57 protein-coding genes, 2 pseudogenes and 1 riboswitch (1 of these 60 cut by a window edge) are annotated in these 57,374 nt (G+C 51.3%); of the genes and pseudogenes, 13 read left to right on the forward strand and 46 right to left on the reverse strand.

Annotated elements, in window-relative coordinates; all coding sequences use genetic code 11:
• Positions 1-843, forward strand: the 3' portion of a protein-coding gene (locus ACN28R_RS11535; protein ID WP_048639570.1) for a LysR family transcriptional regulator. 153 nt of this gene lie to the left of the window's left edge; the window shows 843 of its 996 coding nt (coding positions 154-996); the start codon falls outside the window, past its left edge; the stop codon is at positions 841-843.
• Between the two features lie 91 nt (positions 844-934).
• Here ACN28R_RS11535 and ACN28R_RS11540 read toward each other — a convergent pair whose 3' ends face one another.
• The 27 genes from ACN28R_RS11540 to ACN28R_RS11670 form a co-directional block, all read right to left on the reverse strand.
• Entirely contained in the window at positions 935-2,074 is a 1,140-nt protein-coding gene (locus ACN28R_RS11540; RefSeq protein ID WP_095834484.1) for a M24 family metallopeptidase, read from the reverse strand.
• Between the two features lie 27 nt (positions 2,075-2,101).
• Positions 2,102-2,881 carry an ABC transporter permease gene (locus ACN28R_RS11545; RefSeq protein ID WP_095834485.1) on the reverse strand — a complete coding sequence of 260 codons (780 nt, stop codon included), beginning with the start codon at positions 2,879-2,881 and terminating at the stop codon, positions 2,102-2,104.
• On the reverse strand, positions 2,878-3,729 hold the full coding sequence (locus ACN28R_RS11550; RefSeq protein WP_095834486.1) for an ABC transporter permease: 852 nt from the start codon (positions 3,727-3,729) through the stop codon (positions 2,878-2,880). Before ACN28R_RS11550 ends, ACN28R_RS11545 begins: the two co-directional genes overlap by 4 nt.
• The gene (locus ACN28R_RS11555) at positions 3,726-4,832 is read right to left on the reverse strand and encodes an ABC transporter ATP-binding protein (RefSeq protein WP_236840220.1); all 1,107 of its coding nucleotides are present in this window, start codon (positions 4,830-4,832) and stop codon (positions 3,726-3,728) included. The genes ACN28R_RS11550 and ACN28R_RS11555 overlap by 4 nt, the downstream gene beginning before the upstream one ends.
• A 14-nt stretch (positions 4,833-4,846) precedes the next feature.
• Complete coding sequence (locus ACN28R_RS11560) at positions 4,847-5,980, reverse strand: ABC transporter substrate-binding protein (RefSeq protein WP_095834488.1); 1,134 nt, start codon at positions 5,978-5,980, stop codon at positions 4,847-4,849.
• Between the two features lie 108 nt (positions 5,981-6,088).
• Positions 6,089-6,952 carry a MurR/RpiR family transcriptional regulator gene (locus ACN28R_RS11565; RefSeq protein ID WP_095834489.1) on the reverse strand — a complete coding sequence of 288 codons (864 nt, stop codon included), beginning with the start codon at positions 6,950-6,952 and terminating at the stop codon, positions 6,089-6,091.
• Between the two features lie 605 nt (positions 6,953-7,557).
• Positions 7,558-8,622 carry a nicotinate-nucleotide--dimethylbenzimidazole phosphoribosyltransferase gene (gene cobT, locus ACN28R_RS11570; protein WP_095834490.1) on the reverse strand — a complete coding sequence of 355 codons (1,065 nt, stop codon included), beginning with the start codon at positions 8,620-8,622 and terminating at the stop codon, positions 7,558-7,560.
• Positions 8,623-8,642: 20 nt separating this feature from the next.
• Positions 8,643-9,251: an adenosylcobalamin/alpha-ribazole phosphatase gene (locus ACN28R_RS11575; protein ID WP_095834491.1), complete on the reverse strand. Its 609-nt coding sequence runs from the start codon at positions 9,249-9,251 to the stop codon at positions 8,643-8,645.
• A gap of 22 nt (positions 9,252-9,273) precedes the next feature.
• Positions 9,274-10,020 carry an adenosylcobinamide-GDP ribazoletransferase gene (cobS, locus tag ACN28R_RS11580; RefSeq protein WP_048639579.1) on the reverse strand — a complete coding sequence of 249 codons (747 nt, stop codon included), beginning with the start codon at positions 10,018-10,020 and terminating at the stop codon, positions 9,274-9,276.
• Entirely contained in the window at positions 10,017-10,562 is a 546-nt protein-coding gene (cobU, locus tag ACN28R_RS11585; RefSeq protein WP_095834492.1) for a bifunctional adenosylcobinamide kinase/adenosylcobinamide-phosphate guanylyltransferase, read from the reverse strand. The genes cobS and cobU overlap by 4 nt, the downstream gene beginning before the upstream one ends.
• Before the next feature lie 621 nt (positions 10,563-11,183).
• On the reverse strand, positions 11,184-12,710 hold the full coding sequence (locus ACN28R_RS11590) for a cobyric acid synthase (RefSeq protein ID WP_095834493.1): 1,527 nt from the start codon (positions 12,708-12,710) through the stop codon (positions 11,184-11,186).
• The gene (locus ACN28R_RS11595; protein WP_095834494.1) at positions 12,707-13,522 is read right to left on the reverse strand and encodes an ATP-binding cassette domain-containing protein; all 816 of its coding nucleotides are present in this window, start codon (positions 13,520-13,522) and stop codon (positions 12,707-12,709) included. Before ACN28R_RS11595 ends, ACN28R_RS11590 begins: the two co-directional genes overlap by 4 nt.
• Positions 13,523-13,535: 13 nt before the next feature.
• A complete protein-coding gene (locus ACN28R_RS11600; RefSeq protein ID WP_095834495.1) occupies positions 13,536-14,213 on the reverse strand; it encodes an energy-coupling factor ABC transporter transmembrane protein in 678 nt (225 codons plus the stop codon).
• Complete coding sequence (locus ACN28R_RS11605; protein WP_048639584.1) at positions 14,200-14,481, reverse strand: energy-coupling factor ABC transporter substrate-binding protein; 282 nt, start codon at positions 14,479-14,481, stop codon at positions 14,200-14,202. The genes ACN28R_RS11600 and ACN28R_RS11605 overlap by 14 nt, the downstream gene beginning before the upstream one ends.
• A 1-nt stretch (position 14,482) precedes the next feature.
• Positions 14,483-15,214 (reverse strand): cobalt ECF transporter S component CbiM, encoded by a 732-nt coding sequence (cbiM, locus tag ACN28R_RS11610; protein WP_095834496.1) that lies wholly within the window; start codon positions 15,212-15,214, stop codon positions 14,483-14,485.
• Positions 15,215-15,467: 253 nt separating this feature from the next.
• Positions 15,468-16,178, reverse strand: coding sequence for a cobalt-factor II C(20)-methyltransferase (locus tag ACN28R_RS11615; RefSeq protein WP_095835792.1), 711 nt, complete (start codon positions 16,176-16,178; stop codon positions 15,468-15,470).
• On the reverse strand, positions 16,178-16,972 hold the full coding sequence (gene cbiK / locus ACN28R_RS11620; RefSeq protein ID WP_095834497.1) for a sirohydrochlorin cobaltochelatase: 795 nt from the start codon (positions 16,970-16,972) through the stop codon (positions 16,178-16,180). The genes ACN28R_RS11615 and cbiK overlap by 1 nt, the downstream gene beginning before the upstream one ends.
• 1 nt (position 16,973) lies before the next feature.
• On the reverse strand, positions 16,974-17,771 hold the full coding sequence (locus tag ACN28R_RS11625) for a cobalt-precorrin-6A reductase (protein WP_095834498.1): 798 nt from the start codon (positions 17,769-17,771) through the stop codon (positions 16,974-16,976).
• Positions 17,768-18,493: a precorrin-3B C(17)-methyltransferase gene (locus ACN28R_RS11630; protein WP_048639588.1), complete on the reverse strand. Its 726-nt coding sequence runs from the start codon at positions 18,491-18,493 to the stop codon at positions 17,768-17,770. Before ACN28R_RS11630 ends, ACN28R_RS11625 begins: the two co-directional genes overlap by 4 nt.
• Positions 18,493-19,548, reverse strand: a complete 1,056-nt coding sequence (cbiG, locus tag ACN28R_RS11635) for a cobalt-precorrin 5A hydrolase (RefSeq protein WP_048639589.1) — start codon at positions 19,546-19,548, stop codon at positions 18,493-18,495. The genes ACN28R_RS11630 and cbiG overlap by 1 nt, the downstream gene beginning before the upstream one ends.
• Positions 19,529-20,338 (reverse strand): cobalt-precorrin-4 methyltransferase, encoded by an 810-nt coding sequence (locus ACN28R_RS11640; protein WP_048639590.1) that lies wholly within the window; start codon positions 20,336-20,338, stop codon positions 19,529-19,531. The genes cbiG and ACN28R_RS11640 overlap by 20 nt, the downstream gene beginning before the upstream one ends.
• A complete protein-coding gene (locus tag ACN28R_RS11645; protein ID WP_048639591.1) occupies positions 20,331-20,900 on the reverse strand; it encodes a decarboxylating cobalt-precorrin-6B (C(15))-methyltransferase in 570 nt (189 codons plus the stop codon). Before ACN28R_RS11645 ends, ACN28R_RS11640 begins: the two co-directional genes overlap by 8 nt.
• The gene (locus ACN28R_RS11650) at positions 20,893-21,492 is read right to left on the reverse strand and encodes a cobalt-precorrin-7 (C(5))-methyltransferase (RefSeq protein ID WP_048639592.1); all 600 of its coding nucleotides are present in this window, start codon (positions 21,490-21,492) and stop codon (positions 20,893-20,895) included. The genes ACN28R_RS11645 and ACN28R_RS11650 overlap by 8 nt, the downstream gene beginning before the upstream one ends.
• A complete protein-coding gene (gene cbiD, locus ACN28R_RS11655) occupies positions 21,489-22,613 on the reverse strand; it encodes a cobalt-precorrin-5B (C(1))-methyltransferase CbiD (RefSeq protein ID WP_095835793.1) in 1,125 nt (374 codons plus the stop codon). Before cbiD ends, ACN28R_RS11650 begins: the two co-directional genes overlap by 4 nt.
• A gap of 23 nt (positions 22,614-22,636) precedes the next feature.
• A complete protein-coding gene (locus ACN28R_RS11660) occupies positions 22,637-23,281 on the reverse strand; it encodes a cobalt-precorrin-8 methylmutase (protein ID WP_048639593.1) in 645 nt (214 codons plus the stop codon).
• Positions 23,282-23,292: 11 nt separating this feature from the next.
• Entirely contained in the window at positions 23,293-24,255 is a 963-nt protein-coding gene (gene cbiB / locus ACN28R_RS11665) for an adenosylcobinamide-phosphate synthase CbiB (protein ID WP_095835794.1), read from the reverse strand.
• A 2-nt stretch (positions 24,256-24,257) separates the two neighbouring features.
• Entirely contained in the window at positions 24,258-25,670 is a 1,413-nt protein-coding gene (locus ACN28R_RS11670) for a cobyrinate a,c-diamide synthase (protein WP_095834499.1), read from the reverse strand.
• 234 nt (positions 25,671-25,904) lie between these two features.
• Positions 25,905-26,115: riboswitch (cobalamin riboswitch) on the reverse strand.
• A 551-nt stretch (positions 26,116-26,666) separates the two neighbouring features.
• On the opposite strand from ACN28R_RS11670, the gene ACN28R_RS11675 reads away from it, so the two are divergent.
• The 3 genes from ACN28R_RS11675 (at position 26,667) to ACN28R_RS11685 (ending at position 29,735) form a co-directional block, all read left to right on the forward strand.
• Positions 26,667-27,725 (forward strand): NAD(P)-dependent alcohol dehydrogenase, encoded by a 1,059-nt coding sequence (locus tag ACN28R_RS11675; RefSeq protein ID WP_048639594.1) that lies wholly within the window; start codon positions 26,667-26,669, stop codon positions 27,723-27,725.
• A gap of 83 nt (positions 27,726-27,808) precedes the next feature.
• A complete protein-coding gene (cobD, locus tag ACN28R_RS11680; protein WP_095834500.1) occupies positions 27,809-28,882 on the forward strand; it encodes a threonine-phosphate decarboxylase CobD in 1,074 nt (357 codons plus the stop codon).
• Positions 28,875-29,735, forward strand: a complete 861-nt coding sequence (locus tag ACN28R_RS11685) for a GHMP family kinase ATP-binding protein (RefSeq protein ID WP_095834501.1) — start codon at positions 28,875-28,877, stop codon at positions 29,733-29,735. Before cobD ends, ACN28R_RS11685 begins: the two co-directional genes overlap by 8 nt.
• Before the next feature lie 77 nt (positions 29,736-29,812).
• On the opposite strand, the gene ACN28R_RS11690 is transcribed toward ACN28R_RS11685, so the two are convergent.
• The gene (locus ACN28R_RS11690; protein ID WP_236840221.1) at positions 29,813-30,265 is read right to left on the reverse strand and encodes a hypothetical protein; all 453 of its coding nucleotides are present in this window, start codon (positions 30,263-30,265) and stop codon (positions 29,813-29,815) included.
• 164 nt (positions 30,266-30,429) lie between these two features.
• Between ACN28R_RS11690 and ACN28R_RS11695 the strand changes: the two genes are divergently transcribed.
• The gene (locus ACN28R_RS11695) at positions 30,430-30,573 is read left to right on the forward strand and encodes a hypothetical protein (RefSeq protein WP_183096770.1); all 144 of its coding nucleotides are present in this window, start codon (positions 30,430-30,432) and stop codon (positions 30,571-30,573) included.
• 264 nt (positions 30,574-30,837) lie between these two features.
• On the opposite strand, the gene ACN28R_RS11700 is transcribed toward ACN28R_RS11695, so the two are convergent.
• Positions 30,838-31,674: a MurR/RpiR family transcriptional regulator gene (locus ACN28R_RS11700; protein ID WP_048639598.1), complete on the reverse strand. Its 837-nt coding sequence runs from the start codon at positions 31,672-31,674 to the stop codon at positions 30,838-30,840.
• A gap of 193 nt (positions 31,675-31,867) precedes the next feature.
• Here ACN28R_RS11700 and ACN28R_RS11705 point away from each other — a divergent pair, with 193 nt between their 5' ends.
• From ACN28R_RS11705 to ACN28R_RS11725, 5 genes are all read left to right on the forward strand, one after another.
• Positions 31,868-32,923 (forward strand): polyamine ABC transporter substrate-binding protein, encoded by a 1,056-nt coding sequence (locus tag ACN28R_RS11705; protein ID WP_231604268.1) that lies wholly within the window; start codon positions 31,868-31,870, stop codon positions 32,921-32,923.
• Positions 32,924-33,062: 139 nt separating this feature from the next.
• Positions 33,063-34,184: an ABC transporter ATP-binding protein gene (locus tag ACN28R_RS11710; RefSeq protein ID WP_095834503.1), complete on the forward strand. Its 1,122-nt coding sequence runs from the start codon at positions 33,063-33,065 to the stop codon at positions 34,182-34,184.
• Between the two features lie 8 nt (positions 34,185-34,192).
• The gene (locus ACN28R_RS11715; RefSeq protein WP_095834504.1) at positions 34,193-35,113 is read left to right on the forward strand and encodes an ABC transporter permease; all 921 of its coding nucleotides are present in this window, start codon (positions 34,193-34,195) and stop codon (positions 35,111-35,113) included.
• Complete coding sequence (locus ACN28R_RS11720; protein WP_048635566.1) at positions 35,103-35,945, forward strand: ABC transporter permease; 843 nt, start codon at positions 35,103-35,105, stop codon at positions 35,943-35,945. The genes ACN28R_RS11715 and ACN28R_RS11720 overlap by 11 nt, the downstream gene beginning before the upstream one ends.
• Positions 35,946-35,957: 12 nt before the next feature.
• On the forward strand, positions 35,958-37,058 hold the full coding sequence (locus ACN28R_RS11725) for a DmpA family aminopeptidase (protein ID WP_095834505.1): 1,101 nt from the start codon (positions 35,958-35,960) through the stop codon (positions 37,056-37,058).
• 163 nt (positions 37,059-37,221) lie between these two features.
• Here ACN28R_RS11725 and licT read toward each other — a convergent pair whose 3' ends face one another.
• The gene (gene licT / locus ACN28R_RS11730; protein WP_048635568.1) at positions 37,222-38,049 is read right to left on the reverse strand and encodes a BglG family transcription antiterminator LicT; all 828 of its coding nucleotides are present in this window, start codon (positions 38,047-38,049) and stop codon (positions 37,222-37,224) included.
• Between the two features lie 361 nt (positions 38,050-38,410).
• Between licT and ACN28R_RS11735 the strand changes: the two genes are divergently transcribed.
• On the forward strand, positions 38,411-38,548 hold the full coding sequence (locus ACN28R_RS11735) for a hypothetical protein (RefSeq protein ID WP_183096769.1): 138 nt from the start codon (positions 38,411-38,413) through the stop codon (positions 38,546-38,548).
• A 42-nt stretch (positions 38,549-38,590) separates the two neighbouring features.
• Here ACN28R_RS11735 and ACN28R_RS11740 read toward each other — a convergent pair whose 3' ends face one another.
• From ACN28R_RS11740 to gndA, 5 genes are all read right to left on the reverse strand, one after another.
• On the reverse strand, positions 38,591-40,723 hold the full coding sequence (locus tag ACN28R_RS11740) for a YjbH domain-containing protein (protein WP_048635569.1): 2,133 nt from the start codon (positions 40,721-40,723) through the stop codon (positions 38,591-38,593).
• Positions 40,723-41,502, reverse strand: coding sequence for a capsule biosynthesis GfcC family protein (locus tag ACN28R_RS11745; RefSeq protein ID WP_095834506.1), 780 nt, complete (start codon positions 41,500-41,502; stop codon positions 40,723-40,725). The genes ACN28R_RS11740 and ACN28R_RS11745 overlap by 1 nt, the downstream gene beginning before the upstream one ends.
• A 14-nt stretch (positions 41,503-41,516) precedes the next feature.
• A complete protein-coding gene (locus ACN28R_RS11750; protein ID WP_082152950.1) occupies positions 41,517-42,176 on the reverse strand; it encodes a YjbF family lipoprotein in 660 nt (219 codons plus the stop codon).
• A 113-nt stretch (positions 42,177-42,289) separates the two neighbouring features.
• On the reverse strand, positions 42,290-42,553 hold the full coding sequence (locus ACN28R_RS11755; RefSeq protein WP_095834507.1) for a hypothetical protein: 264 nt from the start codon (positions 42,551-42,553) through the stop codon (positions 42,290-42,292).
• Between the two features lie 502 nt (positions 42,554-43,055).
• The gene (gene gndA, locus ACN28R_RS11760; RefSeq protein WP_095834508.1) at positions 43,056-44,462 is read right to left on the reverse strand and encodes an NADP-dependent phosphogluconate dehydrogenase; all 1,407 of its coding nucleotides are present in this window, start codon (positions 44,460-44,462) and stop codon (positions 43,056-43,058) included.
• Positions 44,463-44,727: 265 nt separating this feature from the next.
• On the opposite strand from gndA, the gene ACN28R_RS11765 reads away from it, so the two are divergent.
• Positions 44,728-45,342, forward strand: a complete 615-nt coding sequence (locus ACN28R_RS11765) for a plasmid pRiA4b ORF-3 family protein (RefSeq protein ID WP_095834509.1) — start codon at positions 44,728-44,730, stop codon at positions 45,340-45,342.
• A gap of 274 nt (positions 45,343-45,616) precedes the next feature.
• On the opposite strand, the gene ACN28R_RS11770 is transcribed toward ACN28R_RS11765, so the two are convergent.
• From ACN28R_RS11770 to ACN28R_RS11800, 7 genes and pseudogenes are all read right to left on the reverse strand, one after another.
• Positions 45,617-46,519, reverse strand: coding sequence for a sugar phosphate nucleotidyltransferase (locus tag ACN28R_RS11770; protein WP_095834510.1), 903 nt, complete (start codon positions 46,517-46,519; stop codon positions 45,617-45,619).
• A gap of 191 nt (positions 46,520-46,710) precedes the next feature.
• The gene (locus ACN28R_RS11775) at positions 46,711-47,019 is read right to left on the reverse strand and encodes a type II toxin-antitoxin system RelE/ParE family toxin (RefSeq protein WP_048635576.1); all 309 of its coding nucleotides are present in this window, start codon (positions 47,017-47,019) and stop codon (positions 46,711-46,713) included.
• The gene (locus ACN28R_RS11780; protein WP_095834511.1) at positions 47,019-47,273 is read right to left on the reverse strand and encodes a type II toxin-antitoxin system Phd/YefM family antitoxin; all 255 of its coding nucleotides are present in this window, start codon (positions 47,271-47,273) and stop codon (positions 47,019-47,021) included. Before ACN28R_RS11780 ends, ACN28R_RS11775 begins: the two co-directional genes overlap by 1 nt.
• 162 nt (positions 47,274-47,435) lie before the next feature.
• On the reverse strand, positions 47,436-47,996 hold the full coding sequence (locus ACN28R_RS11785; RefSeq protein WP_048635578.1) for a DedA family protein: 561 nt from the start codon (positions 47,994-47,996) through the stop codon (positions 47,436-47,438).
• 214 nt (positions 47,997-48,210) lie between these two features.
• Positions 48,211-48,460, reverse strand: a pseudogene (locus ACN28R_RS11790) (UDP-glucose 6-dehydrogenase); the annotation flags it as partial.
• A 172-nt stretch (positions 48,461-48,632) separates the two neighbouring features.
• Entirely contained in the window at positions 48,633-49,664 is a 1,032-nt protein-coding gene (locus ACN28R_RS11795; protein ID WP_095834512.1) for an acyltransferase family protein, read from the reverse strand.
• Between the two features lie 350 nt (positions 49,665-50,014).
• Complete coding sequence (locus ACN28R_RS11800) at positions 50,015-51,250, reverse strand: hypothetical protein (protein WP_095834513.1); 1,236 nt, start codon at positions 51,248-51,250, stop codon at positions 50,015-50,017.
• A 247-nt stretch (positions 51,251-51,497) separates the two neighbouring features.
• On the opposite strand from ACN28R_RS11800, the gene ACN28R_RS11805 reads away from it, so the two are divergent.
• The gene (locus ACN28R_RS11805; RefSeq protein WP_095834514.1) at positions 51,498-52,688 is read left to right on the forward strand and encodes a hypothetical protein; all 1,191 of its coding nucleotides are present in this window, start codon (positions 51,498-51,500) and stop codon (positions 52,686-52,688) included.
• Between the two features lie 201 nt (positions 52,689-52,889).
• Here the strand turns inward: ACN28R_RS11805 and ACN28R_RS11810 are convergent.
• The 4 genes and pseudogenes from ACN28R_RS11810 to ACN28R_RS11825 form a co-directional block, all read right to left on the reverse strand.
• Positions 52,890-53,440 (reverse strand): annotated as a pseudogene (locus ACN28R_RS11810) (transposase family protein); the annotation flags it as partial.
• Positions 53,441-53,539: 99 nt separating this feature from the next.
• The gene (locus tag ACN28R_RS11815; protein ID WP_095834515.1) at positions 53,540-54,724 is read right to left on the reverse strand and encodes a glycosyltransferase family 4 protein; all 1,185 of its coding nucleotides are present in this window, start codon (positions 54,722-54,724) and stop codon (positions 53,540-53,542) included.
• Positions 54,725-54,726: 2 nt separating this feature from the next.
• A complete protein-coding gene (locus ACN28R_RS11820; RefSeq protein ID WP_186364041.1) occupies positions 54,727-55,830 on the reverse strand; it encodes a polysaccharide pyruvyl transferase family protein in 1,104 nt (367 codons plus the stop codon).
• A 29-nt stretch (positions 55,831-55,859) separates the two neighbouring features.
• On the reverse strand, positions 55,860-57,371 hold the full coding sequence (locus ACN28R_RS11825) for an MATE family efflux transporter (RefSeq protein WP_095834517.1): 1,512 nt from the start codon (positions 57,369-57,371) through the stop codon (positions 55,860-55,862).
• Between the last annotated feature and the right edge of the window lie 3 nt (positions 57,372-57,374).

A 57,374-nucleotide genomic window follows, 5' to 3' on the forward strand; every position in this document is an offset into this window, starting at 1 on the left:
ACCCGCCTGTTGCAGAGAACAACGCGCAAGCTGCGTCTAAGCGAGAGCGGGCAAGAGGTCTACGTCCACAGTCTGGCGATGGTGAATGCCGCTCAGGCGGCGATGGCGGTATCAGGAAGATTAGACCATGAACCACAGGGCATCGTGAGACTCAGCACGCCGAAAGCGGTGGGGCGTTTCGTGATCCACCCCCATATGCCGGACTTCCTCGCCCGTTACCCGAAAGTGGATGTCAACCTGCTGCTTGACGACCGCTATGTGGATCTGATCGACGATCGGATCGATCTGGCTATCCGCATCACCGACCAGCCGCCGCCGGGATTGATGGGCCGGCGTCTGCTGAATATCGAGCATATGCTGTGCGCAACGCCCCAATATCTTGCGCAACATGGGACGCCGCAACACCCGCACGATCTGAAAGCCCACAGCTGTATCTACCTTGGCGAAGAGCCGGGCGACTCACGGTGGAAATTCCGTCAAGGGAATAAGCAGGTCAGCGTGGATGTGCACGGCCGCTATGCGGCGAATCATACCGGCGTCAGGCTGGATGCGGTATTGCATCACATCGGCATCGGCAGTCTGCCCTATTTCACCGCCAGACATGCGCTACAGCAGGGGCTGGTGGTTCAGGTTCTGCCAGATTGGACATTCAGAAACAATTACTGCGGCGAACTCTGGATACTTTACCCCCCGACACGGCATCTGCCGTCCAAACTCAGCGTACTGGTTCAATTTCTGGCTGAACGCCTGAGCAAAGAACCCACGCTGGGGAAAATGACCGTCACCGGCAAAGAGGAAACGCCGCCGGCGGATCCGTATGAGTTTCCGGAAGCCGATCGGTGACCCGGAGCTTGCGTCTGATCACTCGATAGCGGCCGCGGCGGCGTGCCGCGGTTGCGGCCCGGAACGCCATGCCGCAACCGCAATAGCGTTACTACGCAATAAACAGCTGGCGCGGCGCCTGAGTTAGGCGAACATGCCCCTGCTCAGTAATGGCAATGGTTTCACTGAACGCGATCCCTTGCGCATAAATATACATATGGAACACCATTCCCGGTTTCAGGATCCATTCGGCGTTCGGTAAAAACACCCGGCTGAAGTCGCTGGTATGGGGGGTATAACGCGAATAATACCCCAGTGTATAGCCGGTGATACCGCCATAGTCTTGCCGCAATCCCGCTTCAAGTACCGCATTGCGGGCCAGCGCATCAATATCTTTCGCCACCGCGCCTGGGCGCATAGCCGCAAGCTGGGCGTCCTGAATGTCAATCAGTTGAGCGGCGATATCTTTCTGCCGTTGCGATGCCTTGCCGACGATCGCCGGACGCATCAACCGGGCGCTGTACCCATGCAAAATGGATACTAACTCCATATGGACAATTTCTCCCTCGGCTAAAGGCGTATTATGCAAATTGCCGTGTAAAAAGCTGTTCCCGACGCCGGTGGTGATAATGCCATAACGGGCCGAGTCCAAACCGTTGCGCATAAAGACCTGATGCACAACGGCCGCCGCATCTCGTCCGCTCTTCCCTACGCCTAATTCCGCAACAGCGGCCGACAGTGCGATATCGCCCACTTTGGCCGCCTTGGCGATATAGTCAATCTCCTGTGGCGTTTTGCACTCCCGTAACAATTCCAGCACGCCGGAGAAATCACGGAAAGGCCGGGATGGGAAGTAGCTTTGCAGGCGATTAAAACGCTTCACCGTCATACAGTAAGAATCAAAATCGATGCCGATATTCAGCTGGTCCCAGCCCCGCTCAATAATCGTGCTGACCAGCACCTCAATGGGATCTTGCCAGTCGGCAAAGGTTACGGTATCCGTTATCCAGCTATTTTCCTGAAAGGTATGCTCGTCCATGGCCCGAAAGATCATGAGCGGCTCGCCTTCCAGCGGTAATAAACACGCCCGGTACATATTTTCAGACACACTGAATCCGGTCAGATAAAACAGAAACTCCGTCTGATCGATCACCAGCAGACTAATATCCTTCTCACGCATATAAGCGCGGATTTTTTCCGCCCGCTGATGATACTCGGCCAGTGTAAAAATAAGATTCTTATGATTCCCCATGCTATCCCCGTAAAAGTGACAACGTTATTATCGCTGTTTTGTTAAAAAATTAGCCGCAAGTAAAAATACAATAGTAATCAGCACCAACAGTACGCTCACCGCCGCAATCGTCGGATCAAGCTCAAACTGCACGCTATTCCATATGCGCACGGATAGCGTCTGTACACTGTTGCCCGCCATAAACAATGCGATTAACAGCTCATCAAAAGAGCTAAGAAACGAAAAAATCGCGGCGGATATGATGCCCGGCGCCGCCAGGGGAAAAGTAATCCGCCGAAATACGGTGAAGTTACCGGCGCCGAGGCTCATCGCCGAATATTCAAGCTGGCTGTCTATCCCTTGTAAGGTAGACGAAATAATGATCGTCGCCACCGGCAAGGCAATAATCGCATGGCCGATAATAATCGCGCTGATGCTGTTAAAAACATCGACATCAGAAAAGAAAAAGAACAACGCGAGCGCCGAGATAATATTCGGCACGATCATGGGAAGCAATATCAGCACATAGATGATTTTCTTACCGCTAAAACGGTAGCGAACTAATGCCAGCGCCATCAGCAGGCTGAATACCATCGCCAGCAGCGTGGACATTACCGAGATACGAAAACTCAGCCACAGCGAATCCAGCCAGTCCGGATTTGTCAGCACTCTTTCCATCCAACGCAGGGAGAAACCGCTGGGAGGAAAGGTCAAATAAGCCGTTTGACTGAATGCCAACGGGAAAATAATGATAATGGGCAACGCCAGAAATAACAGCACCAGTATCGCTATCGTCAGCGAGAACAGCCCCGGTTTAATGGTATTCATCGCTTGGCCTCAAACAACTGCTCTAATCCAACCACTCGTTGATAAAACCAGAATAACAGAAGCGTACAGATCAGCAGCACCGTGGACAGCGCGGAACCGAAGCCCCAGTCGAAATAGGTTTCGATCTGGCTTTCAATCACCATCGAAATCATCGTCTGCTGCGGGCCGCCCATCAGCGCGGGCGTAATGAAAAAACCCAGCGAAAGAATAAACACCAGCAATCCGCCCGCCGCCACGCCCGGCAAAGAGAGCGGAACAATAATCCGCCAGAAAGCGCGGCTGCGCGACGCTCCCAGGCTTTCCGCCACATTCAGCAAACTGAGATCGATCCCGCGCATCACGCTATAGAGCGCCAGAATCATGTAAGGCAGCAGGATATAGGTCATCCCGATCAGCACGCCCGTTGAGGAGTACATCAGTTTTAGCGGCTGGCTGACTAAACCGGCGGCGATCAGTAGCTGATTGACCACGCCTTCCGTTCCCAGCAGCACCATCCAGGCGTAGGTACGCACCAGCACGCTGGTAAAGTAAGGAATAATCACCAGAATCAGAAAGATATTCGCCGTGCGGGGTTTCAGCCTTACCAGAACCCAGGCCAGCGGATAACCCAGCAATAAGGTGCTTAAGGTCACCCACAGGGAAATACGCAGAGTGATCCACAAGACGTTTATCCAGACCGGCTCCTGGACGATGCGCAGATAGTGTTTCCAGGTAAAATCCGGGCTGTAGAAGCTGAAACTCAGCATCTTTATCAACGGACAGATAAAGAATATCAGCAGCGCCAGCAACGATGGCGCTAGCAGCAGCCAGGGCTTCCAGCTACGCCGAGCCTGTATCGACAGCCTCATGGCTCCCTCTCACCGGCAATAAACCACAGGCTTTCCGACTGCCAGCCGAGCGAGACGGCCATGCCCGGGGTTATTCCCTTTTCCAGATCGATATTCTGCGCCTGAACCAATAACTCCGTGCCGTCGTTAAGCCGCACGGTGACTTTTACCGTATGGCCCAGATACAGCACCTCGTGGATAATCGCGGCAATCGGTAGCTGACCGGCCCCCGCCAGACGAATTTTCTCCGGCCGCAATACCGCGTAAACCCGCTGCCCGCAAGTCAGATGGCTGACGCCCTGCCCGCTGACCCGCTCGCCGCTATCCAACCTGACGTCATAGCCTGCCGAATGGAGCGCTTCGATATGGCCGCCAGTAAAATTGGATTGCCCGATAAATTCGGCGACCCAGCGGTTTTCCGGCTTTTCATAAAGGGATTGGGGCGTGTCAATCTGTGCAATCCGGCCATCCTGCATTACAGCAATACGATCGGAAAGCGTGAGAGCTTCCTCCTGATCGTGGGTAACAAACAGGACGGTAGAGCCGCTCGACATATGCAGACGCTTCAGCTCCAACTGCATATGTTCACGTAGTTTTTTATCCAGCGCCCCCAGCGGTTCATCCATTAACAGCGCCTGAGGTTCGAATATCAACGCCCTCGCCAGGGCGATCCGCTGTTGCTGTCCGCCGGATAACTCTCGCGGCAGACGCTGCCCTTTATCCGCCAGTTGCACCATTTCCAGCGCGTCCGCCACCTTTTGTCCGATCACGCTCGGCGCTATCCCGCGCATTTCCAGAGGAAATGCCAGATTGCGAAAAACGGAAAGATGGGGAAACAAAGAATAATTCTGGAAGACCACCCCCAGATTGCGCTTGGCGGGAGGAAAATCGGTGACATTCTCGCCGCCGATCAGGATCCGGCCGGAAGTCGGCGTGGTAAAACCGCCAACCATCATCAGCGTGGTGGTTTTTCCCGATCCGCTGGCCCCCAGTAGCGTGACAAATTCGCCGGGTTCGACCGTCAAATGCAGATTATCTACCGCGGCCGTGCGGCCAAAACGCCGGGTTAAGCCTTCCAGGCGAAGTTCCGTTCCCACCGTTGAACGCCGGGAACGGCGTGACAAGTCAGCAACACCCATTAAGCCTGACCCAGGAACCACTGCTGCCAAACTTTACCCACCTCTTCCAGATGCTCTGACCACCAAAGCGCATCTCGCACAAACGTTTTGGGGAAATAGGCAGGATTAGACGGCAATTTCACCAAATCCTCAGGACGTACAAAATCAAAGGCTTTTTTATTGGTCGGGCCATAGGCGATATGCTGGGTAAGTTTGGCCTGGACTTCCGGCTGCAGGGCAAAGTCGATGAATAATTGAGCATTTTCAGGGTTAGGCGCGCCTTTAACCACGCTCCAATACTGTACCTGCTGCTTTGCCAAATTCCAGTCGATCGCCAGCGGAGCGCCTTGATCGATCAGCGCCTGAGCGCGGCCATTCCACAGAGCGCCAAGTACCGCATCTTTGCGCTCCAACATCTGCGCGGAAACCGCACCGGTGTCCCACCATTTTGCAACGTAGGGTTTAATTTTACTCAGAGAGGCGAAAGCACGCTCAATATTAATCGGATAAAGTTGGTTTTTATCCACGCCATCAGCCAATAAAGCAAACTCTAATTCAGTCGAACTTGTACGCATATCCGCTAATGTGCGCGGACCGGGAAACTTCTTAACATCCCAGAACTCTTCCCAATTACCGGGATGGTGTTCATCACTAAACACTTCAGTGTTATAAACCAGCACGGTAGCATAAAGAAGATTGCCAACCATATTCGGATGACGTAGCTCCGACATAATATCGTCAGGATCGCTGTATTTCATAGCCGAATAATTAATCGGGGCTAATATACCGGCTTTATCCAGATTAAATTGAGTTATATCGCTTAGATCCAACACATCGATACTCATTTTTCCGGTTTTTGCCATTGCCAATATTTGCGATCCCGTTGAAGGGATGACTTTAACATTAATGCCAGTAGCCGCGGTAAAGGGTTTATGAACGGCGATGTCCATTGCATCCTGATAAGCCCCGCCTAACCCTCTGACAATCACTTCCTTATCACCTTTGGCAAATGCCGCTGGAATCGAGAAAGCGCCCAGAGCTATGCCAGCGCTAAGAATCGAACCTTTTTTTATTAAATCCCGTCGGGAGGTGTTTATCTCTCCCTCCGTTAACGCCGGTGTAGTGGAGAGCAAGCTCTCCTTTTTATTACTCATAGTTACTATCCTTTAGTTTAAAAATTACGAAGACCACTCCTTCCTGGTGTTAGTAACTAATGTGTCGCTAATCAATTTTACTAAAAAATTATATTAAATATTTTATTATCAGCGTTTCCCTGGTGTTGTCATTTTCCAATGACCGAGCAATTCCCATATTCTGTCTGATTCTTGTACTCTTTTATTTATATTTTCTTTATCTATTACAACCATTTGTGACATTAACCAGTCGGCCATAATCATGGTGCCGATCTGGGACCATCTTCCAATTTTCGACATACTCCGAGCAATATAAAGCGTTTCTGTCGCCTCCCTTGCCAAAGGAGAAAAGGGGCGATCGGTTAACGCAACGACATAGGCTCCGCGGAGTCGGGCAAGGTGCATAAGCTCAATAGTATAAGGAACATAACGTTCATAACCGATGCCGATAAAAACATCTTCCTGATTTATATGCCTTATACGGTCAGCAACATCGCCCACGCCAATATTAATTACATCCGCGCTTTTCAGTACATTAAGCTGCATTGCCAGATAAACGGCCATCGAATGCGTTGTACCATGAGCGGTAACCCATATACGTCTGGCGGAAACCATTTTCTCAGCAATACTGACAACTGTTTCAGGTTGATTTAACACAGATGTTTGACTCATCAGCAAACTGCCATTGGCAAAAACCTGTTCTTTTAATTCGACTTCACTTGATGATGTTGGGATCTGTTGATATATACCGCTTAGTCCAACGTTCTCAATCAGCGCTTCGCCCAAATCCTCACGTAAATGCGTATAACCTCGGTAACCCAGTGCGCGAGCAAAACGAACAATCGCGGCATCGCTGACATTTATCGCACCGGCTAACTGCTTGGCCGTCATAAACGCGACGCGTTCCTTATTCCTTTCAATATAACGCGCAATAAGCTGCTGTGCTGGGGTAAGTTTAGAAAAACGCTCGCCGACCAACGCTGAAAAATTCATATAACATCCCGAATGACTCAGTCACTACAGTAAAATGCAAACATGTTGTATTTGCAACAATAAAATTAATTTTTTTGATGAAAATTAATAAAAAACAAGTTAAATCATATAGATATGATTATTTCAAATCCGCATCACCATAAAGGATAATAATTCAACACATTGAATATATAAATAGCATGTTAATAATTTCATTAGAATAATGGTGGTTATTTCATTGATATATGAAATAGATAATATATTTAATTATTACCTACTGACTCTTTTGTACAATAATGCAATTAACAGGATAGAACAGATATGAAATTTTCCATAATTTTGTGAAAAAATCAGGGAAAATCGACACATCATCCACCCGCATGGCCCCACGCCGACACGTTGTCTCTTAGTCACAAATGTAGGGGCTATGATGGGGTTGGCTGTCACCCGGCGTAAAAATTATGCTGAGGAGATAGCAGGCTTAGGATGGGCCGCCCGATGTCGGGCGCGTGCGACGAGGCAGCATGAAAACGGCGGCTTTCCGGCGCACGAAACAGTCCCCGAGTCCGCATAAAAATGTGACGAAGAGACAGCGCTGGCGCGAGGGGGAGATAAAGCCGGCGACATCATGATGGCAGAACAATATCGCTGTCGGACAACTGCCCCATATTGTTATGTATTGCGCAGGCCGCGTCGATCAGATGCATGGCAATCGCCGCCCCGCTGCCTTCGCCAAGCCGCATGCCTAATTGCAGATAAGGCTCCAACTGCAAATGCCGCAACGCGATCGTCGCGCCCTTTTCCGCCGAAAAATGGGAAGGGATCAGGTAGTCCCGCACCTGCGGCGCAATACGGCAAGCCGCCAGCGCCGATGCATAGGAAAGAAAACCGTCCAATACCACGGGCAATCCCGCCGATGCCGCCCCCAGCATCACGCCCGCCATGCCCGCCAGATCAAAACCGCCGACCTTGGCCAACACATCTACGCCGTCCTGAGCGTTGGGCTGGTTAACGCTAATCGCCTGGCGCACTACCGCCACTTTATGATGCAGGCGATCGCTGGGAAAATTAGCGCCGATGCCCACCACCTGCGCCGGATCATGATCGGTCAGTACGCCGACCATCGCCGCCGCGGGCGTAGTATTCGCCATGCCCAATTCACCCACGCCAAAGACGTGCACGCCCTCTGCGGCCTGCCGTCTGGTCAACCGCGCGCAGGCCAGCAACAAATCTTCCGCCTGCCGATAAGTCATCGCCGCCTCTCGGGCGATATTGCCGCTGCCGCGCCGCACCTTCATATCGAGTACGCCGGGCAGCGGATCGCTGTCGATGCCGACATCCACCACTTTTACTTCCGTATTCGCATTGGCCGCCAACACGCAGACGCCGGTAATGCCGGTAACCATATTCGCCGCCTGAATGGCGGTAACCGCACGCGGGGAAATCGCCACCCCTTCCTCATAAACGCCATGATCGGCGGCCATGACGATGATCTGTTTACGCGCCACCTGATGCCCGGAGAGTCCGCGCATTCCCGCAAGCTGAATAGCCAACTGCTCCAACCGGCCCAGACTCCCCGGCGGTTTCAGCAGGCTATCCAGCCTGACGGCGGTTCGCCGCATGGCGTCTTGATCCAGCGGCTGAATGGCGTTAACCAGCGATGAAAGCGTGGATGATGAGTCTGTTTGCATCACGTTATTCTCATTATTCGTTATCGGGGCTGCCAGTGAGCCCGATTATTCAATGCCCGCAGCGTGGCGAATCCGTCCTGTAAATCCAACACGCTGTAGGCTCCCTGCTCAAAATGAAAGTGCCACATTTCACTTGCCGGCATCGTCAGCAACGTTGCCAGCAACAGGCTCAATACGCCCTGATGCGCCACGATCAGTCGATTATCCGTATGCTGCTGTTTTAACAACGTCTGCGTTAATTGCGTGATGCGGCCTGAAAACTCAGGAAACGACTCCCCGCCGGTCGGACGCGCCGTCTGCCAATCCGCAATCCAGGCGGCCCAAGCATCGGCGTCCTCATGCTGTAAATCGTGGTGATGGCGCATTTCCCAGTCGCCGAAAGACATTTCGTTTAATGTTTCATCCGCAACGGCGCCGATAGGATGCTTTTCCAGCACAATTTCCGCCGTATGCCGCGCCCGCAGCAGCGCGCTGCTGACGGCCGAACCGAAAACCACATCCGCCAGCCAGCCAGAAACCAGCCGCGCCTGGGCAATCCCTGTCACCGTCAGATCGACGTCCGTCGTACCGCAAAAAACGCCGCTAAGATTCGCCTCAGTCTGACCGTGCCTGACCAGAAACAACCGCATGGTTTGCCCTCATTCTCTTCTGTCACAACATCGCCAGCAAAAAGACCAGTTCGCCCACTTCCTCCGCCGCCCCCAGCGTATCGCCGGTTTGTCCGCCCAGCCGGCGGCGCAGGTAGAGTCCCATCAGCCAAACGGCAATCAGGGTGACGGCGAACGCCCGCAGCGCAGCCCCATGCCCCAGCACTCCCGTTAAAATCGCCCCGCCGGCCAGCGTGATCAGCGTTTCCACGCCGCTGACCTGGCCGATATACAGATTCCCAAGCCCTTGCCCGTCTCGGGCGTAGCGCTGACGATACATCAGCAGCACAATGGCGCTGCGGCTGACCACTGAAGCCGCCGCCAGTATCGCCAGCATCGATGTTCCGCGCAGCGCCAGCTCGCTCACCACCAACACTTTCGCCACCACGATGAAAATCAGCGCCAAACCGCCATTGGTGCCCAGGCGGCTATCGCGCATGATTTCCAGCATCTTTTCCCGCTGGCGGGCGGAAAACACGCCATCACAGGTATCGGCCAGTCCATCCAGATGAAAGGCGCCGGTGATCAGCGCCAGCGCCAGCACATAGGCCAGCGCCGCCAGCGGTACGCCAAACCAGGGGGAAAGCGCGACAAACACCGCGCCGGCAATCACGCCCACGATAAGGCCGATAAAGGGAAAACCGACAATTCCGCGCACGTACTGCCGCATCTCCAGCCCTTGAGTCCAACGCGCAGGCACCGGAATACGCGTCATAAATTGCAACGTGGCGAGAAATAAACGCAGATTCATTTAATTTTGACCTCAATACCCGATACCACCAGATAAACCGACTCGGCCGCCGCCGCCAAGCGCTGATTGACGCGCCCGGCGATGTCGCGAAAATGCCGTGCCAGTCGGTTTTCCGGCACAATGCCCATCCCCAGTTCGTTGGTCACCAGATACACCGGTGATGCGCGGCGCGAACAGGCAGCGATAAGTTCATTGATCTGCTGTTCGATCACCGCTTCAATGGCCGGGAAATCCATCTGTTCTGCGGGAATGTCGCCCGCCTGATCGAACAGCAGATTCGCGATCATGGTAGTGATGCATTCAACAATGACGGCTTTGTCCGCCGCTGTTTCGTCCGCGATCGCCGTTCCCAGATCCCGATACCCTTCCCAGGTGCGCCAGTGCGCTGGACGGCTCTCCCGATGCCGCCGCACCCGCTGAGCCATTTCGTCGTCGGTAATCACCGACGTGGCGATATACAGCACGTTATCGCCGTACCGCGCCGCCAGCCGCTCCGCCAGCGCGCTTTTGCCGCTGCGGGCTCCGCCCGTAATTAATATCACCCGATAAGCTCCTATTTAATATATATTTCCCTTCTCCCGCGAAGATGAGATTCGGGATTGGGTCAATCAGAACACAAGTGATGCCTGATGCTACCCCCTCCCTGCCTCCCCCTTGTCAGGGGGAGGCGCTAAACGCCCTCTCCCGCGAAGATAAGGTTCGGGGTTGGGTCAATCAGAACACAAGTGATGCCTGATGCTACCCCCTCCCTGCCTCCCCCTTGTCACTGTCTCTTAGTCACATTTTTATGCGGACTTGGAGATAGTTTCGTGCGCCACAATGCCGCTATTTTCATGCTGCCTCGCAGCACGCGCCCGACATAGGGGGCTCAAACGCCAGCCCCCTATGAACCCCGGCTTGCGGCTAAATTATGTCGCTGCGCGATGCCTTCGTCGGTATCAGGCTTAACGGACCGCTTGCGACACGTTCCCTACGTGGCGCAAGCTTTCGCCGCGTCCGTGCGGCTCATCCTAAGCCTGCTATCTCCTCAGCATAATTTCTTACGCCGGATAACGGCAAACCCCGTCATAGCCCCTACATTTGTGTATAAGAGACAGCCCTTGTCAGGGGGAGGAGCTAAACGCCCTCCCCTGCGAAGGGGAGGGTTGGGGTGGGGTCGAAAACTAGCACCTACCCGCCCCCATAAACCCATATATCGCTGCGATATCAATATGCTCGCGCATCGCAGCGGCCAGAATGTCGAACTGCCGCTGCTTGTGGCGGGCATAGTCAAAAACCTCGCCGTCAAAGGCGGCCAATCCTTTACGCCGGCGTAATGTATCCAGCAGCGCGCGGGTAAAACGGTCATTATCAAACAGGCCGTGAATGTAGCTGCCTATCACGCTGCCATCCGCGTTAACCGCCCCATCGTATCGGGTAATCGGCTGTCCGTTGCTTTGCGTCAGGCGGATAAAGGGTTCAGCCTGCGCGCCCAGGCGCGACGTTCCCATATGAATTTCATAGCCGGAAATCGGCGTTTCCGATCCGGCCAGGGCCATGCCCGGCAGCGTTGGCTGACAGTTTCCGCTAACGCGGGTGGTCGTTTTTTCCGCCGCGAATTCGGTTTCCACATCCAGCAAGCCCAAGCCGTCCATCTGGCCGATGTCCGATTCCACGCCGTCGATAATCCGTCGTCCCAACATCTGATAGCCGCCGCAGATACCGATAACCGGCACGCCGGCACGCTGTCGCGTCTGCAGCGCGGCGGCCAGCCCGTTTTGCCGTAACCACTGCAAATCACCCAGCGTATTTTTACTGCCGGGCAGAATAATCAAATCGACATCCGCCAGCGCCGACGGATCGGCGGTATAACGCAGGCGGACATCCGGTTGGGCCGCCAGCGCGTTAAAGTCGGTAAAATTGGCGATGTGCGGCAAGCGCACCACCGCGATATCCAGCGCCTTTTGCGCGCTGCCGCCATATTTACCGGTTTGCAGCGCCACGCCGTCTTCATCCTCCAGTTCAACGTCCAGCCAGGGCATCACGCCAATCACCGGTACGCCGGTCAGCGCTTCAATCTGCGCCAGACCCGGTTTGAGCAACGCCACGTCGCCGCGGAATTTGTTGATGATCACCCCTTTCACCCGCGCTTTCTCTTCAGGACGCAATAGCGCCAGCGTACCGTAGATGGCGGCGAACACCCCGCCGCGATCGATATCGGCCACCAGCAACACCGGGCAACCGGCCATCGCCGCCATGCCCATATTAACGATGTCCCGATCGCGCAGATTGATTTCCGCCGGGCTGCCCGCCCCTTCCAGCACCATCACGTCATATTCGGCGGCCAGACTGTGGTAAACCTCGCCGATCTGCCGCTGTAACTGCGGCTTGTACTGGTGATAGGTCAGCGCATCCATATTGCAGACGGCTTTGCCCATCAGCACCACCTGCGACTTGCAATCGCTGGTCGGTTTGAGCAGAACCGGATTCATGCGCACGTCCGCCTCAATGCCCGCCGCTTCGGCCTGAAATATCTGCGCCCGCCCCATCTCTTCGCCCTGCGGCGTAATCCCCGAGTTCAGCGCCATGTTCTGTGATTTAAACGGCGCGCAACGGTAGCCATCCTGGGTAAAAATCCGGCACAGACCGGCGACCAGTACGCTTTTCCCCACATCGGAGGCCGTTCCCTGCAACATGATGGACAGGCTCATGCGTTTCCTCCCGCTCGGTGCTCGCGCAGCAGCGCAAATAGCTGTTGTTCGGTTTTACACAGCGGCAGTCCCAGTTCACTGTGCAGCTTAACCAGCCAGGGCTGCACCAGAGAGGCCGCCTGTAATTGGTCCCGTCGCAAAAAGACCTCGGCGCTTTCCCCTTCGCCGACCAGTCGTCCGTGCGACAGCACATACACATAGCCGCACACCGCGTAGATCAGGTCGATATCGTGACTGGAGATGATGACCCGTTTCCCCTGCGCCACAATGCGTTCGATGATGGCGATCATCTGTTCGCGCCCGGCGGGATCGAGCCCGGCGGTCGGCTCATCCAGCAGCAGATAAGGCGCTTCCATCACCAGCGCTCCGGCAACGGCGACGCGTTTTTTCTGGCCGTGGCTGAGGTACTGAATCGGCTTATGGCGAAACGCCTGCGCATCCACCAGCGTTAACGCCTGATCCACCCGCTGGGCGATGATCGTTTCATCCATACCGAGATTGCGCAGGCTGAACGCGATATCGCTGTCGATATCGGTATAAAAAATCTGCTGTTCCGGATCCTGGAACACCGTCGCGATCTGCTGACGCAGCGTGCGCAGCCCAGCCTTGCGGTAATCGATCGGCTGGTTGTTCCACAGCACCGCGCCGCTCTGCGGGCGCAGAATGCCGGTCAGGTTCATAAACAGCGTCGATTTACCGCAGCCATTCGCCCCGATCACTCCGGTGACGGCATGCCGCCCGAAATCCAGCGACAGATCGCGCAGTATCGGTTCATCCAGATAACGAAAATTCAATTGTCGGGTTGCCAGCATCGTTGTTCTCTTCTCACAGATGAAACTCTCCCTGGTACAGCTTGATTTCCAGCGAAATGACCATCTGCTGGTAACGCATCATAACCCGCATAAACAGCATTCCGATCAGCATGGAGAGCGAACGATAACTGCTGCCCAGCGACGAATAACCAAAACGCAGCGACTGCGCGCGGCGGATAGCCAGCGCCTCATCCAGAAAAATAAAGATAAAGCGCCAGGTCAGCAGGATTTGCTCCGTCAGCAGCTTCGGCACCCGGCAACGTTGCAGGATCTGGATCAACTGCGGAAACGGCGTGTTCAGCACGAACCAGAAGGTCGCCGACAGCGCCGCCAGGCTGCGCCAGAAGGTCTGATGCGCCGTATGCAATCCCTGCGGATCGATGCCGACCCAGAACGACCCCAGCGGGATCCCCCACCACAGCGTTTCCGGCTGGCGCGATACCGACAGCACAATCGCCACCACCCCTACCAACAAGAAACCCAGCGGCACCGACAGCCACTTCAGATAACGCAACGGGCCAACCCGCAGCAGCCAACAGGTCAGCGTGGCGATAAAGACCAACAGCAGCGCCTGATACAGCGGCGGAGTGGTCATCGCCAGCAGCAGAAACAGGCCATACAGCGCCAGCTTGCGCATCGGATCCACCTGCCGCCAGCGCCCTTGATAGCTTAGCTTGTCAATTCCCAGCATGATCGCTGCGTTTTCCGCGGTAGTAGCCAAGAATGTAGAAAATCACCGCCGCGCCCAACGATCCCTGCAAGGTAAATAACAGGCTTTCAATCTCGCTGCTGGCGGGCTCATACAACGGCTGGAACCAGGGCTGGTAATCCGGCGCGGTTTGGGTGATCAGCGTTTCCGCCTCGCCATCCGAACCGCCGTATTCACCGCCGTGATTGATGAAAAACGGCAGGATCACCAGCGCGATCACCAGCGATAACAGGATTAAATTCTTTTTCATGTTAGTGACTCCCCGCATGAATAAGCTGACGTTTCGTTAACTGGTCGTAAATCATCACGGTAAGCAACCCTTCGGCGATGGCAATCGGCACCTGCGTCAGACAGAAGATGCCCATGAATTTAAGCATCGACGCGGTGACGCCCAGTTGCGGATCGGGAAAGGCCGCGCCCAGCTGGAGCGACGTCACCAGATAGGTCGCCAGGTCGGCCAGCATGGCGCACAGAAATACCCCGACATCCCGGCGAATTCCGGCTTTGCAGGCCAACCGCCACACCAGGTAGCCGACAATCGGCCCGATCACCGCCATCGACATGCCGTTGGCGCCCAGCGTCGTCAGACCGCCATGCGCCAGCAACAGCGCCTGAAACAACAGGACGATCGCCCCCAGCACGGCCACCACGGTGGGGCCAAATAGAATAACCGCCAGGCCGACGCCGGTCGGATGCGAGCAGCTTCCGGTAACGGACGGGATCTTCAGGGCGGAAAGGACGAAAATAAATGCGCCGCACAGCGCCAGCAGAACCTTCTGGTTACTGTCTTCACTCACAATCTTGCGCAGACGCACCAGCCCGGCGAACAAGCACGGCAGAAACAGCACCCACCAGGCCAGCGCCCACAACGGCGGCAGAAAACCTTCCATGATGTGCATGGCGAACGCTTCCTGCGGCGCCAACATCAGTAGTAGCGCCACCGCCAGACCGGATAGCGAGAGTTTCTTTAATTGTTGTTCCATTGATTACCCCTTAACAGGCTATCGTTTATTACGTTTTATTGCGGAAATACCTTTTTTTTGTTTCTGCTCTCCCCATGAAGGTTCCCCATAAAGGGGATATGCCATATCGGAGAATATTTCGTGCGCGATAAAGTCGTCATTTCCCTGCTACGTCGTAGCACGCGCCCGACGCAGGGTGGTTCAAACGCCACCACCCTACGAACCCGGGCTTGTGGCTGAAATCACGCCGCTGACGCGTTACCTTCGGCGGCCGTCATTCGCTGCGCCACTGCTTATTCACCAGGATCGTGGAGAAATACGGCAGCGGCTGGTCATCGGTTACCTGATCCAGCCGTCGCCAGCACTGTTCGCCCGGCAGAGAAGCATCGGCCATCAGCAGGGCATGTTCAAACAGCTCAAGGCGCGCCAGCAGCGAGCGCACCGCGGCAAAACGGCCATATACCTTCATCAGCACCACGCTGTCGTGAGTCCGTAACGCCTGCTCCAGATCCGCTTCCGGCGCCGTGCAAGACATCACTGCCAGCGACTGCCGTTCCATCGCCAGCGGCAGCGCCGAACGTGCGGCGATCGCCGCAAACGAGGTCACGCCCGGTACTATTTCCAGCCACGGCTGGCGGCCGATGCGCACCAGCAAAAAGACCCAGGTGCTGAATAACATCGCGTCGCCGAGGGTGATAAACCCGACCTGCTTGCCGTTGGCGACCTCATCCGTAAGCTGCCGGGCGATATCGTCCCAGACCGCTTCCTTCTCCGCGTTATCGGCGCTCATGGGGAAGTGATTGGTGCGAATCTCCGTCTCCGGCGACAAGTATTCCCGGACGATGGAGAGCGCCAGACTATCGCCGCCTTTACGCCCTGCCGGCGCATAAAGAATATCGAGCTTGCCGATCAGACGGGCGGCGCGCACGGTGATCAAATCGCTGGCGCCGGGTCCGACCCCTAACGCATACAGTCTGCCGGTCATCATGCCGCCTCCTGCTGTTTATGGTTCAGCGCCGCGGCAAGATGCCGGGCAAACATCTGGCGGATCTGCGGATTCTCTCCCAGCCCTTGCAGCCAGCAGAAAGTTTCAATGCCCGCCGCTTCCAGCTGTGATTTCCACGAGCCCGCTTCGTTCGAGGCCATATCGTTGATGGCATGATCGCCGGCCACCAGCATCAGCGGCATCAGGTGAACCTTGCGTACGCCCTGCTGTTGCAGGCGCAGGACGATATGGTCGACTTCCGGATAGCTTTCCACCGCCCCCACCAGCGCCGGAAAGTTGCGCGAGGCCATCAGGTGATCGAGGCAGGCATAGGCGGAAAAGGCGTGATGGCTGGCGCCATGCCCCATAAACACCACCCGCTCATCGGCGGCCAGCGGCGGCATCTGCGCCTGAAGCGCGTCCATCAATTGCAGGTAATCGTCAAAGCCGCTGAGCAACGGCGCGCCCAGCGCCAACCGTTGAAAACGCGGATGATAAGCGCGAACTTCCGCCGCTATTTTTTCGTATTCATCGCCATTAATCACATGCAGCGACTGGATCGCCACATCCTGATAGCCTTCATCCGCCAGCCGTTGCAAAGCCTGAGCGGGATTATCAATGTGTATGCCGTCGCGCTCGCGCAACTTGCGGATAATCATTTCCGACGTAAAAGCCCGGAACAGATGGCGATCGTTATAGGCGGCCGCCAGAAACTGTTCGCAGGCATCAATATTCTTTTCCCGGGTTTGCGGGTAACTGGTGCCAAAGCTGATAATTAATAGTGCTTTTTTCATTTTATGATCCTCGTTGTGCCCGCCAGAGAGATAGACGCTGGGTAAATTCATCCAGCGAGGCGACCCGATCCGCCGGCGCCGCGTCCTCTGCCGGCGCGGGGCGACATATCACGATGCAGGGAATATTCAACGCCAGACAAGGAGCGACCTTTTGCTGATAGCCGCCTGGCGCGCCGGACTCTTTGGTGATCACCACGTCAGGCCGACAGTGCTCATACAGCGCCTGATTAAACGCGTCGCTAAACGGCCCGCACTGGGCGATAATCTGCTCCACGCCCAGCCCCAGCGCTTCGCACTGCGCCAGCACCGCCGCGGTCGGCAATACCCGGACCAGCAGATGTTTATCCGGCAGATTTTGCCGATACGCCGCCAGATCCTTACTGCCGGTGGTCAGCAGCACCCGTCGTCCCAGCGGGCGGGCGATGGCGCAGGCCGCCTCAAGGCTATCCGTTTTATGCAGCAGAGGATGAGCAATGGCGTCGATGTCGCTGGGGCGCTGATAGCGAGTCAGCGGCAGTTGCAACCGGCGACAGGCCGCCGCCACATTGCGATGCAGCACATCGGCATAGGGATGGGATGCGTCGACCACCCAGCGAACCTGCCGGCTGGCGAGAAAGTCCGCCATTTCGTCCTTATCCATGCGCCCGACCACCACCTCGCCGGCGATATTGCCCGCCAGCTGTTTTCCCGTGTCCGTGGCGACGGACAGGCGGTAAGATTCGCCCGCCGCATCCAGCGCCTGACAAATCAGCCGGGCATCGCTGGTGCCGCCGAAAACATGGATCGCCGGGCCGCTCACAGTTCATAACCTCTGGGGGTGATCATCAGCCCGTCGCGGCAATAGGTGGTTTTATTGCCGACAATCACCAGACTGGTCATATCCACCGGCGTGAAATCCATTTCCCCAAACGTGGTGATCCACTTTTCCTCTTTTTTACGTCCGGCGGCTTTGACCACGCCGACCGGCGTCTGCGGCGCGGTCCACGGACTCATCAGCTCGAACGCCCGCGCCAGATGGCCTTCACGGCCGCGGCTGCGCGGATTATAGAAACAGATCACAAAGTCGGCCTGCGCGGCGGCGGCAATGCGCTTTTCAATCACCGGCCACGGCGTCAGCAGATCGCTCAGGCTGATATGACAAAAATCGTGCATCAATGGCGCGCCCAGCAGCGACGCGGCGGCGATGCTGGCGGTGATGCCGGCCACCAGCCTGACCTCCAGATCCAGCTGTTGCTGGCCGACCAGTTCCAGCACCAGCCCGGCCATACCGTAAATGCCCGCGTCGCCGCTGCTGATCAGCGCCACGTTGTGACCGGCCAGCGCCAGGTCGATCGCCGTCTGGCAGCGTTCGATCTCCTTGCACATGCCGGTTTTGATCACCTGTTTGTCACCGGTTAATGGCTTCACCAAATGGGTATAGGTTTTGTAGCCCACTACGATGTCCGCCTCGCGGATGGCCGCAATGGCGTCCTGCGTCATCATGGATTCACTGCCCGGCCCAATGCCGATTACGGTTAACATCAATGCGATACTCCCAGGGTAATGGTGACGCCCTGCCGACGCAGGGTATTGCCAACCAGCTTGCCGTCGCTCATCAGCCAGGCGACCGGTTGTGAAACGCTGCCGACGCCGACCGTTCGGCGTACAAATTCAGAAGCGGGGAAACGTTGTTCATGCGGGCTGAGTTCATCAACGCTGAACAACTCGAAAGGAACCCGCCAGCACTGCGCCAGTTGGTGCAACGCGGGTTCATCCCGCTTGATGGCGACGCTGCCGATGGCGCGCAACGCCAGCGGATCAAAATGGTTTTCCGCCAACTGCTGCGACAGCAGCTCAACCAGCGTTTGCAACGAGGTCGCCCGGCGGCAGCCGATCCCCGCCACCACGCGACGCGGCACCAGTTTGAACATCGGCAGGGGAAACGCGGGCAAGGCGTCGCGCAGCGTAACGCACACCAGCGCATCCAGCTGCGGCAGCGTATCCAGACTCTCCACCGGAATAAAGCCGCGCACATCGCAACGCGCGCGCTCCGCATACAAGGATTCATCCCACCACAGGCCGACCTTGCGCTCGCTGACCAGCATGTGATTCACCACTTTCACCGCATGGCGAAAGTCCTGTATTTCCGCATCCAGCTGCACCGCCAGCGTATCCAGCGCCGCCATCTGATTGACATCCGTGGCGGTGGTGATCACCGGATCGGCGCCCAGCACCCCCGCCAGATAGCGGGTCAACGCGTTGGCGCCGCCGACATGACCGGAGAGCAGGCTGATAACATGTTGCCCCTGCTCGTCAATCACCACCACGGCCGGATCGGTCATCTTATCGCTGACCAGCGGCGCGATAACCCGCACCGTCAACCCGGTGGCGCCCACCACAATCAGCGCGGTATAGCTTTTGAACGCTTCGCGCAGCGTGTCGCCGAAGCTGCCGTTAAACGCCGTAAAACCGGGTTCCAGCAATTTTTCGCTGGTGAAACAGGTCAGGGGCAAATGCGTTTGCAAGCGCCGGGCCAGACGCACGCCGCCGGGCGTCAGGCAAAACACGGCGATCGATTCAGGCTTGACGATATTCATGGCTAAACCCCGCGTCATAGAGTTTGGAATAGTGGTATTCATCGCCCAGGAAGGCGCCGACCAGAATGAGCGCCGTTTTGCAAATCGCCGCCGCCCGCACCTGTTCGGCGATATCGGCCAGCGTGCCGCGTACCGTGCGGCTTTCCGGCCAGGTGGCTTTGTACACTACCGCCACCGGCGTGGTCGTCGGATAGCCGCCGGCCGTCAGCCGCTCCACCACTCCGTCAATATTCTGTACCGACAGGAAGATGGCCATCGACGTTTGATGGGCGGCAAAGGCTTCCAGTTGTTCCAGCGGCGGCATCGGCGTACGCCCCTCGATACGGGTGATCACCAGGCTTTGCGCCACTTCCGGCACGGTGTATTCCACGCCGAGCTGCGCCGCCGCGCCAAGAAAGGCGCTGACGCCGGGAACGGAGACGAAACCGATGTCGTGTTGCGCCAGCGCTTCGCTCTGCTCGCGAATCGATCCGTACAGCGAGAGATCGCCGGTTTGCAGTCTCACCACCAGCTTGCCCGCGCGCGAACGGGTCACCATCAGCGAAACGATCTGCTCAAGCGTCATCCCGGCGCTGTCGTAGCACGCCGCCTGCGGCCGGCAGTAGCCGAGTAACTCGGTATTAATCAACGACCCGGCGTAGATCACCACGTCGGCCTGCTGCAATAAGCGGTAGCCTTTAAGCGTAATCAGCTCGCGGTCGCCCGGCCCGGCGCCCACAAACCAGATTTTGCGGGGATCAAACGTGCGCGGTTGTTTAGCCTGTTGCTGTGTCTCGTCATGCTCAGACATGTGTTCCCTCCTTGCAGCAGGAAATAAGATAGGTGGGGTTGTTCGGTTTAAAGTAATGGCCGCTGCCGAGCGGCGTCAGGGATGAAACCTGTAGCTGCGTACACGCCAGCGACGCCACATTCAGCGACTGCAGATGCGTCAGCGCCGTATTGAGGTTATCCAGCAGAATAAAGGTCAGCGCCAGCCGTCCGCCGGGGTGCAGGTGAGCCAACGACCAGTCGATAAGTTCCGTCAGCTGTCCGCCGCTGCCGCCGATAAATACCGCATCCGCCATCAGCGCCAGCGGTAATGGCGCGGCGCCGGCGATAATCTCCACATTGCCGCAACCGAACCGCCGGCGATTCTCTTCAATTAGCGCCAGCGCCGCCGGATTGCGTTCAATGGCGGTGACCTGAAGAGCCGGAAAACGCAGCGCCGCCTCCAGCGATACGCTGCCGGTGCCGGCGCCGACGTCAATCAGGCGTTGCGCGCCCGCCAGTTCCAGCCGTTCCAGCGCCAACAGCCGCACCGCTTCTTTGGTCATCGGCACCCGCTGGCCGCGTAAAAATTCATCATCATTCATTGAGGATCACCACCACATTCATGTCATAGCGTTGCGCCACCTTCTCCGGTGGCAGGCGATGGATACGTTCATCCGGCAGCGACAGGTTTTCGCCGATAATCAACGTGCGCGTCAGTTTCCGTTGCAAAATGGCGTCGGCGATGGCCCGCGGCCCGATAATTTTGTCGGTCACCATCGCCACCTTGTCGTGTTGCAGGATCCAATCGAAATCCGGCGTACGTCCGTGGCTGCTGGTGAGATAAAGATCATTCATATCCAGCGCGACGCGGGCGCACAGATACTGCACGGCGCTGATGCCGGGCACGATCAGCAGTTCATCCGTAGCGAAATGGGCGGACAGACGCTTGCCGATGCCGTACAGCAAGGGATCGCCGGAGGCGAGCACCGCCACCTGACGGGATTTGTGCTCGTCAAGCCACGCCAGCAGCCCGTCGATATCGGCATCCAGTTTGCGGGTCCGGCCGTGAAAGTCAGGAAACAGCGCCAGATGACGCGCCCCGCCGACCAATATGTCGGCGGCGGCGATCGCCTGCCGCGCTTGCGGCGTCAGATGCGCCAGAGAACCGGGGCCAATGCCGACGACCACAATCATCGCAGCGCCTCCACGATATCAGCCAGCGGCCGGTTGGTTCCCAGCACCTGGTTATCAAAAGAGAACAGAATGGCGTCAACGCGCGGCGGATCGTTGGAGAAGCGCATCATCTCGTTTACCCGTTCGCAAATGCGCCGGGCGATCCGCTCATACACCGCCTGCAGGCCGTGCTGCGCAATCACTTCCATCGCCGCTTCGGTGGTATCGCACTGATTAACCGCCAGCAAAACATCCTGGGACGCGCCCATCAGCGCCAGATTGGCGATCAGGGTTTCCATGCGCCCGTCGGCGATATGGCTGTGGGTGTGGAAAATCCCCGCCGCCACCTTGACCAGCTTGCCGGGATGGCCAATCAGCGCCACATGGCGGAATTTAAGCCTTACGGTTTCCTGCAACATGTAGCCGACGAAGTTGCTCATGGTCACCACCCGTTGTCCATCCAACCCGAGCTGTTCGCGCACGAACCGTTCGCCGTGGTTGCCGGGCACCAAAATCACCCGATCTTCGCCGGCGGCGCGTTTCATTTCCAACTCCAGCGCCAGCGAGCGTTTCCAGCTCTCTTCCGACATCGGCGTCACAATGCCGGTGGTGCCGATGATCGAGATCCCGCCGAGGATCCCCAGGCGTCCGTTGTAGGTTTTCTTCGCCCGCGCTTCGCCTTCCGGGGCGAAAATTTCTATTTCCGCGCCGCGCGCCGGGCCGATTGCCTCACGCACCGCGGCTTCAATGGTTTGCAACGGCGTGCGGTTAATCGCCGAGCTGCCTACCGGCAGGCCGATGCCTTTGCGCGTGACGGTGCCGACGCCTTCCCCGCCGCGAATATGAATATCGCCGTGCTCGCACAGGGTGACGCGGGCGAAAATCAGCATGCCGTGCGTGGCGTCCACATCGTCCCCGCCGTCTTTGCGGATCGCCGCCGTCGCCTGCCGGCCTTCAATCAGCGGCTGTTCGACGTTGAGATACAGCGTCACGCCGGAGGGGGTGACGATAGACACCTGATCGATCACCTGCTGGCGCAGCACCATCAGCGCCGCCACCTTGGCCGCCGCCGTCGCGCATGAGCCGGTGGTGTAGCCTTTCCGGTACTGCTTACCGTTGTGCCAGACGCTGTCCAACTGCATTTCCGGCTTTTGGCGATCGGCGTTCACAGCGTCTCCCGTATGCGATACAGAATGGCATTGACGATGGCGGCCGCCACATTGCTGCCGCCCTTGCGGCCGCGCGCGGCAATGCACGGCAGCGCGCTATTTATCAGCGCCGCCTTCGATTCCGCCGCGCCGACAAACCCCACCGGCACGCCGATAACCGCCAGCGCCGAGGCCGGTTTTTCCGCGCAATGCTCCAACAGCCGGAACAGCGCGGTCGGCGCATTGCCGAACACAAACAGCTTGCTGCCCGGTTCTTCCAGCGCCACATCCACCGCCGCCATCGAGCGTGTCATATTCCCGGCCTTCGCCCGCTCGACCACGCGCGCATCGCTGATAAAGCAGCGGCACTCGCAGCCCAGTTTCGCCAGCAGCGTTTTATTGATGCCCGACAGCGCCATGGTGGTATCGGTGTACAGCGTGCAGCCGGCGCGCAGGCCGTCGGCGATCCGCGTCACCACATCCGGCGAGAAATACAGGGTGTCCAGCCAGTCGAAATCGGCCGTGGTGTGGATCACGCGCTTAACGATCGCTTCGCGATCCGCATCGGCGAAACGGTAATCGGGCCGCTCGCTGGCGATGATGTCGCCGATAATGACAAAACTTTGCCGTTCGATGTCCTGCGGCTGCTGAAGATAGTTCATATGTCCGTTCCTTATGCCGTCATGACCGACAGCAGAAAATATGCGGCGCTAAACAGCATTAAGGCCAGTAAAGAAGCCACTTTCATCAGATTGATGCTGCGCGGGATATCGCTCAGGGTAATTTCCCGGCGTTCATCGCCAATCCAGGGTTTTTCTACCCGCTCGCCAAAATAGTTGTTCGGCCCGCCAAGCCGCACCCCCAGCGCCCCCGCCACCGTGGCTTCCGACCAGGCGCAGTTGGGGCTGGCGTGCTGGTAACGATCGCGCCAGCCGATGCGCCACGCCTGCCGATAATCGTCCTTTAGCAGCCAGGCGGCGGCGCTCAGCAGCAACCATCCCAACCGGGCGGGGACATAGTTCGCCAGGTCGTCCATCCTTGCGGAAACATAGCCGATCGACCGGTATTTCGAATTTTTGTAACCCACCATCGAATCCAGGGTATTCACCGCTTTGTAGGCCATCGCCAACGGCGCGCCGCCGATCAGCAGGAAAAACAGCGGCGCAATCACCCCATCGATGCTGTTCTCCGCCACGGTTTCCACCACCGCCCGGGTGATTTGCGGTCTCTCAAGCTGCGAGGTATCGCGCCCGACGATCCATGAGAGCTGTCGACGGCTTTCCTCCAACGTGCTCTGCCGCAATGCCTGATGAACCGCCAGCGCCGCGTCGCTCAGGCAACGCCCCGCCAGACAGGTGTAGATCATCCACACTTCCGCCAGCCAGCCGAGCCACGGATGGATCGCCGTCAGCAGCGCCAAAACGCCCCAGTTGACTCCCCAGGTGATGCCCACCACGGCCAGCCACAGCAATCCGCCGCCCAGCTTAAGCGCTCGCTCGCTGCGGCAGCAGGCGCGAATGCCCCGTTGCAGCCAGGCGATCAGATTGCCGATCCAGCGTACCGGGTGCGGCCAGTGCGGAGGATCGCCCAGCCAATAATCAAGTAAAAAAGCGACGAGCCAGGCCGCCGGCGTCAAGGTCATAGCGGCCTCCTGGCGGCGGAAAGCCAGCGATCGAGCACGCCGGGACGCTGGGCGAAATGAATATGCAGATAGCCGGCATAGGTCTGATCGAGCTGATAGCCGCCCTGCCATTGTTGGATCACGGCGCCGTCGCGGGATTTGGCGCAGTCGAAGACGGGAGATAGCGACGTGGAAAAATCGGAGTAATGGAACTCGTGCCCGCGCAGGGTTTCACCCGCCGCCGCCAGCAGCGTGTCCTGCTTCGCCCGCGCCTGACAATAGCCAAAGCGGGTCAGCCGTTTTCCCATCCGGCTTTCGCCGGGCAGAATACCGGTCATGGTATGACGCTGTCCGTCGAGCGTGGTCAGCCCCGTTCCCAGATACATCAGGCCGCCGCATTCGGCATATAGCGGGATCCGGCGCTGGTGCGCCCGATGCAGGGCGCGGTGCATCGCGGTATTGGCCGCCAGCTGCGGCGCGTAGATTTCCGGATAGCCGCCGCCGATATAAATCATCTGACAGTCGGGAAGCTGCTGGTCGTAAAGCGGACTGAAACGCTGGATACGCACCCCGGCCTGCTCCAGCAGATCCAGATTATCCGGGTAGTAAAAATTGAAGGCTTCGTCATCGGCTAACGCCAGCGTCAGGCCGTCGGCCAGCTCAGGCGCGGGCAGCGCGGGCGCCTCGCCGGCGGGGAATACCGTGTTGCCGCATAGCGCCAGCAGACGGTCTACCTCAATGGTTTCTTCCACCTGCCGGGCCAGTTGCCGCCAGCGGAGATCGTCATTAGCCTGTTCCTGCGCCGGGATCAGACCGAGGTGACGGGAAGGCAAGGTCACCTCTTCCATGACCGGCAGCCGCCCCAGCACCGGAACGCCGCAATAGTGTTCAATGGCATGGCGAATAAGCGCGTAGTGCTGCGCCGAACTGACGCGATTAACAATCACGCCCGCGATGTTCACCGCCGGATCGAAACGGCAGAAGCCCATCACGGTGGCCGCCACCGACGTCGATACCGCTTTGCCGTCCACCAGCAAAATCACCGGGCACCCCAGCTGCTTCGCCATCGCCGCCGTGCTGCAATAGTCCGGATCGGTGCCGTAACCGTCGTACAGCCCCATCACCCCTTCGATCACCGCCACATCGGCATGGCGCATGTGCTGGCGATATAAACCGTTCAGCGTTGCCGGCGGCAGCATAAAGGCGTCCAGATTGCGGGAGGCCACGCCGCATACCGCGCTGTGCCAGCCGCTATCCAAATAATCCGGCCCGACCTTGAAGGGCTGGACGGCAAGCCCGCGCCGCATCAACGCCCGCAGGATCCCCAGCGTGACGGTGGTTTTGCCGCAGCCGCTGCCGGTACCGGCGATCACAAAGGCTTTTTTATCCGTCCCGCGCTTATGCGGTTTTTTTTCACTGCAGCCTGACATAAAAAATCCCGACGTTTCGGCCGGGATATGCAGTGTCAAAAGAGTACGCGCAGCCAGCATTGCTGACGCACGCATCGGATGACAACCCGCTTCCCACCGAAGGAGTTGAATATATACATACCCTAAATAATTCGAGTTGCAGGAAGGCGGCGACGCAGCGAATCCCCGGGAGCTTACACCAGTAAGTGACTGGGGTGAGCAAGGAAAGCCAACGCACCCGCAACTTGAAGTATGACGGGTATAGCTTGTCAGGTCGGTCTTCTGGCTTAGCGTCATCCTCCTCCGCGCCTTCCCAATCTTACGATCAGTGGCTCTCCCCTTCATTTTTGCAATCCATCGGGGATACGGATTTGTCGGCATCACAGCAGCGGGGGCTGCGGGGGATTCTCACCCCCTTCCCAGCAGAATCATTTGAAAAGATTCTTACCTGACAGCGATACAATGGTTATTTCATTTTTAACTTTTTATTTACACCGCATTAGCGTTTATATGCCTGCTATATCTTTTTAAATAAACTGTTCATCGTCATCTTCCCTAACCCCGTCATTGCCGCGTAGGCGGGAATCAGTCAATGACCGTCCACGGTTTCAACAGGCGATCCCCGCCTACTGACGCGTGGTGGTTGGCGCAGATGACAGTGGTGGCTGACGGTCGACGATGGTGGTGTGCACAAGGATGAAAACCGTAAGACCACGTTTATCGTCAAACTCAATATAGCCCTTTCATGCCAAAAAAAATGGTGAACTTTATCGTTTAGCGATGCTTATTTTCGCGCAGGAATAACAAATTATTGTTCTCTTCATCGCGAAAATCCGCACTATTCAGTGCCGGTATGATAAAAGTCAAATAGCAAAATTTTGTCATCATGCGTTATGCCGCCCCACCATGCCGATGAGACATATCACAAATTCATACCCACATTAGCCAAGATATGCATCATACTGAATCCAGGATTCAATCCCTTGATGTCGTGCAATAAATGGAGAGGAAAATAGAATGCAGAATATACGTGGTTTTGCTGCGCTTGATGCCGCCAGCCCGTTAGTCCCACATCAGTTTGTCCGCAGAGATCCGCGAGAAGATGATGTGGTCATCGATATTGTTTATTGCGGCGTGTGCCATTCCGACATCCATATGGCGCGCAACGAATGGAAAAACAGCCATTACCCCATCGTCCCCGGACATGAAATCATCGGCAAGGTCGTTGGCGTGGGTAAATCAGTCACGCGATTTAAAGAAGGCGACTGGGCCGGCGTCGGCTGCATGGTGGATTCCTGTCAGCAGTGTGACGCCTGTGAAGACGGCCTGGAACAGTATTGTGAAGAAGGTATGACTCTGACCTACGGCGCGGTCGACCGTCACGATGGCCTGCCGACCTTCGGCGGTTATTCCGAGCGGATCGTCGTTTCCGATAAATTCGTGCTTCGCCTATCCGATAAGCTGGATATGAAATCCGCCGCGCCGTTGCTGTGCGCCGGGATCACCACCTACTCGCCGCTGCGCCACTGGAATGTCGGACCGAGCGATAAAGTCGCCGTTGTCGGTCTGGGTGGACTGGGCCACATGGGGCTGAAGTTTGCCAAAGCCATGGGGGCTGAAGTCACGCTATTCACCCGTTCGCCAGGCAAAGAGCAGGAAGCGCGCCGCCTGGGCGCGGATCGCGTGATCATCTCTTCCGATGACGAGCAAATGAAAATCGCCGCCAACACTTTCGATATCATTCTTGATACGGTGCCGATGCAGCACGATCTCAATCCCTATCTGGCCACGCTGGCGCGTGACGGCACGCTGATCCTGGTCGGGCTGATTGAGCCGATTGAACCGACGGTGCACAGCGCGCCGCTGGTCATGGGCCGTAAAGCCATTGCCGGATCCCTGATTGGCGGTATTCAAGAAACCCAGGAGATGCTGGATTTCTGCGCCGAACACGGCATTAGCTGTGACGTTGAGATGATCAACATGCAGGATATCAACACCGCCTACGAGCGTATGCTGAAAAGCGACGTGCATTACCGCTTTGTGATTGAAATGGCTTCTCTGAAAGAGAGCTTCTAACGTTGTAACGGCATCAGAGTGCCATCCCCTCGCTTATGGTACTCTGATGCCGGTAATAGGTAGCAAAAACAGACGAGATAGTAATGAGCGAACACGGCGGCAATATACTGGAAATGGCATTAAAAATCGGCGTGGATGCCACCGACATTATCGATTTCAGCGCCAATATCAATCCGCTGGGCATGCCGGACTCGCTGAAAGCGGCGATAGTCAGCCAGCTTGAATGCGCCGAGCGTTATCCCGATGTGGAATACCGCGAGCTGCACGCTGCGCTTGCCCGCGTTCACGGCTGTGAAGCCGGCAATATTATCGCCGGTAACGGCGCTACCGAATTAATCTATGCCGCGGCGCAGTATCTTCAACCACGCCGGGCGCTGCTGCTGACGCCGGGATTTACCGAGTACCGCCGCGCATTACAGCGGGCCGGCTGTGTGATTGATGATTACGCCATGACGGAAGCGGACGGCTTTCAGCCCGATGAGCGGCTGCTGGCGGCGCTGGACGATACGCACTATGACTGTCTGTTTATCGCCACCCCCAATAACCCGACCGGCCTGATGCCCGATCCCCAGTTGCTACTGGCCATCGCCGAGCGTTGCCAGCAGCGGCGAACCGCGCTGATCGTCGATGAAGCCTTTATCGACTTCCTGTCCGACGCGCCGGGACTGATCCCGTACCTATCCGCATTCCCTCAGCTTTATATTCTGCGCTCGCTGACCAAATTTTTCGCCATTCCCGGCCTGCGTCTCGGTTATCTGGTCAGCGGCGATCGGAACGCCATCAGCGCGATGAAACGCGCGCGCGAGCCGTGGACCATCAATGTGTTCGCCGCGCTGGCCGGTGAAATTATTCTGGACGACCACGCCTATATCGCGGCGACGCACCGCTGGCTGGCCGAGGCGCAGCGCTGTCTCTATCAGGAACTGTGCGCCATGCCCGAGCTTCGCGTCTGGCAGCCGGCGGCCAACTATATTTTTCTCCATTGTCTGCGACCGGAAATCGACCTTCAGCAAGCGTTGCTGACCCACCATATTCTGATCCGCTCGTGCGCCAACTATCCTGGTCTGACCGCCAGCCATTATCGGGTCGCTATCAAAAGCGACGCCGACAACAGACGGCTGATTACGGCGCTGCATCAGGTTTTCGGCCATGGCTGAGGCGCGGTGCCCGGCCTCCTGCGGCGAGCTGATTCAGGGCTGGATCCTCGGCGGTGAGAAGCTGATCTCCTGCCCGGTAGACTGGTTCAGCACCGTGTCGGTCACGGATGGCAAGCCGGGATTGCATGAGCGCCCGCGGATGCGGCGCATGCTGGAAACGGTAGTCGCGCATTTCGGTCACCCGGCGGATACCACGCGCGGATTGCACATCGATTTTACGTCTACCATTCCGGTAGCCAAAGGAATGGCCAGCAGTACCGCCGATATCGCCGCTACCGCGCTGGCTGCCGCCCGCCATCTGGGGGAAACGCTGGATGAAGCGACCCTCGCCGCGCTGTGCGTCCGGCTGGAGCCGACCGACAGCACGCTGTTTCGCCAGCTTACGCTGTTTGATCATCAAACCGCTGAAACCGCCATTTCCTGCGACTGGCTGCCGGCCATCGATATCTTGCTGCTGGAAAGTCCGCAAACGCTGGACACCGCCGACTACCACCGCCGCGATCGGCGGCAGGCGCTATTGCATCACGCCGGAGAGCTGGAGCGCGCCTGGCAGTTGTTCCGCTCGGCGGTTGCCACACAAAATCGCCACCGGCTGGGGGAAGCCTGCACTCTCAGCGCCATTGCCAGCCAACAGACGCTCAGCAAACCGGCCTTTAACACGTTGCTGGATGTGGTCGAAGCCAACGGCCTTTACGGCTTGAATGTGGCGCACAGCGGCAGCGTAGTCGGACTGTTGCTCGATCGCCGCCGTCACGATGTGGAGAAAATAAACCGGCAGTTACATCAGCGCGCAATTACGCGGCATTACCCTATTCAATATCTGTTGCCGATGATCGCCGGCGGCGTGCGGTGATGGGGATATCCATAGAACGGCGAGGAGTGACAGCGGGACAACATCCGCGGCAGAACGCCCCGGATGCCGTGAGAACGTTAGTTATTTCCAGCGGACTGCTGTAAATAGTCAGTCAGAAACGCTTGCGCATTCCCCTGATCGGACAGGTCTTTGCTGTAGCCGATATGAACGGGTTGCGCTTCACCCGGCAGGTAAAGTTCACCGTAACCCTGATTCAAAATCAGTACGACAAACTTGTTGTTATTCACGTTCAGCCAGTAACGGGTACTATTGGACAGCTTTTCAACGTTCATCTTCTGGATTTTACCGTTCCAGTCATGATCGATGCCGGTAATCTGCACTAACGCCTGTGACTCCGCTGGCTCGCCAATACGTAACGTCCATACCTGCGCCCCTTCCGTTCCCTGATATGCCTTCACAATATTGGCAATCGGCGGTCGCGGCGTTTCTGCGTAAGCGCCGCTGATACCTGCCATCTGCGCCAATGAGAGCATCGCCACCAGGCCGAGTATATAACGTAATTTTTGCATCATTCCATTCCTGTATTCGGACAACCGTTGTCTTACACAATATAAAACCGCAGCGAATAATAACATCAACATCATTACGTTAGCATCGTTAATGGCGTCGACATAAAAAAGGAAAACGCGGGAAAGGGATAGTAAAAAAACAGGCAGGAGAAACCTGCCTGTGAATGGTATTTATTCCTGGTATGGCGGGCAAAAACTTAACGTGGCCCCATCTGACTGTCATGCGTATCCTGGAAGCCGTGACCACCACCGTGACCACCACCGCCATGGCCGCCGCCGCCCGGAGGCGGGAACAGGCAACCACTTAACGCCGTGATTAATGTAATCACCCCAATGATTTTAAATATACGACTCATGTTTACCTCAGTATTGATGGGATATCACGAGAGAATAATAAAAGTACAACAATCAGCAAACAATGCGGAATCATCCTGAAAATATCCTTATAAACATCTAGTTACATCAGCCTACTTATTCTTGATTCAATCAAAACAACTTCCTGATTCCAGGATATTTATTGGTCGGCAACGCGGTGCCGACCGGCTCGCGTATAAACAGGCTGTTCAGATCGGCTACGTTCGATAGAGGTTTAGACGCTTCACGCGGCTTTCAAAACGTTCCAGACGCTGTTTCAGCTTATCGCGGTTGCGGCCCGCCACGCAGTGCAGCAGAACGTTGAGCGCATTGACCAATCCGGCGGTGGATTCCAGTATCAGCCCGGTTTTGGTGGTGATCGTGACAATATGCGGGGTATTCATGTATTTGGCGATGCCGTACTCATCGGTGAAAACCACCAGATCGGCTTTTTCCCTAATACATTCATTGGCAAAGGCGATGCCTGCATCCGCATAGGGAGCGATATCGATGAGCAGGACACAGCACTGTTTGTCGTAACTATCAATCCACCCGCCCAATACGCCGCCATAAAGATCAAGGAACTCGACATTGGCTCTCACCAGCGACAGTCGGTTGGCGAAATCCTCCGTCAGGCCGCGGATCGTCTGAAAACCACAGACAAAAACATGCTCGGCCTGACTGACGCACTGGACAATATCCTGCCAGTGCTGGCTGCCGATTTGCTCCCAGAATTTAACCAGCGCCTCTATCTCATTATTGAGATGCACGGTTAAATCGTCGTTTTGCTGCTCGACACGCGCCAGCAAGGTGGTATTGAGCAATGACTTTACTCTTACCTCATCGCGCAGATCTTCCTTCAGTCCCTTTAATCCTTTGTAGCCCAAGCGGCGGCAGAAACGGCTAACGGTATTAGGACTAACGCCACTTTTTTGAGCAAGTGTTGCACCATTTTCGAACGCGATATTCTCAAGATTTGCGTTGATATAGGCCCAAAGCGTCCTTTCCGCTGGCGTCAAATTGCCTTCCAGCTTTTCCACCCTGGCGTCAAGCATAGTGTTACCTCATTGATAGAAAAAGGTATATAAATACCAAATATAAATATCGTGACATAAAAATACCTTAAACCGCCATCCTATCCTTTCCTTGGCATATTAATTGCAAAGTAATCCCAAAAGACATAATTCTGTCAAACAACATATCAGTTTAGTCCCCATGGCTAAATAGCAAACCCACCGGAGAAGAAAAATGTACATCATTAACAGGCTAAGTTGGATGAAGGGCATCATTTTCGGGTTAGTATTATCATGCGTATTCAGTAGCTTACCGGCGAAAGCGGCGGGTGAGTTACGGCTATATAACTGGGGGGACTACATCAACCCGGAAGTCCTGACGCGATTTACCCAGGAAACCGGCATTAATGTAAAACTCGATACCTATGGCAGTAATGAAGAGATGCTGGCCAAAATACAGGCCGGGGCCAGCGGCTACGATATCGTCTTTCCTTCCGTGCATATGCAGGACGCCATGGCGGCGCTGAAGCTGTTGGCGCGTACGGATATTAACCTCTCCCCCGACTTTAAACATATCGACCCGGCGTTTTTACGGGCCAAGAGCGACCCCACCGGCGAATATTGTCTTCCCTACGCCTGGGGCACCGTCGGCATTTTCTATAACAAGAAAAAAGTCGATAAGCCGATTACCTCCTGGAAAGATTTCTTCGCCGAAGCCGAGAAAGGGAAAAAGGTGATCATGCTCGATGATATGCGCGAAACGCTGGGCGTTGGCTTAATCGTTAACCACAAGTCCGTCAACACTTCCAATCCGGACGATCTGAAGCTGGCATCCGACTGGTTAACCGCGCGCAAGCCATTAATATCCGCATTGACCTATGAAAGTATTCCGCTGGTGCAATCCGGCGACGTGGCGGCCGCGCACTATTTTGTCGGCGCGCTGATGTACGTGTCGCAGGATCCGGAAAATCTGGCGTACGTCATTCCTGATGAGGGCGCAACCATGTATCAGGAAAATATGTGCGTATTGACCAGCGCGCCGAATAAAGAGAATGCGAAAAAGTTTATGGAGTTCTTTTTGCAGCCTGAAATTGCGGCGATGAATACCGCGCAGCAGATGAACGGCACGCCAAACCGCGATGCCGTAGCGTTACTCCCCGATGCATTGAAAAACAATCCGGCAGCCAATCCGCCGGAAGAGATCCGCCAGAAACTACAGATATTCGGCGATCTGGGCAAAGATCTGCGCCTGTACGACAGAACCTGGACACGATTCCGCAGCGCGAACTAATCCGTAGCGTCACCATCGCGCATCGAACCGGCATGGCTCGATGCGCGTAATGAAAGCGCATGAGATGACCATGACTGCGCGTCTCAGCACCACATTTAATCAAACCCGACCCCAGGGTATTTCGCATTTGGGATAGACAATGAGTCATGACCACCACTTTCGTACCGTCGTGTCGCTTGACAAGGCCGTTAAATATTACCAAACCCCTGAAGGCAATAGCGTCAAGGCACTGGACGACCTCTCTTTTTCGGTAAAAGACAATGAGTTCGTCACACTGCTTGGCCCATCCGGATGCGGCAAAACCACGCTACTCAGGATCATTAGCGGGTTCGAGCAGTTGGATGCCGGAGAATTATTGATCTTAGGGAAAAAAATGAACCACATACCGCCGCATTTACGGCCGGTGAACACCGTGTTTCAAAGCTACGCCCTATTTCCCCATATGAGCGTGGCGGATAATGTCGGTTACGGCCTGGATATTCGCGGCGTATTGCGTGAGGAGCGCAACCGCCGCGTGGCGGAAACGCTGGAAATGGTGGGAATGCTGAATATGGAAAAACGCCGCCCAGCTCAGCTCTCCGGCGGTCAGCAGCAACGCGTCGCGCTGGCGCGCGCCATTATTAATCATCCGACGCTGTTGCTGCTGGACGAACCGCTCTCCGCGCTGGATCGCAATCTGCGCAAAAGTATGCAGCTCGAACTTAAACGCCTGCAGTCCGAACTCGGTATCTCGTTTATTTTCGTCACCCACGATCAGGACGAAGCCCTGACCATGTCCGATCGCATCATCGTGTTGAATGGCGGCAAGATACAGCAGAACGATAAGCCGGCGGCGATTTACCATACGCCGACCAACCCTTTTGTGGCCGGCTTTATCGGCGAAGGCAATATGATTGCCGCAGAGGTCAGGCAAAAAATGGCCGGAACAGTATTGCTAGCCAGTGAAACGGGAGGATCCTGGCTGGCGAGCGACCGTCAACCTTGTCAGGAGGGGGAGCGGTTATGGCTGTTATTGCGACCTCAGCATTTCCACCTGGTAAAACCGAATGACGACCAGACTCGCTATGCCGAAGTCCGTGGCGTTATCAGTCAGGTGATTTTTATGGGAACCGATATCGAGGTCATTCTGCATTCCGCGCAGGGAGACATCATTAAGGCGTTGATTCATCTGACCGATTCCGCACGCCAAGACGATCTGTCGCCGGGAAATGCCATCACGCTTTGGTATGCCGTTACCGCTTGTCATCTGTTGCCGCGCTGAGGGTTCCCATGTCTGAATGGAAAAAATCTATTCCGCTTATCGGGCTGTTATCGCCAGTGACCCTGCTGTTGGCAATCTGCCTGTTTATTCCGCTGGCGATCATGGTGGTATTCAGCATACTCACGCCGGGCATGTATGGCGGCGTAGAGTGGAGTTATTACTCTGACAACTATGGCCGCATATTGGGCTGGGCGGACGGAACGCAGGAAGAGTTTGATATTCTTTATCTGAAAATCATTCTGACGTCCTTTCGTATTGCCTTAATGAGCGTGGTCATTTCTCTGATCATCTGCTATCCGATCGCATTCTGGGTAAGAAACAAATCGCCCAGGATTCGTAATTTCTTATTATTCCTTATCACCTTGCCTTTTTTTGCCAGCCTGATTGTTCGCCTCTACGCCTGGGTATTGATTCTGCGCCCGACCGGGTTTCTGAATACCGTGTTGCAAACGATGGGGGTAATCGCCCGGCCGCTGGATCTGATCTATACCGAACAAGCGGTATTAATAGGCATGGCGTATATCTACATCCCCTTTATGTTTCTTCCGGTTTACGCCAGCGTCGAGCGGCTCGACCATCATTTGATTGAGGCCTCCTATGACCTGGGCGCCAACCGGGTTAAAACCTTCTTCCGGGTTATCTTTCCGCTGACGCTGCCCGGCGTGATTTCCGGCTCCATCATGGTGTTCATCCCCAGCCTCGGCAATTTTATTGTGCCCTCGCTGCTGGGGGGCGCAAAGGTGGTGATGATCGGCAGTTTAATCGAACAACAGTTTCTCTCCGCCAGAAACTGGCCGTTTGGCGCCGCGCTGGCCATGTTGCTGATGTCGATGGTTTTATTCGCGCTGTTGCTCTATCTGTATCTGAGCAGTCGCTATTCCCATGCCGGCGCCGGCGGAATATCAAGCAGGAGGAACGATGAAGAGTAATATTGTTTCACGGATAATGGCATGGCTATTTAATTGCTATGGCGTGCTGTTCTTTCTTTTTCTTTATCTTCCCATATTTCTGATTGCGATTTACTCCTTTAACGCCAATCCCATCAATATGATGATATGGCAGGGATTCAGTTTTGACTGGTATTTATCGCTGTTCGGCATGAGTAATCATCTTGCAGACAATGCGCTGTATATCGACTCCACCGATCAGGTGCTCAATGCGTTAAAGAACAGTTTAATCATCGCGCTGATCACCACCGTTATTTCGACGATCATCGGCACCATGACCGCACTGGCGTTAATGCGCTACCGTTTCTATCTCAGAGGGTTCTACCGATTCCTGCTATACATGCCGATGATGATGCCGGATATCATATTAGGCATCGCATTGCTGATATTTTTCGTCAACGCGGGTATTCCGTTGGGAAGAACCTCGATTATTCTCGGCCACTGCACCTTTTTGTGCAGCTACGTTTTTCTGATTGTCAGCGCCCGGCTGGCGGGAATGGATACCCGGCTGGAAGAAGCCTCTTATGATTTGGGCGCAAACAGCTGGGTGACGTTTCGGCGCATTACGCTACCGATGTTATTACCCAGTATTATTGGTGGCGCGTTATTGGCGTTTATTATTTCCATGGACGATCTGGTTATCACTTATTTTATCTCCGGCGTTGACGCCACCACCCTTCCCGTTCAGATATACGGCATGATCAGGCGCGGAATAAAGCCTGAAATCAATGTCATCGCCACGCTGTTGATTTTGGTATCGCTGCTAATCGCCGCAGCGGGTTTATATCTTAGAAATAGAAATGAAAATAATTAAAGGAAAGTCATGATGGCAAAACTCAGAGCCCGCCAATTGGGATTACGGTTTCCCGGTACGACAGGAAAATATAACGCCATCACCGATGTTGACGGCGTGCTGGTCGGCTATCGCACCCTTGATGCCATCAGCCAGGATGGCAAGCGCATCAAGACCGGCGTCACCGCCATCTTGCCCAGAGGATACCAAACGCTACCGCAGCCGGTATGGGCCGGCTACGATGCGTTAAACGGCAATGGCGAAATGACGGGGGTGCATTGGATAAAGGATGGCGGCTATTTCGTCGGGCCGGTGTGTCTGACCAACACCCACTCTGTCGGCACAGTACATCAGGCGGCCGTCAAATGGATGCTGACCCAGTACCGCGATACCTGGGAGGAACACCATATCTGGGCGATGCCGGTGGTGGCTGAAACCTATGATGGCGTGATCAACGACATCAACGGGCTGCATGTCACCCAGGATGACGCGTTGGCCGCGCTGAACTCGGCACGTTCCGGCACGCCGGAGGAAGGCAACGTGGGCGGCGGCAACGGCATGATTTGCTATGGTTTCAAGGGCGGAACCGGCACCTCGTCACGCCGTTTTACTATTGAGGATCGCCAATATACGCTGGGTGTTCTGGTGCAGGCCAATTACGGCCAGCAGGATTGGTTTGAGCTGTTCGGCGTTCCCGTCGGAACATTAATGGAATCGTCGTCGTCCGGGATGCTGCGCGAACGAGGCTCCATCATCGTGGTGCTGGCGACGGATGCCCCGATGATGCCTCATCAGCTCCAGCGGTTAGCCAGACGGGCGGCGCTGGGGATTGCCAGAAGCGGGAGTCCGGGCGGCAATAATTCCGGCGATATTTTTCTGGCGTTCAGTACCGCGAATGCCGATGCCCTGCCGCAGACCGCAACGGCGCACCGCTCGTTCCAGTATCTGAATGATGAATATTTTGATGTAGTCTACCAGTCGGCGGTAAATTGCACGCACGAAGCGGTTATCAACGCGATGCTTGCCGCCGAAGATGCGCCGATGCAAAAACCCGCGGGGATGTGTAAAGCGATCGATCCGCAGGCGCTGTATGAGGTAATTAAACGCATGAATCCCGCCGCGGTCACTCCTTAATGGTTCTCTCCCTTTCAGCTGTCTCTTAGTCGCATTTTTATGCGGACTTAGAGACAGTTTCGTGCGCCACAATACCGCCATTTTCATGCTATGTCGTAGCACGCGCCCGACTCCGGGGAGAGGCCGTCAATAACGAGGGGCTACGGCCTGGATGTGTTGTGCGTTATTTTTGCAGGCGGTTAATGTGGATGGTCAGGAACATGATCTCATCGGTCGTCAGTTGGCAGTTATAGTTTTTTTCCACATAGTCATACACTTTCATGGCGCAGGAAAACGCCTGCGGCATCAGCTCCCTGATCCCTTGATAGATGCTGTCGTCGCCATGGCTGACCGTACTGCGGTTCAGCAACCGTAAGGCAAAGAACTTGAGATGAGTGATAAGGCGATGATAATCCAGCGAGTTTTCATCAAACTGGATATGTAGATCATATTTAAGGATGGTCAGAATATCTTTAATGATCCCCGCGCTCTGCATGGTGCTGTGCATGTCGCTGTTATTGCGGGCATTGGCTAAATGCAGGGCGATAAATCCCGCTTCATCTTCCGGCAAATCGATATCCAGCCTTGAGCGAATCAGCGACAGCGCTTCCAGCCCTACCGCATACTCGCTGCTATAGAACTGTTTTATATCCCACAACAGGGCATTTTTGATGATCTGCCCTTTTTTATGACGCTGCACCGCAAAATTAATGTGATCGCTTAATGCCAGAAAAAGAGTGTCTTGCACGTTCAGTTGCAGTTTATGCTGCGCCAGCGTAATGATTTGCTGGGTCACCGTCAGATAGGCAACGGGAATTTCCGCCAACAGCTGCGACAAAACGTCGGCCATGTCGTCCGTTTTCTTGATAAACTGACTTTCGATTCGTTGAGGATCAACGTCATCCCCCTCTTTTTTGCCAAAGCCAATCCCTTTACCAATGGCTACAACTTCCTTGTGATCCTCCCTCATCAGCAAAACTGCGTTATTACTCAGTATTTTTTTCACTTTCATCACGTCATCTCGGCTTGCAGCACGCCCGGTTGCAGGAAAAGGAAGGCCGGCAGAATCATAGCGCCCTTTCCCTTCTTTATAACGAATTATAATCCGTTATGTTTGATGATCCGCGTATACCCCATACGGATCCGCCGCCAACCGGCCCCGGTGCTTTTTAGGCGAGCCGTGTTGTGTTCGCCATCAGTCCCATTGGCGTTGCTTACTTCGCTTTTCTTTGCAGGGCGGCTGGGAAATAGGCACAAAAAAAACCTGAGACGAGCCATGTCGGTAATAACATGACTCGTCTCAGGTTTCGCTCAGGTACGACCTAATAACGTCCTTACTGCGGAGTTATATCCGCTAATTAAGGCTAACTCAAATGCAAACAGAGCAATATGTGATGAACATCACCGTTAATCAGTACCCGGTCTTTGCCTTGCAAGTACGACTGGCGTCATCCTCGCCTACGGAAATGACGACGTTGGATCATAAAATCAGGGCCGTTAAACGGATTTAACGGCCCTGGGGAGAATTACCGCGGTACGTAGGATCGACTTAATCAGTTATCCGTAACGCCATACAGCGAAGTGCGGCGCTGCAGCATTTGTCCGCCGTCACGCGTTAACGGCACCCAACCGACGGAACCGCGTTTCACGGTTGGCTCGGAGAGCATCAGATCGAACGGTATGGAGATATAGAAGCCTTTGGTAAAGCTGCCTTCGCCATATTCACTGGAGCTGACGTCTGTTTTCGTGGCAAAGGCGCCGGCGACAATACCGCTGTCAAAGCGGCGGGACAGATCGAGCGTCACCCCTTTGTCGCCCGCCAGATAACGCCCAACGCTGACCTTCGCCACCGCGCCTTCCACGAACGGCAGTTCCCAGTACGCCGTCAAATGGCCGGTCACGACGTCGTAATCCGCCGTCTTCATCATGTTGTCCCAGTCACGCTGTTTGACGTAGTTGACATCCATGCCAAGCGCCCAGCTTTGCCCGTAAGGCCGATACAGCACTTCGGAGCCGACGCCGGCGTACATCATTTCCAGATAGCCGCCGTACACCTGGCTATACCAGTCCGGCGCCGGATTATCCATGCGCGTCAACTGTAAATTGGTCAGCATCAGATCGGAAGACGTAACATATTCCCGGATCCGGGTTCTGACTCGCGGCAATGCCGCGCCATCAGCCGGAGGCGCCGTGTAGTTGAACTTATCGTAGTTATCCAACAGGTTCAGGGATGCCGTTCCGCCGATCGTCCAGTGGTCGCTCAGGCGATAGTCCACATTGCCCTTCAGCGCGATCTGATACATATAGAATGATTCAGGACCGCCGATGGATTGCGTCAGAGCCGGTTCCAGCGAATAGGAGAAACGTTGCGGTTCGGTGAGCAACACCTGCTGCCCGCGAATATCCGCCACAGGCTCTGAACGGTGTGTTTGCGGTTCCGGTTGACCCAGCGGCGTCTCCGCCTGCTGCACCTGCCGGAACGCTTTAGCATCCACTTGGGTGCTGGCGATCGGCATCCGCTGGTTGCGCTTCACAATATGGTATTCATCAACGCCTTCCGGCACATGATTAGCCAGTATCGTGGCTGCCCGTTGATTGGCTTCATCGTTATCACGATATTTATCCTGCTGAGCAACCACCGTGACCTGACGTTGGTCGGCATAAATATCCGCCCCGTTATACCCGGCTTTGTCATCCAGCTCTTTCGCCACCTGCTGCCAATTCGTCCCTTTTCCGTCATTAACCGGAGCATAAACCGGCGGAGCGTCATCAAGACGCGCCGGTTTCAGCTTGTTGAAGTTAGTGCGCAGAGTAAAGCCCCACATCAGCGTGTTGCCACGCTGCCAGGACAATGTGGTATCCAAGAGATCCCCGACGCGGTACACCATACCGAGGTTAAACGGAGAGTCCTGCTTTATTTTTTCACTCCGCCCGCGATCGGCGGCCTCGTTGCTATAATCATTCGCGTCATATTCCAGCTTCAGACGCAGCGGATCCCACGGCGTTTGATATTCAACGCCGCCGAATAGCGCCGCCGGTCCGTGGAAGAAGTTCTTGACCTCAAATTTGCCGGTATCGGTGTTAGCCGTGCGGGTACAGAAACTATCCTTCAAGGAACAGGCCGGGTTTTTGATATTGCCGCTTTCCGCCATATTCCCCCACCCCATACCCAGGGTGAAGTCAAAAGGCCCGATACGTTTGCTGGCCACCAGATATTCACTGTCGAATAATCCGGTCCCGGCGATATCACGCAAGCCCAGAGACACATCCGGCATCCAGTAGCTTTCCTGCCACAGGCGCGCCTTTAGATCGAATCCCTTATCTTTATAGGTTTGATCGCCGCTGAATCCGGGGTTATTACTATAAGGACGAGTTCGGATATCGGTGTAGCGAACGGTGGTTTCCAGCCAGTCTAATAACTGCAACGATACCGAGTAGCGCCGATATTGGTCGTTATCACGATAGTTGACGCTGAATTCGCCCGTTTCGGCCATGCGGGCCGTCGGCATTTGCAGCAGCCCGGTGCCGCCGAAATCAGATTGCGATACGCCAGCCGGCTTATAGCGGGTATTGGCGTTGGTCACCTCGTTTTCCTGCGTCGCATCCGCCGCTATCGCCTGGGCGCTTAAAATGCTGCCGATCGCCAACGACAGACAGCCCAGTTTAAAGTTTCTGTTTTTTATCATTAGTGTGGGATCCGGTTTGCAAGATAGTCAGCAAGTTGATCGTTTAGCGATGCCATATCATCGGGCAATACCGAAGGATCAAAACCAATAAACAGCGTTTCGCCAGCGGCGGGCTCAATATGCCGTTGATTCCACAGCGCCAGAGGTACCTTGCGCCATACGCCGTTACCGCCGATCAGATAGCCAAAGCTTTTATCGGCCCCCGCCAAAAGACGCCGACCGGAAATATAGCGCTCAACCGACCACCCGGAACGCAAAGCAACCTTGCCCGACGTTTCCAGTTCGCCGACATCCGCAGAGGTATTAATCAGGCCAATAAGTGAAAAACTATCGGAATACGGCGCGATGTACAGCGCATACTCGCCGACCAACGGCCGGTTGTTCTGCGGATAAACACGCACACGATCGGGATCGAGATCGGTATGGATTCGGCCGGCAATGTTGATTGGTTCCAGCGTTTTACGCAGCAACCACGCCGAGATCGCCAAATCGCCATCACCGGAATTACGCCAACGCGTTTCCAGCTCCGCCAGCTTTTCTCTTAGCGTATCGCCCTGCTGATACGCTTTTTGCGTGGTGGCAAAATCAGATATTAACGCCGCCTGCCAATTTACATTTCCCGGCAACGCGGCCTGTTGGTAGAATTTTTCCAGACGCGTGCCATCATCAAGTTTTACAACCGCGATGGTTTGCTGAGGATCTTTCACGGTTAATTGGGCGGCGGTCGCCGACCCGCAAACCAGCAGCAATAAAGTAGCCATACGAGTGAGTGACAACATTTAAGCTAAGCCCCTTATTGTACGTATGGTTTTAAGACGGTGAATTTCACCAGCGCCATATCCGGCCCCATATACTGATGGCTCTGTACAACCTGGCCATTCGCCGGATCGAGCCAATAGCTATTGGTATAAGTTTCATTCAATGAAGGGACGCTAACCAGCTCATCGAAACGCATCAGTTCACGTGACCGATCCAAAATCCGCACCGTTTCTCTGCCTCGAGGCTGGAAAACGGAGGTTAAGTCATATCCGCCCCGGAAAACCTGGGACCACTCAACCCGAGTTTGCCATTTCATCGGCGTAGTGGATTTCAGTAACCCTAAGGTCAGCGGATCCTGTGCAAGATTACTGACGTTGGTAATATCTTCCCCAAACCCCAGCGTTTTGACTAACCGGCCGTTTTGAGTCACCACCATATTCTTGTCTGCGGCAATCCACTTCAACTGCTGTTGTTCAGCAAATACCAACACGACAAAGGCCTGAGGCGCCTTACCGACTTTTAGATAAGCGGAAGCATAGGGAGTGTTTGCAACCTGTTGCGCGGTAACTTGCGTATCATCCTGCCCTAAAAAAGCCAGCTTCGCCGTTTTTCCCAATGACTCCATCTTCTGAGAACAACCGATCAGGAGGATGGACAAAATCGGCGCGGCAATCAGCATATTCATTTTTGCCATTCGTTTTACTGTCGTCATTTGTTTTATTTTTATCACTGAATGGATTCTCGCTGAACAGCGTAGTAATCAGGAAAAATAAAGGCCACCGAAGTGGCCTTATGGTTAATACAAGATTAACGAGTACCGGTAGTAGTAGTCGTACTGGTACCGGTACTACCATTGTCGTCATCGTTGGCAACGGCAACGGCAATACCTGCCGCTACTGCTGCTGCGACACCTACAGCAACCAGGCCAGTAGTGCCTGCAGCAGAACCAGCGCCGACAGCGGCAGTACCAGCAGCAGAACCACCAGCGGTTTCGGCAGAAACGCCATCAACGGCAAACGCATTTGACGACATGGCCAACACAGCAGCCAATGCAATTAACACTTTTTTCATTACGCTTTCCTTTTTTGAACATGAAGTACTTCAGGGTGAGGCATTGTCAGTACGACCATACCCCGTCCTTCATTCCGATCGGTACTATAGTAAAAACATCCTGTTCTACCATTGACCCACCGATACCGGGATCCTCCCGGCAATGAGTTACAGGCGTATGGTGGTAACAACTATTTCAAACACCATCATCCCAGACTAATTCTTGCAACTTTATTAAAAATAGCAAGCTCTCTACACAATAGATAATGAAGATCTTGGTAAAAAAATAGATTTCTTTAACTGAACTGACAAAAGGAAATCAAAAAAATCAATATTATTCAATCCAATACGCAAATGTTTATCTTTTAAGACAAAAACGCCAGATATTTCCTAATCTGGCGTGCATTTAATAACAAAACCTGAGTGACAAAATCGTTATTCCCATACGCGCGGGAATTTGCTCCATTCTACGTTCCGTCGTTGCCGGAGATGCCCGCCAAACGCGAGCTTACATTATTCCAAATTAATCCAACCATTCGGTATGGAATACCCCTTCCTTATCGGTGCGCTTATAAGTATGCGCGCCAAAATAATCGCGCTGCGCCTGGATCAGATTCGCGGGCAGTACCGCGGAACGATAGCTGTCGTAATAGGTGATGGCCGCAGAGAGCGTCGGGGTTGGAATACCCTGCTGAACGGCGTAGGCCACAACATCACGTAATGCCTGCTGGTATTCGTCCGCCACTTTCTTGAAATACGGCGCCAGCAATAGGTTGGCGATATCGGCTTTCTGCTGATAGGCATCGGTGATTTTTTGCAGGAACTGCGCCCGGATAATGCAGCCAGCGCGGAAAATCTTCGCAATCTCGCCATAGTTGAGATGCCAATCGTTTTCTTCAGATGCAGCGCGCAATTGGGAGAAACCTTGCGCATAAGACACAATCTTACCCAGATACAGCGCGCGGCGAACCTTTTCCACGAATTCGGCTTTATCGCCACTGAACGGTTGAGCGGTTGGCCCGCTCAGCACTTTAGCCGCGGCAACACGCTGATCTTTCAGAGAAGAAAGGTAACGCGCAAACACAGACTCGGTGATGAGCGACAGCGGCTCGCCCAGATCCAACGAACTTTGGCTGGTCCATTTACCGGTACCTTTGTTCGCCGCTTCATCAAGGATGACATCAACCAGGTATTTACCGTCTTCGTCTTTCTTGGTAAAGATATCGGCGGTAATTTCAATCAGATAGCTGCTCAGTTCACCTTTATTCCATTCGGAGAAGGTGGCAGCCAGCTCTTCATTACTTAGATTCAGCGCTTGTTTAAGCAACGCATAGGCTTCAGCGATCAACTGCATATCGCCATATTCAATGCCGTTATGCACCATTTTCACGTAATGGCCTGCACCATCAGCGCCGATATAGGTAACGCAAGCCTCCCCTTCGGCACGGGCAGCGATTTTTTCCAGAATCGGCGCCACCAGTTCATACGCCTCTTTCTGACCACCGGGCATAATGGACGGGCCTTTCAGCGCCCCTTCTTCCCCACCGGAAACCCCGGTGCCGATGAAGTTGAATCCTTCGGCAGACAGCTCACGATTACGACGAATGGTATCTTTATAGAAGGTGTTACCCCCATCGATCAGGATGTCGCCTTTATCCAGATAAGGCTTCAGTGACTCAATAGTTTTGTCAGTCGCTTCGCCAGCCTTAACCATCAGCAGAATACGACGCGGCTTCTCCAGGGATGCAACGAACTCTTCAACAGTGTAATAAGGCACCAATTTTTTACCCGGATTTTCTGCAATCACTTCGTCAGTTTTATCTGAAGAGCGGTTAAAAATGGAAACCGTATAGCCACGGCTTTCAATATTAAGCGCCAGATTGCGCCCCATTACCGCCATACCGACAACGCCAATTTGCTGTTTGGACATTAAAACAACTCCTGTCTGAAGGATAACCTGCCAGCGGTGTTCACCATACCCGCTGGCAATCAAAAGCAGGCCAACATGGTAACTCAGCTTACGACAGGTGAATAGTGATTGGTTTGATAGCAAGAATAGTTGGCGAAAAATGAATAGTCACATCCGTCCATATTCATTATTTGCTGATTTTTTACACACTGCGTAATATGCCACTGGCTGTTCATGGCTCACTCCCTCTGTGGGCAAGGCACCCTACACTTAAAGGAGATCTGGTATGGATATAAAATTTTATCAGCTAAAAGTCACCCTTATCGGCACAACCCCCTCTATCTGGCGGCGATTTGTTGTACCCGCTTCCATCACCCTCGATCGTCTGCATGATGTGCTGCAAATCGTGATGGGCTGGGAAGACAGCCATCTTCATCAATTTATTTTCGGCAAAAAACAGTTTACCGAACAACCGGAAGCCCCTTCACAGGGTAAAGATGAAGGTTTCGTTCGCCTTAACGAACTACTAAAGCGTAAGGGCCATAAGCTGACTTATCTCTATGATTTTGGGGACGATTGGGAACACGAAATTATTTTGGAAAACACTAACTATCAACCAGATGAGTTTGGTGATTTTCTATTTTGCCTTGACGGTGAGCGCGTGTGCCCGCCGGAAGATAGCGGCGGCGCGCCAGGCTATGAAAATCTGCTCGGCATCCTTCAGGATCCGGCTCATGAAGATTATGAAGAAACATTAGAGTGGCTTGGCATTCCCGCCGAACTACTGGAAATAGAACCGGATATTTTTGGGCTATTTGATGCCGATGAAGTGAATGACAACTTAATGCTCTACTCCCGCTGGTCAAGAGATCGATATCAACCGTGGTTTGACGAGAAATAGCTGACTGGAAATACCTTACTTCCGTCACGCTTGCGGAGAAATACAACCGGTAGAGCCCGCACTACCGGTTGTCTCCGCTACTAAGAGTACCAGTCATCCCCGCTAACCACCCCGTCATCCCCGTGGTAGTCGGCGGGGATCTCATAAATAGCTATTGGCTAATTTGCACCAGCGGGAACCCGCTTTCAGTGACGGCTCGGTGCATAAGATTCGGATATTTATAGAATCCTAAGCACTATTGCGTCGTGCCCGTTCCGGCACGACGTCTCTTTTATCAGGCTTGTTCTTTCAGCAACGTCTTGATGCTTTCTTTAAAGGCTTTGCCAAATTCCGGGTTGCGCAGACCATAAGAAATGAAAGCCTGCGCATAGCCAAGCTTACGTCCGCAGTTAAAGCTGCGGCCCGCCATTTGCACCGCGTCCACCTGCTGAGTTTTAATCAGTTCCGCAATCGCGTCCGTTAACTGGATTCGCCCCCAGGCTCCCGGCAGGATCTTGTCCAGAATCGGCCAGGCATCAGCCGTCAGCACATAACGCCCGACAGCGGAAAGATCGGAACCTTCAGACGGCGCCAGCTCCGGTTTTTCAATCATCGAGGTAATGGCTGCGGCATCCCCCTCTTTCACCAGCGGCGTTTTACATTCAACAACGGAATACTCCGGCAGAACTTCATAAGGGCGATGCTTCACCAGCACCTGACTATTTCCGCTCTCTTCAAAACGAGAGATCAATAGCGCCAGGTTATCTTTAGTTTGATCGGCCGTATCCTCATCCAGCACCACATCCGGCAGCACCACGATAAAGGGCGCATCGCCAATGATGGGTTTGGCGCAGGTCACCGCATGCCCTAACCCTAGCGGTTCGCCCTGGCGCACGTTCATGATGGTGACGCCTTTCGGACAAATGGCCTGAACCTCTGCCAGCAGCTGGCGCTTGGCGCGCTCTTCCAACAGGGATTCAAGCTCAAAGGAAGTATCGAAGTGGTTTTCAATCGCATTCTTGGACGCATGCGTGACCAGAATAATATCTTTGATGCCGGCATTGGCACACTCGTTAACGATCTTTTCAATCACCGGACGGTCAACCAACGGCAGCATCTCTTTAGGAATAGCCTTGGTCACCGGTAACAAATTCATCCCTAAACCAGCTACAGGGATAACAGCTTTCAATGATGTCATGAGTTGACTCTCTTATTGGATTACTTTATCTCTCAGTGGCACCATACACCCCAGAGCCACGTATGCCCTTAAGATTACACCTAATCCAAAGCAAAGAGATCGCCAGGATCGTCTTTTTCTAAGATATCAATGATGTTACGGCAATAGTTGTCATTCTGCCCTTCGTGCCACACCGACAACATTATTAACGCTTACCGTCCGCGCCAGCGCAATATATTCGGCAAACGGCTCTGGTGAAGTACGCCGACAACCGTAATACCATGTGGTGCGAGCAGATAATAAATGGTATGACTCATGTATGGGAAACACCACAATCCCTGAATACCCAGTTCCTCAGTATTATCACTGCCCATTTGCCGGTTTTCAGCCAAACGTTGCATACCAACCTGCATTCCATGCAGATACTCACGGGTCACTACTGAACCAAACTGTTTCAATGAATATTTTCTTATTTCGCGGAGATCTTCTCGTGCATCGTCAGTCAACTTATATCGGGGCATCAGAGATCCTTCATCAACTCATCAAACACCTCATCGCCATCGAACACCAGACCAGCATTAGCCTGTGCAACAGAATGAGCGAGTTTGTCACGTAGTTGCTGAAGTTTGATCTCCTCATAGGCCAGATAATCATCAACGGACATCACCACCACGGAAGGTTTCCCATTCTTTGTGATACTGACAGGTTCACGCTGCGCTTTCGTAAGTAGCTCTCCAAACTGGGTTTTGGCCTGGTTAGCGGTAAAACTGAACATTTTCCCCTCCGAAAATAGCACAAATCGAACGATTCGAACCTATTTTAGGTTATTCAGCGTATGTCTGTCAGTTTTTCTTTGGCTGTTTTGAACATGGATAACAGCCATTCTGAAAGAGGAGGCCCCCGCCAGTGACAAACACTCTACTATCAGCACACCGAATCAAACAGAACGATGCCGCCACCAATGGCGAAGCAACAGGATGGCAACGATAACCAGTACAACAAACAACAGACTGGAGAGCTTTTTATCGACATCGCCAATGATATTTTCAATCACCTGACCGCCGAAATAGCCGAGCATGACAAATATCGAAGCCCAAAGAATGGCGCCGAGAATATTGAGCGGCACAAAGCGTGCAGGGGGAAGCCGACTGGCGCCGATCAGCGCCGGGCCGATGATGCGAAAGCCATACATAAAACGCACGCCAATAACAAACAGCATTGGATGATGGGCAATCAAACGCTGGGCGTGGGCTATACGTTTTTGCTGGCCTTTTAAACGTGAGATAACCCGTTGGCCATAGCGACGTCCGGCGAAATACAACAGTTGATCGCCCAGCGTACCACCAATCGCTACCACGGTAATTACCCACGGCCAATGCAGCAACCCATTATGCGCCGCAATGCCGCCCAACAGGGTGATGGTTTCCCCTTCCACCAAGCACCCGATAAACAGCGCCCAATAACCGTATACTGTAATGTAATGGGCTAAATCGGTCATATCGACTATCTACGCCTTATTTTTCTGTTAGATAAGGGTAAGTATAGGCTGATTGGTAAGCGTTAGAGGGTGATTCGTCGCCAGCGGAGACATAAATAACAGAAAAATACTCAATATTTGATTATTCGGCTGGATAAGTACTCTTAATCATAACGTGGCAAATAAAATTGATTACCTGCTTTATTACAGATGAAATAAAGCAGGTTTTATGCAATTAATCTGAACCAAAGAGATCGCGAGTATAGATTTTTTCCGCAACATCAGATAGTTCTAATGCCATCCGGTTGGAAAGAATCACATCTGAGAGCTGTTTAAATTCTGCCAAGTCACGAATCACACGGGAACGAAAGAAAGTATCTTCTTTTAGTTCAGACTCATAGACTACGACTTCAATCCCTTTATACGCCTTGAATCGCCGACGCACGGAAATTATCAGATCCGCTCTTCATAACTAAATGGAGTAGAAGCCTACGGTTACAGTTTCGGTTGTTACAGTGAAAGTAAAAAACCTAGCTATTTATCGTAGTTAAATATGTATACAAACAACTTAAGTATATTGATAGCAACAAAGCCCTCCGTTATATTAAGAGAGCTCATATGTACTAGGATATTTAATTATCCAGCACGAATAAATATTCATGAATTCTTTTTATTAAGCATAGGCTTTTCAACAAAAAACCAAGATATAGATGCAATGATAATCGTCAAAATCAAAGATAATAACATCGAGGGGAAAAATCCAATATTAGTCTCATTAATTATTATTTGCTGAATTGGGAATGCGTATATGTATATACCGTAAGAAAAATCAAACCTACCTTTTATCATAACATCCTTAAAAGAAAGGCCTACCAATAGAGTTACGTAACACAATGCCATTGGGTAAATGGTTTTAGATAAAATCTCATTCCCCATAGAAAAAAACATGACAAGCATGGAAATGATAAGCATCGAAAACTTAACTCGATTACAATAAAACCATTTTTCTTTGTATATGAAAAGTAAAGCCCCGAACGCAAAAGGTATCGTAAACAGACTTGTCGCTCTTAGCGCCAATTTAGTTATACCATACTCAATACATATAATCTGAAGAATAATAGAACATATAAGAAGCAGAAAAACTCCTGTATTGTGCTTTTTGAAGAGACTCAACGCAAAAGCTATTGCTATATAGTCAAATACCTCAAAGAATAGTGTCCATACACTACCATTCATTGTGTTACTGAGTATGTAATCATACGTGAAGTAATTCATACCTTCAGGTTGCACGCCAACCACACCAACACCGGTTAAAAATATTACCCGCAAGTAGGTTTTAATTGCCTCGATAGAAGAAACCCAACTCAAAAAGCCATCTTTACCGAGAAATCCTCCACATATATAAATGGTAAAAATCAAACATACAGCAAGCCCAGGATAAACTCTTAGGAATCTCTTCTTAGCATACCCATAATTTGACTTGGTCCTCATGTAACTTTGAGAGATTAAGTAACCTGAGATGGAGAAAAAAATCAACACAGCACAAGAACCAAAAGATCCAACTCCCAAAAAAGATGGTTCCTTCATCCCACTTAAAGCAAAGTGGTGACTGTAAATAACCATGATGGCAGCAATATGCCTAATAATATCAAAACTGTTATCGTGTTTAACGGACACCCCAACCTTCATAGCCACACCCCAAATTAAAATAAATAACAATCCATTTACATTATTACTAAGCAATTAGTTCAGACATTTAATTTATCTACCTATCACCTCCCTGGACTGAATGGAGTGATATACAATTTTCTTTGCATTTTATTTTGAGTTGTTATCATAAATCACCATTGTGTTCTTACTCGCTAACCGTCGGCCTATAAATAAGAGAAATATCTTTCCTCAAATAACTCGCTTAACAGCATACCCACTCGCGAGATAAGAATAGGAAAACATACTGTAGATAAAACCAATGTATAACGCAAGCAAACTCAGTCAGAGAAAAGTTTGTATCAGATCAGAGCCAATAGATATGATTTATATCACTCAATAAACCAACTACCACCTACATAAATAGCCTCTTTATTCCATGATGCATCACTGATTGTAAAGTTTGTATTTCCGTTTATGCTAACACCATCAGATGATTTTAATGTAACATCTTTGCCAGAAGTTTTTGTCAATTTTAGAGTATAACCATCAAAAACATTTTTTTTAGGTGGCAGCGTTAAAGTGACTTTTCCTAATGATGAAATAATATATCGACCAACGGTGTCAGATAATTCCGTGTCATTTTTTATGACAATGGTTTTGTATCCTATCTTTTGAATTAATCCTTTTGGATCTATTGAGGCAACGACACGACTACCATCCTTCCATAACAATGATGATTCTGTGTTTTTCCCAGCAAACACCATCCCGTTCTTGGCGCTGGAGCTTTCTTCAAATCCTATATCTGGTGTTAGTCTTGCAGAGTCATGACTTGCAAAGTTAGCGTAAGCACCTTGCGATACAAAGCCATATTTCCATCTTTGCATATTTCCGCCATCGGACTGCCTAGCTAGATATGCGGCGGTTCCGCCGAACTTAGATTGAGGAAGAAGAACGGTATCAATCCCAACAACAAATGACGGCTCCTTTATACTGTTGTTTATGGCCCCGTTTTCTTGTATTACCGCAGCCTTAGATCTTGCTCCATCAGGTAAAAAAGTGTTGAAATTTGTTGCCCATACTTTTGTTATTGGATTTATTGTTAACCCTACACCACTCGGTGGCGTCCCCATTCTTCTTGTTGCTGAATTAACCCAACCAGCAGTTAGCACCTTCCCATTTGATACTTTTACAACATAGGTAGACCATTTTGGTTTATGATCTGTATCTATTATCATCCCCGGTTTAATCATTGATGTATCTAGCTCAGGTGAAGTAAAAGATACCGGATAATATGTAACATTAGTTACTTTTTCCCATGGTTTGAATGGGGGGGATGTGTTGTCAGCATATAACCCAACAGAGTCTCTATCTCCGTACGTGATAAGATCCTTCTGAAAATTAAGACCAAGCACAGGATAGTCGAACGGAAACTTCGCATTTGCTCTTACGGCCGCGGCGACAGCATTTGCTCTCATCCCAAATGTGTCTCTAGAGACATAAACGCCACTTAAAAATTGAATATCTGGCGTTTCTCCAATTTCTACGCGCCCCATGATACCGGGATTGGCAGTAACAAATAAGGGGCAACACATTGATAAAACTAATATTTTCATTAGAATCGACATACACAACCTCATGAGAATCATCACCTATACGTGAAAAGGTAGTTAATCAAAGGAACAACAAAGATCTATCTATAAGGTAGGCTAAATTTATTAGTATAAATTCCATACTTTCATCAAGCGCGAACGCACAAAGTAGCACTTAATATTCGATCATCCGATTGACTTGATATACATATTGAATAAGACTATCCGGCATTAGCATTGCGAATAAAACTTGTCCACCTGGCGCAGGATATTCAAGGTATCTATGATTAACAAAATCTTAACAAAAAACAGCGAAGTTATGTTGGCACCAAGCAACATATCCCAAGAACGAATCAGTGAGTTAGGGCAGGTTTTATTCCTTCTCACGATACTATTCTATCCAATAATATCATTTAGCCACGTCCTATACCTTATTCCTCAGCTAATGGTGATGATCCTAGCCTTCATAGGAAGGAAAACTATTAACTTCAATGACGTATTTGTTTTTATTGTCTCAATTCCTGCTTTTACCATTCCGTTTATTGTAGAAGCCTCATCAGACTCACCTGACTATGATTTGGCTATTAAGCTATTTGTAAACACTGCAACAATTCTTTTATTGATTGGCAATTCGAAAATCTACTTCACTGAAAATGCTTTAAAATGGATTATTGCAATTGTCGTAATTTGGTTTTTTTCTGCTACTGTACTTTATTTTATTAATGGATCAGTAGGGATATCCACATTATATATGATGCTTTTTTCTGGTTCTGAACTTAATAGTTCAAGCTTATATGGAATTGCTGAGCCTTTAGGACAACTATTCCTTACAAAAAATATATCTGCGATGTTTGTAGTATCAACATTTGCGCTATATTTATATATATCAGATGGTCTTGGTAAAAAAGTTGGAACATTCATATTCCTTATTTTCTTTACAACATCGTTATCATTTTTATCGAGACAGGCAATTCTTGCTATTTTAGTATTATACGGTTTTTATAGGTTCATGCTTTCTGGATATTTTAGTAAACTGTTTGTAATTGCAATTTCTTTTTTTGCTGCCTTTGTTTTTTTCCTTACTTTTTTTGATTTAACAAATAATAATGACGGAGCAAGTCAGAGACTAGAACTGTGGCGTTACTTTTTCGAAAATGTTAATGATTTTTATATTCTTGGAATGGGTTTGGCAAAGTTAAATTTTACTCTTATGTCGACAATTGGCATTGACAATTTTCATATGTTTTTCATGAATCAGATTGGTGCTTATGGAATTTTTCATTTCATATCATTTAGTATATTCCTTCTATTAATATTATTTAGACCTGGATGGAAAAGGGGAAGGTTATTACTCGCTTTAGGTTATCTTTTAAATGTTTGTTTCCAGACATATGGATATGAATATGGTAATTTATTACTTTTCATGGCAGTTTTTATAAAGCCAATGAAATTAAACACACTAAAGCATAATTAAGTATTTGTCGGTCTTAAGATATGAGAAGTAAATATATACTCATTTCTAAAATGAGTAGTATGTATTGTTTTCTATCTAGTGAGCTGTAAAGGAACACCAGTATAGGCGTTAATTGCATTAGTATAGACTTGATCTGACAGCTACTGATTTATTTATACTGGAGTCAGTTAGTTCATCAGATTAAGTCTGGCTTACAATAAGCAACCATTCATCAAGATCACCCTGTAATGTTTCAAGATCTCCGTAAGGTTTCTCACCAGATAAAACGCTTGTAATATCATTTTGTGAAACCGTTCGTTGATACCGTTGGTTTACGACATCGCTTTGGTCTTCAAGTGATCGATATCATTAATCTCCCAGATAACGCTGGTAATCATAATTCTCACCCCAGTCACTGCGATCGATCAATATTCCCAACATCGAGCAAGCCCTGTAACCCATAAAATGGCAAAACCCGGTCATTTCCGTAAATCCGCGGCTGTTTACTGACCAACAGCTTGAGGCGCTACTTTTGAGTAGGTATCGGCAAAAGTTTGCTGGTAAACCTACCAACACCTTTCAGATTATCCACAGAGGTGTCCGAGATCCCTGATAGCCGGGATCAACTTCACCGCTGCCCTCAGCGTCATGGGCTCTTCTTTACAGTGCCGCATTTGACATTGGACATCATTTAGTTCTATACCTGCCTTGGCAACTTTTTCCCCAAGTGCTTTCAGGCATTTTTTGAAATTGTTCAAATCGTGAAGCCACAGATGAAATCAACGCCAGTTCCGGGGGGATAAAAATGCCTTACTTGCGTAATTTGTTGCTGATCTTCAACCTAATTCATTAATTCCGCTATGAAAACGTTTTTATATATTTCTTTCAACAACTGATTCTATCAAATCTGATATTAATTTACTTCCGTTCCCTTCAATAAACTGCTTAGAGAAAGAGTATGCATTATTTCTAATCAGCGTTACATTTATCTTTCCATTTAACAACGTCTCCAATGTTTCTATGAGGTCTTTTGTACTATTCCCATCATATAAAAAACCCGTTTCGCCATCATGAATTAGCTCTTTATTAGCGCCATTTTTTGAACCCACCATTACTAATCCAGATAACATACCTTCAATCGTTACTCGACCAAAAGCTTCTGAATGAGAAGCAACAATGCCTATATCATAGATAGCTCTAATCCTGGAGAGATCTCCGGAGAATCCCCAAAACTTTACATTTTTCTGTAAATTCAAATTCACAACTTCATTCTTAAGAAATCTAGCGTAATCACTATCATCATGCCCTACTATTCCCAAATTAAAATCAACCCCATTTTCTTTCAATGATGATAATGCCCTAATTACATCCAATTGCCCTTTCCCAGGGGAAAGAGTACCAACCATCAAAAAATTAGGTTGGAGGACATTATTTTTTCTATCATAAGGTCGATCTAACTTAAAAGATAAATCGTCATAGATCATATGTATTTTTCTTTTACATATATATTTTGATACTTTTTCTTCTAATGATCTAGATATAACAATAATAGCATCTGAAAATTTTTCTGACATCTTATAAAAAAGTCGATCTCCCATCAAATGGTGGGCCTTTTGATCTTCGTATCCGAACTCTCTGAAATGCCAGATATGCTTAGCACACAATAATTTTGCTAATATGGAACCCACATATAGGTCGGAAGTATTTGTATAGACGACAGCAATTCCAGAATGACTAACTCTTCTGTAAACACCAAAGCTAGATATAATAGAGATCAAATTTCTCACAATGCATTTTACTATTTTTATGGTTTCTTTAATTCCTACCTGCTCACACTGATATCTGGATGAAAAGTATCTCGCTTCAATTGAGGAGATCCCCATATCACTTAATACATCACTAACTCCAATGCTTTTCTTATCTTTTTTATATGGAACTAATCCCATGATATCAAACGATTCATTCTTTTTTATATTTATTATTGCATCAAGCATTGATGCATTTCCGCCACTCAATGGATCAGTCTCATGAAAGACAAACAATACTTTCTTTTTCATATTTATCCTTTCAAAGATTTTTTTATATAATTAATTGATTTTTCTCGCAAACCATCGAGTTTTTCTTTAACTAGGGTCGTAGGATAATCTATATACAGACTATCAGAAGAAGGGGAAGTTAGTTCTGGTATCATTCTGTGCGAAAGTCCAACTTCAGATAATAAATATTTCGATCTCAAATCCACATCGTTTCCGAACTCTAATGTATAAAAGTTTTTTTCATTAATAATGGAGAATACCGTCCCATGGAATGATGTTGTTACTATAAAATCAGCATTATGAAATAGTGATAAAAAGTCCTCTGGTGACTTATCCGTTTCATATTCCTTACTTATTTTATAACTGGTGATAGCAGTAAGAACTATAATATCCAAACCTAATTTTTCAGCAAGATAATTAGCCACATTAAATGTCTGAGGATGCTCTTTTACTTCATAAACCAACAAATACTTACCTCTTTTTTCGGTTCTATTAGTAATAGAGTTCCAATCTTCTTGCTCTAACAACAAGGTAGGGTCTAAGTTAACATATACTTCTTTATTAGTTAATCCATTAATATATACTTGTAATTCTTTTTCCCTAACACCTATATTTGATAAATTATTCAGTAAAGAAACAAATATCGATTCATCTTTTTTTGTCAAAGCAGAAATACCCATACTTGCAGCATAAGAAAAGATATTATTAGACTGAACAACCGAACTTATTCCAAAATAGTTCTGATCAAAACCATCTGTAATAGTAGGATTCCATATTTGATCACTTCCTACAATAATTGAATCAACTATTGTCTGATCATTCTTTATAGTTTTAAAATTTCTCTTTAAAAAACCATCGAAACCAATATATCTTTTATATCTTCGTTTAAAGTCAAGGAAAAGACTAACCCATGATTTAATAAAATGAACAGTACCATCGCAATCTTTCAACTTAGGAAATAGTGAGTAACTTTTCCTTATATTTTTTGGAGAATAATCTAACAAATATACATCATTGCCAAGTTTTTCCATTGTTCTATATAAAGCATAGGTTTGTAGCACAGCACCATAGTTGTGAGCAGAATGAAATGTTGCAATAGCAACCCTTTTTTGTTGTGTATTTCCCATATAACTAATCTCTTCTATATAAAAAGTTTTCATTTAATCGAAATTTTTTTCATCAAATTTATTATCAATTTTTTTTCACTTCTGTCCAAGGATACTAAAAATGTCATAATAACTAAAACGACACCACCGACTAAAACATTTAGTACAAAAGAGAGAAAACCATTTGAGTTTTCAAAGATAATCTGTTGAAAAGCATAAGATATGATCAATGAGATAGATGTTCTAAATACGACATTGAATAAAAAATCTGCTATTGGCAGCTTGAGAATCCTCCTTAAGAAAAACAATCTGAAAAATAGGCTAATTAATGAAATAAATATAGAAATTACGTAAACAAATGTAGGCTCATTCCCTGTTACAAGAAAAATCAATGATATTGGTAAATTAAGTAATAATAATCCACCAACCACAGATTGATATAATTTTATTCTTCCTGTAGCCTGAATAGCCATGATAACTGCACCACTCAAGCAATTAATAAAAGTATCGATTAACATCAACTTTATGAAGTTAATAGCATATTCATTATATTGACCAATCCATAAAGATAAAATAAATTCGACATTTTTGTATATCAATATAAAAATCAAGCTGGTCAAAAATGCAGATAATTTAGTTCCTCTATATATAAGATCTTTCATATAGGGGCGATCATTTTCTACATATGATTTTACCATTTGGGGATTAAATGCCATTTGGCAACTAGCTATGACTTGATTAATTGCTGAATATATCTGGGAAGATATAGCTCTAGATGCGTTAACTGTTACACCAAAGAAAATATTTAACAGTACATTTATCCCTTGATTATTCATCACTGCAGCCACTCCCCCCCATAAGTTCCAAGAGACATATGAGAAAATTCGTTGAATGATCTGCTTATCTGTAGTCAATCTCAGTTTAAAATTAGGATACTTTTTAAAAACAAAGATAATACCAAATACTGAGGATAGTAGTGTTACAAAAGTTAAGTTAAAAATATAGTTAACCAGTACCTCACCATTAAAAAAATGGATAGTACATGCTGCAAGTAGTTTTAGCAACACATCTAGAATGCTCAACCATGCATAAGAAGACATATCTTCATACGCTAATAGCAAAGACAAAAATGGTGAATATAGTATATTTACTATAAAAATAAAAACGGAGCACTGAAACACTACATTAACAACATCACTACTAACAACAGACTGAACAAGTTTATTATTAATGAACCATAAACCAGTTAGTTCTATGATAAATAAAACTAAAAAAGCCAGCACCAAATGAACAGAAAGACAGGCGCTAAACATTTTTTCAGGATTAATATTAGAGTTTTCAGCAAGGCTCTCTGATAAGAATCGCTGACTTGATACTGCCAATATACTAGTAATAAAGCCAGCAAGTATAACAAAACTAGACAATACACTATAAAGGCCAAACCGCTCAATTCCTAAGGCGTTAATGATTACTCTAGATATATACAGAGTAATCATCATTGTAGCTATCATACGTACATATAAGATAGCTGAATTTATCATGATTCTTTTTGATTTATTCATTTT

Origin of the sequence: Brenneria goodwinii, from assembly GCF_002291445.1 — a bacterium.
In the GTDB taxonomy this organism is placed as follows: domain Bacteria; phylum Pseudomonadota; class Gammaproteobacteria; order Enterobacterales; family Enterobacteriaceae; genus Brenneria; species Brenneria goodwinii.

Bases quoted from the DNA above. Each gene is read 5' to 3' on its own strand.
- ACN28R_RS11595 (WP_095834494.1), bottom strand. From the start codon at position 13,522: ATGCTGGCAACCCGACAATTGAATTTTCGTTATCTGGATGAACCGATA.
- licT (WP_048635568.1), bottom strand. From the start codon at position 38,049: ATGAAAGTGAAAAAAATACTGAGTAATAACGCAGTTTTGCTGATGAGG.
- ACN28R_RS11605 (WP_048639584.1), bottom strand. From the start codon at position 14,481: ATGAAAAAGAATTTAATCCTGTTATCGCTGGTGATCGCGCTGGTGATC.
- ACN28R_RS11815 (WP_095834515.1), bottom strand. From the start codon at position 54,724: ATGAAAAAGAAAGTATTGTTTGTCTTTCATGAGACTGATCCATTGAGT.
- ACN28R_RS11775 (WP_048635576.1), bottom strand. From the start codon at position 47,019: ATGCCCCGATATAAGTTGACTGACGATGCACGAGAAGATCTCCGCGAA.
- ACN28R_RS11660 (WP_048639593.1), bottom strand. From the start codon at position 23,281: ATGAACTATCTTCAGCAGCCGCAGGACATCGAACGGCAAAGTTTTGTC.
- cbiK (WP_095834497.1), bottom strand. From the start codon at position 16,972: ATGAAAAAAGCACTATTAATTATCAGCTTTGGCACCAGTTACCCGCAA.
- cobT (WP_095834490.1), bottom strand. From the start codon at position 8,622: ATGCAAACAGACTCATCATCCACGCTTTCATCGCTGGTTAACGCCATT.
- ACN28R_RS11765 (WP_095834509.1), top strand. From the start codon at position 44,728: ATGGATATAAAATTTTATCAGCTAAAAGTCACCCTTATCGGCACAACC.
- ACN28R_RS11640 (WP_048639590.1), bottom strand. From the start codon at position 20,338: ATGTCTGAGCATGACGAGACACAGCAACAGGCTAAACAACCGCGCACG.
- ACN28R_RS11725 (WP_095834505.1), top strand. From the start codon at position 35,958: ATGGCAAAACTCAGAGCCCGCCAATTGGGATTACGGTTTCCCGGTACG.
- ACN28R_RS11540 (WP_095834484.1), bottom strand. From the start codon at position 2,074: ATGGGGAATCATAAGAATCTTATTTTTACACTGGCCGAGTATCATCAG.
- ACN28R_RS11745 (WP_095834506.1), bottom strand. From the start codon at position 41,502: ATGTTGTCACTCACTCGTATGGCTACTTTATTGCTGCTGGTTTGCGGG.
- ACN28R_RS11690 (WP_236840221.1), bottom strand. From the start codon at position 30,265: ATGCAAAAATTACGTTATATACTCGGCCTGGTGGCGATGCTCTCATTG.
- ACN28R_RS11685 (WP_095834501.1), top strand. From the start codon at position 28,875: ATGGCTGAGGCGCGGTGCCCGGCCTCCTGCGGCGAGCTGATTCAGGGC.
- ACN28R_RS11705 (WP_231604268.1), top strand. From the start codon at position 31,868: ATGTACATCATTAACAGGCTAAGTTGGATGAAGGGCATCATTTTCGGG.
- ACN28R_RS11700 (WP_048639598.1), bottom strand. From the start codon at position 31,674: ATGCTTGACGCCAGGGTGGAAAAGCTGGAAGGCAATTTGACGCCAGCG.
- cbiD (WP_095835793.1), bottom strand. From the start codon at position 22,613: ATGCAGTTGGACAGCGTCTGGCACAACGGTAAGCAGTACCGGAAAGGC.
- ACN28R_RS11560 (WP_095834488.1), bottom strand. From the start codon at position 5,980: ATGAGTAATAAAAAGGAGAGCTTGCTCTCCACTACACCGGCGTTAACG.
- ACN28R_RS11615 (WP_095835792.1), bottom strand. From the start codon at position 16,178: ATGACCGGCAGACTGTATGCGTTAGGGGTCGGACCCGGCGCCAGCGAT.
- ACN28R_RS11785 (WP_048635578.1), bottom strand. From the start codon at position 47,996: ATGACCGATTTAGCCCATTACATTACAGTATACGGTTATTGGGCGCTG.
- ACN28R_RS11755 (WP_095834507.1), bottom strand. From the start codon at position 42,553: ATGAAAAAAGTGTTAATTGCATTGGCTGCTGTGTTGGCCATGTCGTCA.
- cbiG (WP_048639589.1), bottom strand. From the start codon at position 19,548: ATGAATATCGTCAAGCCTGAATCGATCGCCGTGTTTTGCCTGACGCCC.
- ACN28R_RS11695 (WP_183096770.1), top strand. From the start codon at position 30,430: ATGGTATTTATTCCTGGTATGGCGGGCAAAAACTTAACGTGGCCCCAT.
- ACN28R_RS11675 (WP_048639594.1), top strand. From the start codon at position 26,667: ATGCAGAATATACGTGGTTTTGCTGCGCTTGATGCCGCCAGCCCGTTA.
- ACN28R_RS11825 (WP_095834517.1), bottom strand. From the start codon at position 57,371: ATGAATAAATCAAAAAGAATCATGATAAATTCAGCTATCTTATATGTA.
- ACN28R_RS11550 (WP_095834486.1), bottom strand. From the start codon at position 3,729: ATGAGGCTGTCGATACAGGCTCGGCGTAGCTGGAAGCCCTGGCTGCTG.
- ACN28R_RS11590 (WP_095834493.1), bottom strand. From the start codon at position 12,710: ATGAGCCTGTCCATCATGTTGCAGGGAACGGCCTCCGATGTGGGGAAA.
- cobS (WP_048639579.1), bottom strand. From the start codon at position 10,020: ATGAATCTGCGTTTATTTCTCGCCACGTTGCAATTTATGACGCGTATT.
- ACN28R_RS11770 (WP_095834510.1), bottom strand. From the start codon at position 46,519: ATGACATCATTGAAAGCTGTTATCCCTGTAGCTGGTTTAGGGATGAAT.
- cbiM (WP_095834496.1), bottom strand. From the start codon at position 15,214: ATGGAACAACAATTAAAGAAACTCTCGCTATCCGGTCTGGCGGTGGCG.
- ACN28R_RS11800 (WP_095834513.1), bottom strand. From the start codon at position 51,250: ATGTCGATTCTAATGAAAATATTAGTTTTATCAATGTGTTGCCCCTTA.
- ACN28R_RS11720 (WP_048635566.1), top strand. From the start codon at position 35,103: ATGAAGAGTAATATTGTTTCACGGATAATGGCATGGCTATTTAATTGC.
- ACN28R_RS11820 (WP_186364041.1), bottom strand. From the start codon at position 55,830: ATGGGAAATACACAACAAAAAAGGGTTGCTATTGCAACATTTCATTCT.
- ACN28R_RS11805 (WP_095834514.1), top strand. From the start codon at position 51,498: ATGATTAACAAAATCTTAACAAAAAACAGCGAAGTTATGTTGGCACCA.
- ACN28R_RS11565 (WP_095834489.1), bottom strand. From the start codon at position 6,952: ATGAATTTTTCAGCGTTGGTCGGCGAGCGTTTTTCTAAACTTACCCCA.
- ACN28R_RS11710 (WP_095834503.1), top strand. From the start codon at position 33,063: ATGAGTCATGACCACCACTTTCGTACCGTCGTGTCGCTTGACAAGGCC.
- ACN28R_RS11780 (WP_095834511.1), bottom strand. From the start codon at position 47,273: ATGTTCAGTTTTACCGCTAACCAGGCCAAAACCCAGTTTGGAGAGCTA.
- ACN28R_RS11740 (WP_048635569.1), bottom strand. From the start codon at position 40,723: ATGATAAAAAACAGAAACTTTAAACTGGGCTGTCTGTCGTTGGCGATC.
- ACN28R_RS11735 (WP_183096769.1), top strand. From the start codon at position 38,411: ATGCAAACAGAGCAATATGTGATGAACATCACCGTTAATCAGTACCCG.
- gndA (WP_095834508.1), bottom strand. From the start codon at position 44,462: ATGTCCAAACAGCAAATTGGCGTTGTCGGTATGGCGGTAATGGGGCGC.
- ACN28R_RS11575 (WP_095834491.1), bottom strand. From the start codon at position 9,251: ATGCGGTTGTTTCTGGTCAGGCACGGTCAGACTGAGGCGAATCTTAGC.
- ACN28R_RS11650 (WP_048639592.1), bottom strand. From the start codon at position 21,492: ATGATTGTGGTCGTCGGCATTGGCCCCGGTTCTCTGGCGCATCTGACG.
- ACN28R_RS11545 (WP_095834485.1), bottom strand. From the start codon at position 2,881: ATGAATACCATTAAACCGGGGCTGTTCTCGCTGACGATAGCGATACTG.
- ACN28R_RS11795 (WP_095834512.1), bottom strand. From the start codon at position 49,664: ATGAAGGTTGGGGTGTCCGTTAAACACGATAACAGTTTTGATATTATT.
- ACN28R_RS11630 (WP_048639588.1), bottom strand. From the start codon at position 18,493: ATGTTAACCGTAATCGGCATTGGGCCGGGCAGTGAATCCATGATGACG.
- ACN28R_RS11715 (WP_095834504.1), top strand. From the start codon at position 34,193: ATGTCTGAATGGAAAAAATCTATTCCGCTTATCGGGCTGTTATCGCCA.
- ACN28R_RS11670 (WP_095834499.1), bottom strand. From the start codon at position 25,670: ATGTCAGGCTGCAGTGAAAAAAAACCGCATAAGCGCGGGACGGATAAA.
- cobD (WP_095834500.1), top strand. From the start codon at position 27,809: ATGAGCGAACACGGCGGCAATATACTGGAAATGGCATTAAAAATCGGC.
- ACN28R_RS11750 (WP_082152950.1), bottom strand. From the start codon at position 42,176: ATGGCAAAAATGAATATGCTGATTGCCGCGCCGATTTTGTCCATCCTC.
- ACN28R_RS11600 (WP_095834495.1), bottom strand. From the start codon at position 14,213: ATGCTGGGAATTGACAAGCTAAGCTATCAAGGGCGCTGGCGGCAGGTG.
- ACN28R_RS11645 (WP_048639591.1), bottom strand. From the start codon at position 20,900: ATGAATGATGATGAATTTTTACGCGGCCAGCGGGTGCCGATGACCAAA.